A 57,061-nucleotide genomic window follows, 5' to 3' on the forward strand; every position below is an offset into this window, starting at 1 on the left:
GGGTGCACGCCCTCGCCCAGCATGGCCATGCCTTCCATGATGTAGGTCGTGAACACGCGCGAGGTGTAGAAGCCGCGCTTGTCGTTGACCACGATGGGCGTCTTGCCGATCTGCAGCACGTAGTCGAAGCCACGGGCCAGCGTCTCGTCGCTGGTGTCCTTGCCGACGATGATCTCGACCAGCGGCATCTTGTCCACCGGCGAGAAGAAGTGCAGGCCGATGAAGTTCTGCGGGCGGCTGCTGGCCTGGGCCAGGCCGGTGATGGGCAAGGTGGACGTGTTCGAGGCGTACACCGCGCTGGCCGGGATCACGGCCTCGGTCTGCTTGGTGCACTCGGCCTTGATGGCGCGGTCTTCGAACACGGCCTCGATCACCAGGTCGCAGCCTTCGAGGTCAGCGTACGAGGTGGTCGTCTTGATGCGGGCCAGCAGCGCGTCACGCTTGTCCGGCGTGCTGCGGCCACGGGCCACGGCCTTGTCCAGCAGGCCTTGCGAGTAGGCCTTGCCCTTGTCGGCGTTCTCGATCGTGGTGTCCAGCAGCACGACGTCGATGCCCACCTTGGCGGACACGTAGGCGATGCCCGCGCCCATCATGCCGGCGCCCAGGATGCCCAGCTTCCTGACCTTGCTCTCGGCCGGGCCCTTGGGGCGCGACTGGCCCTTCTTGATCGCGTTGAGCTGGTGCCACAGCGTGCCGATCATGTTCTTGCTGGTCTGCGAGACCACACAGGCCGCGAAGTAGCGCGACTCCACCTGCGAGGCGGCGTCGAAATCCAGCAGGCAGCCTTCGAACAGGCAGCTCATGATGTGGGTGATGGCCGGGTAGTTGCCGTGCGCCTTGGCGTTCGCCATCGACGGGGCAATGGCCAGCACCTGCACCACGGCCGGGCTCTTGCTGTCGCCACCGGGGATGCGGAAGCCCTTGGTATCCCACGGCGCGGCGGCCTTGGGGTTGGCCTTGCACCAGGCACGGGCCTTGGCCAGCAGCTCGTCGCGGTTCGCGGCCAGCTCGGTCACCAGGCCCATCTCCTTGGCCTTGGCGGCGGTGAGTTCCTTGCCCTGGGTGATCAGGTCCATGGCCTTCTGGATGCCGATCAGGCGCGGCACGCGCTGGGTGCCGCCGCCGCCGGGTAGCAGGCCCAGCTTCACTTCAGGCAGGCCCAACTTGAGCTTCGGATCGTCGATGGCGATGCGGGCGTGGCAGGCCAGCGCCAGCTCCAGGCCACCGCCCAGGGCCGTGCCGTTGAGCGCGGCCACCACGGGCTTGCCGCTCTTTTCCATGCGGCGCAGCATGCCCTTGAGGTCTTCGCAGAGCTTGTAGGCCTCTTCGGCCGAGGTGATCTGCGTGAGCTGGTCGATGTCGGCGCCGACGATGAAGGTCGGCTTGCCCGAGGTGATCACCAGGCCCTTGAGGTTGGCGTCCGTTTCCAGCTGCTGCACCAGCGCGGCGAAGGGCTCGACCAGCGTCGGGTTGAGCACGTTCATCGCCCGGCCGGGCATGTCGATGGTGACGAGGCCGATGCCGTCGGCATCGATGTCGAATGTGAAGGCTTGTGCTTGTGTCATGTCGTGGCCCTCGGGATCAGACGCGTTCGATGATGGTGGCGATGCCCATGCCGGCACCGATGCACAGGCTGGCCAGCGCGGTGGCCTTGCCGGAGCGCTCCAGCTCGTCCAGGGCCGTGCCCAGGATGATGGCGCCCGTGGCACCCAGGGGGTGGCCCAGCGCGATGGCGCCACCGTTCACGTTGACGCGGTCCAGCGGCACGTTCAGGTCGCGCGCCGTTTTCATCGGCACGGTGGCGAAGGCCTCGTTGATTTCCCACAGGTCGATGTCGCCCGGGGTCATGCCCAGCTTGTTGAGCGCCTTCTGGCAGGCCGGCGTGGGGCCGGTCAGCATGATGGTGGGCTCGGAGCCGATCACCGAGCACATGCGCACGCGGGCACGGGGCTTGAGGCCCGCCTTGATGCCGGCCTCCTTGCTGCCCAGCAGGATCAGCGCGGCGCCGTCCACGATGCCCGACGAGTTGCCGGCGTGGTGGCTGTGGGTCACCTTCTCGATGGTGGTGTACTTGTCGAGCGCGGTGGCGTCGAAGCCCATGGTGCCCATCATCTCGAACGAGGGCATCAGCTTGGCCAGCGTCTCCGGCGTGGTGCCGGCGCGCACGGTCTCGTCGCGGCCCAGCATCAGCAGGCCGTTGAGGTCCTTCACGGGCACGATGGACTTGTCGAAGCGGCCTTCAGCCTGGGCCTGGGCGGCGCGGCGGTGCGACTCGCTGGCGTAGCTGTCCAGGTCATGGCGCGAGAAGCCTTCGAGCGAGGCGATCAGGTCGGCGCTGATGCCTTGCGGCACGAAGGCCGTGCCGCTGTTGATGCGCGGGTCCATCACCCAAGCGCCGCCGTCGCTGCCCATGGGCCAGCGGCTCATGGATTCGACACCACCGGCCACGATCATGTCTTCCATGCCCGAGGCCACGCGCTGCGCGGCCTGGTTCACGGCTTCCAGGCCCGAGGCGCAGAAGCGCGACAGCGTCACGCCGGCCACGCGCTGGTCCCAGCCGGAATCGAGGATGGCGGTGCGGGCGATGTCGGCGCCCTGCTCGCCCACGGGCGTCACGCAGCCCAGCACCAGGTCGTCGACCAGCGAGGTGTCCAGTTGGTTGCGTTGTTGCAGTGCGCGCAGCAGCGTGCTCAGCAGCCACACGGGCGTGGCCTGGTGCAGGCTGCCGTCTTTCTTGCCCTTGCCGCGCGGGGTGCGCACGGCGTCGAAAATGTAGGCTTCGGTCATGGAAGCTCCTTTGTTCGTCAGTGGTGTGTGTTCAATCGAAGCAGGCAGGCATCACAGGAAGCGCGAGGCCAGCTCCTTCATGATCTCGTTGGTGCCGCCATAGATGCGCTGCACACGTGAATCGGCCCACAGGCGGGCGATCGGGTATTCCTTCATGTAGCCGTAGCCTCCGAAGAGCTGCAGGCATTCGTCGATCAGCTTGCACTGGTTGTCGGTGACCCAGTACTTGATCAGCGCGGCGCGGTCCACGCCCAGCTTGCCTTGCAGGTGCGACACCATGGCCGCATCGACCAGCGCCCGCGAAGCCAGCAGCAGGGCCTGGCATTCGGCCAGCTTGAAGCGCGTGTTCTGGAACTGGAAGATGGGCTTACCGAAGGCCTTGCGCTCCTTCGTGTATTCCAGCGTGACCTTCATGGCCAGCTCCATCGCGGCGATGCCGGCCAGGGCGACCAGCATGCGCTCCTGCGGCAGCTGTTCCATCAACTGGAAGAAGCCCATGCCTTCGTTGCCACCGATCAGGTTCGAGGCGGGCACGACCACGTCGTCGAAGAACAGCTCGGAGGTGTCCTGCGCGTCCATGCCGATCTTGTCGAGGTTGCGGCCACGGCGGAAGCCCGGCGCCTCGTCGGTTTCGACCACGAACAGCGAGATGCCCTGCGCGCCCTTGTCCTTGTCGGTCTTGGCCACCACGATCACCAGGTTGGCCAACTGGCCGTTGGTGATGAAGGTCTTGCTGCCGTTGATCTTGTAGGTGTCGCCTTCCTTCGCGGCCAGGGTGCGCACGCCCTGTAGGTCGGAGCCGGTGCCGGGTTCGGTCATGGCGATGGCGCCGACCAGCTCACCCGTGGCCAGGCGGGGCAGCCAGCGCTTCTTCTGCTCTTCGGTGCCGTAATGGAAGATGTAGGGGGCGACGATGCCCGAGTGCAGCGAGCCGCCAAAGCCGCCGATGCCGGCTTCGCCCTGGGCCAGCACCAACGCGGCTTCGTGGCCGAAGTCGCCACCGCCGCCACCGTATTGCTCAGGCGTCGAGGCGCACAGGAAGCCGTTGTCGCCGGCATCGCGCCAGGCCTGGTGGTCCATCACGCCGGCGTGGCGCCAGGCTTCGTCCTTGGGGCCCCACTGTTCGGTCATGAAACGCTTGGCCGAGTCGAACACCATCTTGTGTTCGTCGGTCATCCAGGTGGCTTCGAAATTCTGAATCGGCATGGAATGTCTCTCTCGGTGATCCGTCACAAAAAACCTTGGCGAACACCCGCCGACCTAGGGAAACCACCAAACGGTAATTCCAATTACCCATCCAGAGGCGCCTGGGGTGGGAATCTTGGGCGACACCGGCAGCCGGGTTGTCGCCACTGATTCCTCTGTTGAACGCGTGTTGCGCAGCTTTGCCATGTTGGCAAGAGGCGGCTGACTAAGCAAGCCAAAACGACGTAATCGGTTGACGTATACGTCATTTGGTAAGATCGATTTCCGTTCCGGAAAGACGCCTTGCCTTCTGCCCCGCCCATGACCGAGCCCCACGCGCCCGGCGCTGACGCCGGCCACGAGCCCACCGATCCCAGCGCGAATGACGACCGCCGCGTCATCCTGGCCACCATGCGGCCGGACACGCTCAAACGCATCGAGAAGGCCGTGCTGGAGCTGTTCTCCAGCCAGGATTTCCACGATGTGAGCCTGCTGGACGTGGCCAAGGCGGCCAACGTGTCGCTGCAGACCATCTACAAGTACTTCGGCAGCAAGGAAGTGCTGGTCTACGCCATGCTCGACGTGATGCTGGGTCGCCTGGCCGAGCGCATGATCGACCACCTGCAGGGCATCGACGACGCGCGCGAGCGTCTGCGCAAGACCTGCTGGGTCACGCTGGACTACATGGACAAGCACCCGGCCGTGATGATGCTGCTGTTCACCGCCGTGCCCATCACGCGGCACCGCAACATCCGCATCTACGAGAGCCCCGACCTGATGGGTGCTTTTTTGGGCGTGTTCAAGGACGGGCAGCAGCGCGGCGTGCTCAACGACAAGGTCTCCAGCAAGGTGCTGCTGGACGTGTTCATGGGCATCGTCGGGCGCGTGGTGCTGATGCACATCGTGCGCGGCGAGCAGCGTTCGCTGATCGACCAGTTCGACGAGCTGTTCGGCATCCTGTGGCGGGCAATGTCGATGCCAGGCGAGGCCTGAACAGCTCGCCCTAAAAAACGCAACGCCCTGACGGCACCGCTTCTGCGGCACACGTCAGGGCTGGATCAGCCTGATCGCAATGAACTCAGGCGGCCAACGCCAGTTGGCGCGACGCCACATGCACCGTGCCTTCATGGTGGGCGTGGTCATCCACCTTGAACACGCTCACCACACGCGACAGGTTGGCGGCCTGCTGCTTCATGCTGTCGGCAGCCGCCGCGGCTTCTTCCACCAGCGCCGCGTTCTGCTGCGTGACCTGGTCGAGCTGCTGCACCGCATCGCCCACCTGCGACACGCCCTGCGACTGTTCGCGGCTGGCCGCGCTGATCTCGCCGATCAGGTCGGACACGCGCTTGACCTCGCCGACGATCTCGCCCATGGTCTTGCCCGCGCTGGACACCAACTCCACGCCCGTCTCCACCTTCTGCACGCTCTCGCCAATCAGCTGCTTGATCTCCTTCGCGGCCTGGGCACTGCGTTGGGCCAAGGTGCGCACCTCACCGGCGACCACGGCAAAGCCACGGCCTTGCTCACCGGCACGGGCGGCCTCCACGGCCGCATTCAGCGCCAGGATGTTGGTCTGGAAGGCGATGCCGTCGATCACGCCGATGATGTCGCTGATCTGGCGCGAACTGCCGGAGATGTCGTTCATCGTGGTGACCACGTTGCTGACGATGTCCCCGCCCTTGCGCGCGGCCTCGGAGGCGCGCGATGCCAGGCGGCTGGCCTGGGCAGCCGCCTCGGCGTTCTGCGTGATGGTCGAGGTGAGTTGCTCCATGGACGCAGCCGTCTGCTGCAGGTTGGAGGCCTGCTCTTCGGTGCGCTGGCTCAGGTCGGCATTGCCCATCGCGATCTGCGAGGATGCCGTGCTCACGGACTCCACACCATTGCGCACCTCGGACACCACGGTGCGCAGGCGCGCCACCATCTGCCCCAGAGCGTCCATGAGCTGGGCCACTTCGTCCTTGCCACGGGCCTTGGTCTCGCGGGTCAGGTCACCGTCGGCCACGGCCTTGGCCACCTGCACAGCCAGTTCCAGGGGGTTGGCGATGGCGCGCGAAATCAGATAGCACATCAGTGAGGCCAGGGCAAAGGCCACCACGAACAGGCCCACCGTGCCTTGCAGGCTGGCGCGCTGCATCGCGGCCACAGCCTGGCCATCGGTGTTGGCCATCTTGTCGTTGTACTCGGCCAGGGCCTTGAGCGACAGGCTGCCCTTCTCGAAGGCTTTCAGGCCATCCCTCTGCACCGCAGACAGCGAGCCCGCTGCGTCACCGGCCTGGGCCAGTTGAACCGCCACGTCGGACACCTTCACATAGCCCTGCCAATCGGACATGGCCTGGTTGTAGAGCGCGCGTTCCTGCTCATCGGCGATCGCAGATTCGTAGCTCTTGCTGAACTTGTCGAACTCTTCCTTGTTGAGGCGCAGGTTCTCGACCAGGCGCGGCAGTTCGGACTGCTCGCTGGTGCCGATCCGGTAGTCGCGCGTGCGCAGTCGGGTCGCGGACTCCGCCATCAGCAGGCTGTCGCGCACGCCGGACAGGCGCACATCGATCAAGGCCTGGGTACGCTCACCCACGCGCGCGCCCTGCACACCCGACAACAGGGTGATCAGGCTCATCAACACCAGCACGGTGGCGAACGCGAAGATGAGCTTGCCGCGAACGGACAAGTTTTGAAGCAATGACATGGGCGGGTCTTTCCTTGGCTGAGAGGCAGTGCCGATGTGGACTGCGCTAGGCTGGGGCGACCAGCAATGGAGAGCGGCCGCATGGGTGCCGTGACTATCGGACAGACCTGAACGAGTCTGAACACGGAATACGCGCACTTTTCCGCACTTGTTTTACTTGTACGTTTACGCGTACGATAAAGACCGGATGAACAAGCCGCTTCTTTCCACCAAGCGCAGCCGAGCCTCTGCCAAGAGGCCGGCGCCCCCCTCTCGCGTGCGACGCGGCAACGAGGCCGACCAGCAGGCCCTGCGCCAAGCCGCCCTGGACGCAGCGAAAGCCTTGTTCCGCGAAGGCGGACTGGCCGGCGTGACGATGCGCGCCGTGGCCGCGCGGGTGGGGGTGTCGGCCATGGCGCTGTACCGCTACTTCCCCAGCAAGGCCGACCTGTTGCACGGCCTGTGGGAGAGCACCATCACGGAACTACAGGCCGAATTGACAACTGCCGTGGACGCCGCAGGAGCCCATCCGCAGGCACGGCTTCGCGCCTGGGTGGATGCCTTCCTCTCTTACTACGAGGGGCACCCTGACAGCTACCGCCTGGTGTTCATGCTGGACAGACACGAGACGGAAGCGCCGGAAACGCCATCCTGGGAAGAGCACCCCATCTTCCGCGAAGTGCTGCAGGCCTCCACCGCACTGTCACGCGATGTAGCCGACGCCCTGGGTGGCGACTGCGACGAGGCCCGCCTGCGCCATGCCAGTGAGTTGCGCCTGCTGATGTCGGTGGGTTACCTGCACTCGCGCCTGATCAATACACGGCATCCATGGAGCGACATGCAAGCGCTGCGCGCCACCACGATCAATCTGATCGTGCAGGCCGTGGAAAGCTGTCTGCGCCCTGAGCCCATCAACTGATCAGACCTTGACCTTGGCGCATTCCTGGAAGTCTTTGGCAATGTCCTCCAGCTTTCGCTGCAAGACGCTCAGTTCGCCCCGCCACCTCATCACGGCATCCGACATGGCATTGAACGTGGCCACGACCTTCACTTTCCGCGCCTGTTCGGCCTTCTTGACGCCCTCACGGAGCAACTCGATCTCACCCAGCAGGGTATCCACCGGCCCGCTCATGTTCTTAATGCGGTCCCGCCGGAATCTCATGTCCTTGAGCGTCTTGGCAAGAAGGTCCTTGTTCTCAGCCTGCCAGGCCTTGTCGGACTTGTGTTTCTTGAGCAAGGCTACGGTCTGCTGCAAGTCGTCATGCTCCTCGCGCAACTCCGTCATCAACTTCTTGAGTATGCTAAAACCCTTGTGAGCACTGCTTAACTGGGGAAGAAGCACCAGAGCCGGATCCTGCACACGCATTGCCCTGACCACCTTGTGGACATGCTTGCAGGTCTGATCGAATCTGCTCAGTGATTTGCTGTCCAGCTTCTTGCAGATGAGCTTGAGAACATCTTCCGGCAGGACAGCGGGCATGGTGGCGCCTCCAACCCCGGCCTTGTCGGGGATCGCCTTACCACTCTAGGCCAGCAGCCACCTGCCGACCATCCTGCGTACTAGGGGCTCATACAGGCCCCAGCCGGCCCTCAGACCTTGTCGCGCGTCTTGCTGCGCTTGGCGTCCAGCGCCTGCCGGCTCTGCTGGTTGATCAGGCGCAACTCGTGCAGCGAGGTGTCGATCTCGGCACGCTTGGCCTCCAGGTCGCGGATGGCCGCGTCCGTGGTCTCGATCACGTAGGTGAGCTGCTGCACACGGCCTTCGCCGTGGTCACCGTACATGTCGAGGTAGGCCTTGATCTCGGACAGCGGCATGCCCAGGTTCTTGGCACGCAGGATGCGCGCGAGCCGGGCACGGTCGATCTTGGAGTACACGCGCGTGCCGTTGAGCCGCCGAGGCATCAGCAGCCCCTTGGTTTCATAGAAACGCAAGGTGCGGGCAGACACATCGAAGGTCTCGCACATCTCGGCGATGCCCATCAGGGCGTCATCGCCCACGGTGTCGGTCAGGTCGGAACGCGTGCTCTTGTCCATGCACGGCATTATCCATCCGCAGACTGTCTGTCATGATCGGGATTTTACTTATGCGTGACATCATTGACGTTAACGTCAACAGTAGCTAGATTCGCGGGCATCGATCACACCCAGTGGAACTGCCCCGGATGACCTACTTCAATGAGACCCACGCCATGGTGCGCGAGACTGCGCGGCGCTTCGTCGAGCAGGAGGTCAGGCCGCACATCGACGAATGGGAAGAGGCGGGCGGCTTCCCGCGTGAGGTCTACAACAAGGCAGGCGCCCTGGGCCTGCTGGGCATCGGCCACCCCGAGGCGCTGGGCGGCACCGGCGAGCACGACATCTTCATGAAGATCGCCGTGACGGAAGAGCTGGTGCGCAGCACCTCCGGCGGTTTCGCGGCCAGCATCGGCTCGCTCGACATCGGCCTGCCGCCCGTGTGGCGCATGGGCTCACCCGAGCTGCAAAAGCGCATCGTGCCCGCCGTGCTGGCGGGCGAAAAGATCGCCGCGCTGGCCATCACCGAGCCCGGTGGCGGCTCCGACGTAGCCAACCTGCGCACCCGCGCCGTGCGTGATGGCGACCACTATGTCGTCAACGGATCGAAGACCTTCATCACCTCGGGCACGCGGGCTGATTACGTGACAGTGGCCGTGCGCACCGGCGAGGCCGGCTACGCAGGCGTGTCGCTGCTGCTGATCGAGAAGGGCACGCCGGGCTTCTCGGTGGGACGCGATCTGAAGAAGATGGGCTGGTGGGCCTCGGACACGGCCGAGCTGTTCTTCAGCGACTGCCGCGTGCCGGCAGGCAACCTGATCGGGCCGGAGAACTCGGGCTTTTTGACCATCATGCTGAACTTCCAGACCGAGCGCCTGGCCCTGGCGGTGATGGCCTACATGACGGCCCAGATCGCGCTGGAGGCCTGCCTGGACTACGTCAAGACCCGCGTCACCTTCGGGAAACCCTTGTCCAAACACCAGGTGATCAGGCACAAACTGGCCGAGATGGCCACCAAGGTCGAGATCGCCCGTGAATACACCCTGCACTGCGCGACCCGCATGGCGCGCGGCGAGCAGATCCTCAAGGAGGTGTCCATGGCCAAGAACTTCGCCACCGAGACGTCCGACGTCGTGACCTACGAGGCGGTGCAGATCTTCGGCGGCATGGGCTTCATGCGCGAATCGGTGGTCGAGCGCCTGTACCGCGACAACCGCATCCTCTCGATCGGCGGCGGCACGCACGAGATCATGAACGAGATCATCGCCAAGCAGCTGGCCCTGTGAGGCCCGCGCATCCCGTCCACGGTTCGCAGGATTACCTTTTCAAATAACCAAAACGATATTCAATTGACGTTAACGTCAACTTGACCTAGATTCACGCTCACCATGTCCCAACCCACATCCACCCCATCCCCAGGTGCACGTTACGCCAGCGTGCTGCGCCCTGACGTGTTCAAGGGCCAGGTGCACGTCGTCACCGGCGGCGGCAGCGGCATCGGCCGTTGCGTGGCGCATGAGCTGGCCTCGCTGGGCGCTACCGTCGTGATCACCGGCCGCACGCAGTCCAAGCTGGACGCCACCGCTGCCGAGATCCGCGAAGACGGCGGCCTGGTCGACACCGCCGCCTTCGATATCCGCGACGACGACCAGGTCAAAACGGCCATCGCCGGCATCATCGCCAAGCACGGCCGCATCGACGGCCTGGTGAACAACGCGGGCGGCCAGTTCCCGGCGCCGCTACAGATGATCTCCAAGCGTGGCTTCGAGGCCGTGGTGGCCAACAACCTCACGGGCGGCTTCCTGATGGCACGCGAGGTGTTCAACCAGACCATGCAGAAGAACGGCGGCGCCATCGTCAACATGGTGGCCGACATGTGGAACGGCATGGCCGGCATGGGCCACTCGGGCGCGGCACGCGCGGGCATGGTCAACCTGACCAAGACGGCCGCCTACGAATGGGCCTTCGCCAACGTGCGCGTGAACGCCGTGGCACCAGGCTGGATCGCCTCCAGCGGCATGGACGCCTACAGCCCCGAGATGGCCCCGCTGCTGCACAGCCTGAAAGACAACGTGCCCATGAAACGCATGGGCCTGGAGGCCGAAGTGAGCGCCGTGATCTGCTTCCTGTTGAGCCCAGGCGCGGCCTTCGTCACCGGCATCACCGTGCCCATCGACGGTGGCGCGCCGCTGAACAACGCGCTCTACCCCGTGGCCCCCCACAAGCCTCCAGCCACCTTCGACGGCTTCCACCGCGCGGTGGTGCCGAAGGTGCTCAAGGACATCTGAACCCACACGCCATGCCTGTCCTGCGTTCACAACTCAACCCCAAGTCCGACGCTTTCCGCGCCAATGCCGACCGCATGCGCGAGCGCCTGGACCAGGTGCGCTCGCTCGAGGCCCTGGCCCGCGAAGGCTCGGCCTCCAAACGCGACAAGTTCGACAAGCGCGGCCAATTGCTGCCGCGCGAACGTGTCGCCCGCCTGCTCGACCGCGATTCCATCTTCCTCGAGATCAGCACCCTGGCCGGCTTAGGGATGCACGATGACGACGGCAAGAAGAGCGTGCTGGGCGGCGGCACCATCATCGGCATCGGCACCGTGGCGGGCAAGCGCTGCCTGGTCACTGCCAGCGACAGCGCGCTCAAGGGCGGCACGATCTCGCCCATGGGCCTGCGCAAGGGCCTGCGCGCGCAAGAGATCGCCCGCGAGAACAAGCTGCCCCTGCTCTGCCTGGTCGAAAGCGGCGGCGCCAACCTGATGTACCAGGCCGAGATCTTCGTGGATGGCGGCAAGAGCTTCGCCAACCAGGCACGCCTGTCGGCCATGGGCATCCCGCAGATCGCGGTGGTGCATGGCTCGTCCACGGCCGGTGGCGCCTACCTGCCCGGCCTGTCGGATTACGTGGTGCTGGTGCGTGAACGCTCCAGCATCTACCTGGCCGGCCCACCTTTGGTGAAGGCCGCCATCGGTGAAGACGCGACCGACGAAGACCTGGGCGGCGCCGAGATGCACGCCAGCGTGACCGGCCTGGGCGAGTACCTGTGCGACAACGATGCGCACGCGATTGCGATGGCGCGTGAGCTGATGGACAAGCTGCAGTGGGATGAGGTCTCCGCTGCATCGGGTTCGGCCAAGCCCGTTGCCGCGCCGTTGTTCGACGAAGAAGAGCTGCTCGGCTGCATCCCCGCCGACGACCGCGAGCCCTTCGACACCCGCGAAGTGATCGCCCGCATCGTCGACGGCTCCGACTTCCTGGAGTTCAAGGCCAACTACGCGCCCGAGACGCTGTGCGGCCATGCTCGCATCAACGGCCACCTGATCGGCATCCTGGGCAACAACGGCCCGATCCAGCCACAGGGCTCGACCAAGGCCGCACAGTTCATCCAGCTGTGTGATCAAAGCGGCACACCGTTGCTGTTCCTTCAAAACACCACGGGCTACATGGTGGGCTCGGCCGCTGAACACGGCGGCGCCATCAAGCATGGCTCCAAGATGATCCAGGCCGTGGCCAACGCACGCGTGCCCAAGTTCACCATCGTGCTGGGCGGCTCCTTCGGCGCGGGCAACTACGGCATGTGCGGCCGAGGCTTCGATCCGCGCTTCATCTTCTCGTGGCCTTCGGCCCGCACCGCCGTGATGGGCGGCGCGCAGGCGGCCAAGGTGATGGAGATCGTCACGCGCGGAAAGATGGAACGCGCCGGCATGCCCGTGAACGACGCGATGCTCGAAGGCATGTCCGCCGAGATCAAGAAGCGCCTGGACGCGGAGTCGAACGTGCTGTTCGGCACCGCGCGCCTTTGGGACGACGGGATCATCGACCCGCGCGACACCCGCCGCGTGCTCTCGCTCTGCCTGGACCTGGCCCGCGAGGCCGACCAGCGCGAACTGCGCGGCAACACCTTCGGCGTCGCCCGCCTCTGAGCGATTGCCCCACGCTAAAGCCACCACCCCACCACACAACACAGCGCCCGCCACCACGGCAGGCAACGAGACCGAGGAGACACACCATGCAATTCACCGCCGAACACCGCGCCCTGGCCGAAACCGTCAAGCGCTTCTGCGAACAAGAGATCAACCCGCACATCAAAGAGTGGGAAGAGGCCGAGATCTTCCCCGCGCACGAGCTGTTCAAGAAGATGGGCAACCTGGGCCTGCTGGGCGTGAAGTACGATACGGCCTATGGCGGCATGGGCCTGGATTTTTCGTACTCGATGGTGGTGGCCGAAGAGCTGGGCGCCATCCCCTGCGGCGGCGTGCCCATGGCCATCGGCGTGCAGACCGACATGTGCACCCCGGCCCTGCACCGCTTCGGCTCGGATGAACTCAAGCGCGAGTATCTGGCACCCTCCATCGCCGGCGACATGGTCGGCTGCATCGGTGTTTCGGAAGCCGGTGGCGGCTCCGACGTGGCCGCGCTCAAGACCACGGCCCGCACCGAAGGCGGCGACTACGTCATCAACGGCAGCAAGATGTGGATCACCAACGCCATGCAGGCCGACTGGTGCTGCCTGCTGGCCAACACCTCCGAAGGCAAGGTGCACGAGAACAAGTCGCTGATCATGGTGCCGATGGATGCCAAGGGCATCACCAAGCAGAAGATCAAGAAGATCGGCATGAACTCGTCGGACACGGCGCAGATCTTCTTCGACAACGTGCGCGTGCCCAAGCGCAACCTGATCGGCATCGAAGGCACCGGCTTCATGATGCAGATGCTGCAGTTCCAGGAAGAGCGCCTGTACGGTGCCTCCAACTCGCTGAAGATGCTCGACAAGCTGATCGACCTGACCATCGACTACTGCCGCGAGCGCCACACCTTCGGCAAGCCCCTGCTGGACAACCAAGTCATCCACTTCCGACTGGCCGAGTTGCGCACCGAGGTCGAGGCCCTGCGCTCGCTGACCTACCGCGCGGTTGAGGAATACGTGGGCGGCAAGGACGTGACGCGCCTGGCCTCGATGGCCAAGCTCAAGTGCGGCCGCCTGATCCGCGAAGTGGCCGACAGCTGCCTGCAGTACTGGGGCGGCATGGGCTTTACCTACGACAACCCGATCTCGCAGGCCTATCGTGACGGCCGCCTCGTGTCCATCGGTGGTGGCGCCGACGAGATCATGCTGGGCATCATCGCCAAACTCGAAGGCACGCTGCCCAAGAAGGTGCGCTGAACCATGGATGCCTCGTCCTTCAAGACCATCCAGGCCACGGTGGATGCGGGCGTGTGCACGCTCACGCTCAACCGGCCCGAGGTGCGCAATGCCATGTCGCTGGCCATGGTCAACGAGCTGCTCGACGCGCTCAAGCAGGCCGAGGGCGACAGCGCCGTGCGCGTGGTCGTGCTGCGTGGCGCGGGTGGGCACTTCTGCGCCGGCGGCGACATCTCCGACATGGCGCAAGCCCGCATGAAGCTGGCGCAGGCCCAGGCTGAAGGCACGGTGGGTGATCAAGACCCGGTCGCCGCGTTCAACGCCCAGTTCGGGCGCCTGTGCCTGGCCTATGCCCGTTCCCCCCTGCCCATCGTCACGGTGCTCGAAGGCACGGTGATGGGCGGCGGCTTCGGTCTGGCCTGCGTGTCGGATGTGAGCCTGGCCGCCGAGAGCGTGGCCTTCCGCCTGCCCGAGACCGCCCTCGGCGTGATCCCCGCGCAGATCGCGCCCTTCCTGGTCGAGCGCATCGGCTACGCCGAGGCCAAGCGTCTGGCCGTGACCGGCGCCAAGGTCGATGCCTCGCAGGCGCTGACCATCCGCCTGGTGCACGAGGTGGCGCCCGATGCCGCCGCGCTGGAAGACGCGCTGCAACGCACCGTCGCCAGCATCCAGGCCTGTGCGCCCGGCGCCATCGCCGTGACCAAGGGCCTGTTGGCGCGCGCGCGCATCGAACCGGCCGACACGCTGATCGACGAAGCCGCCCTGCTCTTCTCGCGCGCCGTGCTCAGCGACGAAGGCCAGGAAGGCACCAGCGCCTTCATGCAGAAACGCAAACCCAAGTGGGTTCCCCAAGCCACTTGAACCACACACGACCATGCTGACCAAGATCCTGATCGCGAACCGCGGTGAGATCGCCTGCCGCGTGATCCGCACGGCCCGCAAACTGGGCTACCGCACTGTCGCTGTCTACAGCCAGGCCGATGCCAACGCACCGCACGTGTCGCTGGCCGACGAGGCCGTGTGCATCGGCCCGGCCGCCGCGTCCGAGTCCTACCTGAAGGTGGACGCGCTGCTCGACGCAGCCCGCCGCACCGGCGCCAACGCCATCCACCCCGGCTACGGCTTCCTGTCGGAAAACGCCGGCTTCGCCCAAGCATGCGCGGATGCTGGCGTCACCTTCATCGGCCCTTCGCCCGAAGCTATCCGCGTGATGGGTGACAAGGCCGGCGCCAAGAAGGAGATGATCAAGGCCGGCGTGCCCACGGCACCCGGCTACCTGGGCGCCGACCAGAACGACGACACGCTGATCGCCGAGGCCAAGCGCCTGGGCTACCCGCTGCTGGTCAAGGCCGTGAGCGGCGGTGGCGGGCGCGGCATGCGCCTGGTGCATCAAGACAGCGAACTCGCGCAGGCCATCACCAGCGCACGCCGCGAAGCCCAGAGCGCCTTCGGCGACGGCACGCTGATGCTGGAACGCCTGGTCGAGAACGGCCGCCACATCGAGATCCAGGTCTTCGCCGATGGCCACGGCAATGCCGTCTACATCGGCGAGCGTGACTGCACGGCACAGCGCCGCCGCCAGAAGGTGATCGAGGAATCGCCCTCGCCGGTGGTGAGCCCCGAGCTGCGCAAGGCCATGGGCGAGAGCGCCGTGCTGGCCGCCAAGGCGATCAAGTACCAGGGCGCCGGCACCATTGAGTACATCGTCGACCAGGAACTGAACTACTACTTCCTGGAGATGAACACCCGCCTGCAGGTGGAACACCCCGTCACCGAGATGATCTCGGGCTTCGACCTGGTGGAGTGGCAGCTGCGCGTGGCCGACGGCCAGCCCCTGCCCGTGACGCAGGACCAGATCACCTACACCGGCCACGCCATCGAGGCCCGCCTGTACGCCGAAGATCCGTACAGCGGCTTCGCACCGCAGACCGGCCCCATCGCCTGGTGGCGCCCGGCCGCGGCCCTGTACGACGGCGTGCGCATCGACGACGGCATCCGCGAGGGTGGCGAGGTGTCGCCCCACTACGACCCGATGGTGGCCAAGCTGATCGTGCATGGCCGCGACCGCGCCGACGCCATCCGCCGCCTGATCGCCACGCTGGACGACGCGCCGCTGCTGGGCCTGAAGAACAACGCCCGCTTCTTGCGTGATCTGGTGGACCACGGCCGATTCCGCGCCGGCACGATGACCACCACGCTGATCGACCAGTGGCAGACCGATGGCGAGGCCTTGCTCAACAAGCCGCAAGCGCCGGAAGACGCCTGGCTGCTGGCCGCCGCGCTGTTCGCTGCGCGCGCAGCCGGTGGTGCCGCCCCCTCCCGTACCCTGCGCGCCGACAGCGTCACCGCCTACGACCTGCCCCTGGTCCACGAAGGCACGCGCCGCACGCTGCGCACCCGCCCCGATGCGAATGGCGTGGTCCACGTGCAGCCCGCACCCACCGAGGCTGCACAAGCACTGCGCCTGATCGACCAGGGCACGGACGCCCGTGGCGGCCTGGTGCGCTTCGAACTCAACGACGTGCAACGCAAGGTGCTGGCGGTGCAGCTCGGCACCGAGCTGCACCTCGTCATCGACGCCGCCACCTTCGTGTTCACCGAGGCCTCACCCTGGCCCGACCAGAACGCCGCCCAGGACCCGAGCCGCGCGCTGGCCCCCGTGGCCGGCACCGTCGCCCAGGTGCTGGTGAAACCCGGCGACACCGTGGCCGAGGGCCAGCAACTGCTGAGCATCGAGGCCATGAAGATGGAAATGTGGCTCACCGCCCAGGCCGCCGGCACCATCAAGGCCGTGCACGCCAAGGTGGGCGACCAGGTGCAGGCCAAGGCCCTGCTGATCGACATCGAACTTGAGACGAACAAGGACTGACACCATGGACAAGGCCATCCTGACCTGCGCGCTGACCGGCGTGCTCACCGACCCCGCCCAGCACCCCGTGCCCGTCACGGCCGCCGAGATGGCCGCCGCCGCACGCGAGGCTTATGACGCCGGCGCCTCCATCATGCACGTGCACTTGCGCCAGCAGGCCCCAGGCATGGGCCGCCTGCCAAGCTGGGATCCGGAAGTCGCCGCCGAGATCGACACCGCCATCCGCGCCGCCTGCCCCGGCGTCATCATCAACCTGACGACCGGCGTGGTCGGCAAGGACATCTCCGGCCCCGTGGCCTGCATCCGCCGCGTGCGCCCCGAGATCGCCGCCTGCAACGCCGGCAGCCTGAACTACCTCAAGATCAAGGACAACGGCCAATGGGCCTGGCCGCCCATGCTGTTCGACAACACGGTCGACAAGGTCAAGTCCATGATCGACGTGATGCACGAAACCGGCACGCGCCCCGAGTTCGAATGCTTCGACGTGGGCATCGTGCGCTCGGTGGGCATGTACCGCAAGGCCGGCATGACCGACCACCTGGAGTACAACTTCGTGATGGGCGTGGCCTCGGGCATGCCGGTGGATGCCGACCTGCTGGCCCTGCTGGTCAAGTACCGCGAGCCCGGCACCGTGTGGCAGACCACGCTGATCGGCCGTGAAGAGATCTGGGCCGTGCACCAGGCCACGGCTGATCTGGGCGGCATGCTGCGCACCGGCGTGGAAGACACCTTCTACCTGCCCGGCGGCGCCCGCACCACCGGCAACGGCCAGCTGATCGAAGCATTGGCCCAATGCGCCCGCAACGCCGGCCGCGAGATCGCCAGCCCTTCCGAGGCCCGCCAGTTGCTGGGCCTGAAGGGCGGCAGCCAGCACGGCGCCGACGCGCCGCAAGCCGCCGCGGCCTGACCATGAGGCCCGACGCGATTTCGCGTCACGGCAAACAGCCCTGGGGAACACCCCTGCATGTCGCGGGGTGTTCCTTGCTGTCGCCTCGCATCATGGACGGCGGTTCAGGCAAGCTCCTACAGTCGCGGCTCCTGATCCAACACGACCCGACTGCCATGCCACCCGCCATGTCCGCCGCCCTGTCGCCCGACACCGCCCCTCACGCGCTCACACCCGGCCAGGCCCCTCGCCTGTCCACGGTGATGTCCGGCCCTGTGCGGCTAGCCGTCAAGCAGTGGGGGGATCCGCGCCGGCCCACCATCGTGCTGGTACACGGCTACCCGGACAACAGCGCCGTGTGGCACCCCGTGGCCGATCTGCTGGCACGCGACTTCCACGTGGTGGCCTACGACGTGCGCGGCGCCGGTCAATCCGACCGTCCCGCCCGCATCCGCGACTACAAGCTCGACAAGCTCAAGGACGATTTCGTGGCCGTGATCGACCAGGTCAGCCCGGACAAGCCCGTGCACCTGGTGGCGCACGACTGGGGCTCGATCCAGAGCTGGGAAGCCGTCACCGAGCCAGCCCTGCAGCACCGCATCCTGTCGTTCACCAGTTGCTCCGGCCCCTGCCTGGACCACATCGGCCACTGGTTCCGCCAGCGCCTGGCGCACCCCACCTGGCGCAACGTCAAGCAGTTGCTGATCCAGTCGGTCAAGTCCTGGTACATCTACTTCTTCCAGCTGCCGCTGCTGCCAGGCCTGCTGTGGCGTGCTGGCGTGGGCCGAGCCTGGCCCAAGCTCGTGCGCCTGCTGGAAGGCACCCAGGTGGAGACCAACCCCACCCAGGTGGCCGATGGCGTGCACGGCGTGCAGCTCTACCGTGCCAACATGCTCCCGCGCCTGCTGCGCCCCCGCAACCGGCCCACCACCGTGCCCGTGCAGGTGCTGGTGCCGCGCCGCGACCTGTACGTCAGCCCGTGGCTGACGGAAGACCTGCACCGCTGGACCGACAAGCTCTGGCGCCGCGAGTACACCGCAGGCCACTGGATGCCCGCTTCGCACCCGGGCGAGATGGCCGGCGCCATCCGCCGCTTCGTGCAGTTCACCAGCCGCCCGGCCGCCGCGGCCTGATCCGGCCAGGCCCTCGCCGGCCTGACTCCCTGGTGCCAGTGGGGCCTTGGCCTCAAGCCAGCTTGCACCCGCGTCGAAATCACGGCATATCCGAACCTGCGAACACCAAACATCTCAGGGGACATGCCGCCCAGCCACGATCCGCCCTCGACCATGGATGGCGCCGCCCCTCTGGGCACCTCCTGGCTGACGGGCTCCCACCCCGACACCCGGCATGCCATCGGCCGCCTGGCTTGGCTGCTGCCGCCCTACGGCGTGAGCTGCTCGGTGCTGGGCCTGGCCGTGTGGATGGGCCTGCTGCACGGCTGGAAGGTGGCCTTCATCACCGTGTTCAGCTTTGGCGGCCTGGCCGTGTTCTATGCCCTGATGCGCAGTGGCTGGCACCTGCGCCATCGGGAGCCCACGCTGGCCTATGCCCGCGTGCTGTTCAGCCTGGCCTGCGTGGCCCTGTCCTACGCCCTGCTGCCCCCGGTGCGCGGCCTGGCGCTGCAGTACCTGTGCATCATCCTGGTCTTCGACATGAACCGGCTCACGCCGCCCCAGGTGCGCGCGGCGGCCATCGCGGCGCCGGTGCTGATCGTGGGCATGCTGCTGGTGGCGGTGCACCTGGGTTTGAGCACCGCCGATGTCGACACCGAAGTGATCAACCTGGCCATGGCCGCCGCCATGGGGCCGGTGCTGCTGATCGTCTCCGGCACGGCACGGCGCATCCGGCGGCAGATGCTGGACACCCGCACGGAACTCACCCGCACGCTCGACCGCACCCAGGCCCTGGCCATTCGCGACGGGCTCACCGGCCTGTACAACCGCCGGCACCTGCAGCAACGCCTGGCCGAAGAGCTGCTGCGCCAGCGGCGCAACCACCGCCCTTTCTGCGTGGCGCTGCTGGACATCGACCACTTCAAGCAGATCAACGACCAGCACGGCCATGCCTCGGGCGATGCCGTGCTGCGCGCGGTGGCCCGCCTGCTGCCTGCCGCCATGCCCCCAACGGCACTGTTGGCCCGCTGGGGCGGCGAAGAGTTCCTGCTGCTGTTGCCCGACACTGCACTGGCCCCGGCCCGCGACGTGCTGCAGCGCCTGCACCAGGCCATGGCTCAGGAGGACTGGCCTGGCCTGGTGCCCGGCCTGAAACCGGTCACGTTCTCGGCCGGGCTGTGCCAGAGCGTGAGCACCGACGAGGTTCACCGCACCCTGGAGCGGGTCGACCAGGCCCTGTACGAGGCCAAGGCCCTGGGCCGTGACCGAACCATCGTGCAAGAGGCCCCATGAGCCCGCAGCACAGCCCACCACCCTGGTCCCGGCTGCGTCGCCAGGTGGGTGATCTGCTGCTGGGCACCGAACCACGCATGCGCAGCCGCCTGCTCATGTGCCTGCTGGCCAACTCGCTGTACCTGGGCTGGATCCTGTTCATCCCGCTGTACATCATGCCCCGGGGGCTGGTCTCGCAGGGCGCTGCGCACTTCTTCATCGCCCACCAGTTCATCGCCCTGGTCACCTTTTACCCGCTGGTGCGCAGCGGCCTCACGGCCCGCTGGGGCGACCCCGGCCTCGTGGTTCCCCAGATCGTGTGGGCCTGCGTGGTGCTGGTCGTGGGCTATGCGATTTCGCCGGTGGGCCGCGCCGTCAGCCTGCAGACGCTCTCGCTCATCCTGGTGTTCGGCTTTCTCAGCCTGCGGCCACGCGCCGCGCTGTGGACCGGCGTCGGCATGATCGCCATGCTGCTGGCGATGCTGCTGTGGTGCCTGCTCACGGCGCCCCCTGATTTCGAACCGCGCCTGCAGTCGCTGCTGATCCTGACCACCTGCGCGATCCTGGGGCTGCTCACCTGGCAATCACATGGCTTCGCGCTGCGACGCCAGCGCCTGTCGGCCGATCGCAACGCGCTGGCCACCGCGCTGCAGGAGGTCGAGGTGCTGATGCAGCACGACCCGCTGACAGGCCTGTACAACCGCCAGCATCTGCAGGGCCGGCTGGAGGCCGAGCGCGAGCGCGCACGGGCCGGCGGCCACCGCTTCTGCGTGGCCCTGATCGACCTTGATCACTTCAAGCACATCAACGACCGCCACGGCCACGCCATGGGCGACCACGTGCTGATCACCTTCGCACGACAGGCCCAGGCCGTGCTGCGCGAGACCGACACCATCGCCCGCTGGGGTGGCGAAGAGTTCCTGATCATGCTGCCCGACACCGAACCGGTGGACAAGGCCGGCATCGCCCTGCGCCGGTTGCGCGAAGGCCTGCGCCGCACACCGGTGAGCGACGAGGCACCGCAGATGCGCGTGACCTTCTCGGCCGGCGTGGCCGAATGGTCCCAGGGCGAAAGCATCGACCAATTGCTGGACCGGGCCGACAAAGCCCTTTACGAGGCCAAGCGGCAAGGCCGTGACCGCGCTGTGCAGGCCCCCAAGCCCATCCCGGAGCCCTTGCAGCCCCCCGCACCACCCAGCCCGCACTGATCCCCTGAACGCGGTGCGTACTTGTCCTGATTCACGAATCCTCGTGGCCGGCCAAAAATAGTTCACCAACTGAACATTTTTTTAAGTCATCGCTCCGAGGAGGACACCGACATGCGCATCCGCTCCCTGCTGCTGAGTTGCAGCCTCGCCCTGCCCAGCCTGTTTGGCGTCGGCCCGCTGGCCCACGCCGCGCCGGCAGCCAGCACCACCGCCCAGACCAAGTACCCCATCGTGCTGGTGCACGGCTTCATGGGCTTCAAGGAGATCCTGGGCGTCGACTACTTTTACCAAGTGCCCGACGACCTGCGTAAAAACGGCGCCAAGGTGTACGTGGCCGCCGTCTCGCAGGTCAACAGCGCCGAGGTGCGCGGCGAACAACTGCTCAAGCAGATGCAGCAGTGGGCCGCGACCGATGGGGTCACCAAATTCAACCTCATCGGCCACAGCCAGGGCGGCCCCACGGCCCGCTATGTGGCTGGCATGGCCCCCCAACTGGTGGCCAGCATCACCACCGTGGGCAGCCCCTCCCGCATGATCGCCTCGGATGCAGACAACAGCGTCAACGACCTGATCAACAATTACAGCCAGCTCACCAGCGGCTTCGGCTCGTTCGTGGCGTGGATCTCGGGGCAGTCGAAGCTGCCCCAGAACGTGGATGCCATCAAGAACTTCGCCGACGAGGTCAATGCCTTCGCCAAGCGCTTCCCATTGGGCGTGCCCCGCACCTACTGCGGGCTGGACGGCAAGGAGTTCGAAGGCGGCATCTACTTCTACTCCGTCACCGGCAACAAGGCCAAGACCAACGGCTGGGATATCTCCGATGCAGCCATGGTCGATGGCACCACGCCCAGCGACGGCGTGATCAGCGTGTGCTCGGCCCGTTTCGGCAAGGTGCTTCGGGATGACTACCCCTGGAATCACATCGACGAGATGAACCACGTGTTCGGCCTGCTGGGCAAAGGCGCACCGGATCCTGTGGCCTTCTACCGCACGCAGGCCAACCGGCTCAAGCTCAAGGGCCTGTGATCACGACCAAGCGGGAACACCGCTTGCCGCCAGGGCGTTCCACCTTCACCGCAAGGAGACACCCATGACACGCAAGCTCATTCCCGCCGCCGTGGTGGCCGCATTGACGGCCGCCAGCGGCTTGGCGCACGCCCAATCCACCCCACCGGGCGTGATCGTCGCGCCAGGCGTAGCCGTCACCCCGGGTGGCATGCCCACCGCGCCCACGCCCGTGGTGCCAGGGGCCATCCCGCGCGTGAACGTGGTACCAGGCACCAACGACCGCGCCGCCAGCCCACTGCCCAGTGCGAGCAACGCGGTGTCGCCCCAGGCCGGGTCTCTGTCGGGCTCGGTAGAAGACCGCAACCGTTCGCAAGGTGACCGGCTGGGCACCCCTTATGGCAACGGGAGCATTTCACCCAGCGGCACTGGTAGCTTGAACGGCACCAGCAGCTCTCCCGGTTCCTTGACCCGTTGACGACGGTGAGCCCTTCGTAGGCACGCACCGACATCAGCATCGGCCATCGCCGGCTGTATACAAGGCGTCATGGTGACACCATGGATTCCAAGCGGCGGACCCACCGTCGCACATGGAATGAAAGGGAATCACCATGACGACCAAGATCGTGAAGACCCTGGAGACCGACACCCCGCTGCCAGAGATCCAGGCCCGCTGGGCACACGTCGCCCTCTACGCGGACATCATGCCCAGCGTGATCAACGTGCGCTCACTGGGTGATCAACGCTGGCGTTGGCAGACTGCCGATGGTGAATGGCTCATCGACGAGGTGCAGCAACGTGGCGACCAACTCGTGAGCTGGCAGGCACGCCAGGGCGATACCGTCTACCGTGCCACCGTGCTGTTCACGCCCATCGACCACGGCCGACGCGCCCGCATCGTCTACACACGGCACTACGCGCACGGCCTGGCAGCGGATGCCCCACGGCAGGCCATCGAGGCCGACATGCTGACCACGTTGCGCCGCTCTGCCGGCCTGCTGGACCGAACCGGCGACGAGCCCATCACCGTGCCCGACATCGCTGCGGCGGCTTCTGCCGAAGCGCCCTTGTCGCACGTGCTCGAATCCGGTGAAACGCTGCAGGCCACGCTGGCCGAAGCCGCCGATGCCTGGGCCCGTTCCATGACGGCATCGATCACGCTGCTGAACTCGACCATGTGGCCGGCGATGCAGGCGCAGCAGCGCAAGCAGAAGCAGGCCGACAAGCAATCCGAACTGCAGGCCTGAGCACCCCGCGCGAGCTAGCGCATCGCCGCCTTGCGCGTGCCTTGCCATGTGGCCGGGGTGCTGCCCGTCCAGCGCCTGAAGGCGCGATGGAAAGTGCTGACCGACGCAAAGCCCAGCTCATCGGCCACCTGCTTGATCGACAGGGCTCCCTCCGCCAGCAGGCGCTCGGCCATCAGGCGCTGGCAATCCTGCGCCACCTCGATGTGCGAGGTGTTGAGCAGCGACAGATGGCGCCGCAGAGTGCGCTCCGTCATCCCCAGGTGCTGCGCTGTCTCGGCCATCGAGGGCTGGCGAGGGAAGGCACTGAGCAACCACGCCCGCACCCGCTCTGCCGTGTCTGATCTGCTCTGCAAGGCGGCCAGTGCCGATTCAGCCCGTGTGCGCGCGGCGGTGTAGGCCACCGCATCGTGCGACACCAGAGGCCGATCCAGCAACTGGGGGTTGAAGGTGACGGCGCATTCGTTCTGCGAGAAAACCGCGTTCTCACCGAAAGCCGCGCTGTAACGTGCTTCCAGCCCCGGCGGGCATAGGTAGGCAAAATCGATGCGGTGGATATCGCGGTTGTCCGCGCCGGTAAAGCGCAGCAACTGCATCGCCGTCACGGCCACGAACTCCGTGCGGAAAGGCCCGCTCAGGCTGTCCCGGCCCACCGCAGGGCGCATCACGATGCGCGTACCCTTCGCCGTCTCGGACAGCTCCAGCTCGCAGAACTCCAGCACCAACGGCGCGAAGCGCTCCAGATCCACCAGCACCTGGCGCAGGCTGGGCGCAGAGATCACCAGCGGCACCATGTGCCCGTAGCGCATCAGTGCCAGGCTCTTGCCCGCCACCAGCGAGAAGGCCGGATCGCCTGTTTCCTCCAGCGCCACGGCCATCATCTGGTCGAACAGCTCCACGGGCACCCACTCGCCTTCCTCATCGATCTGGTCGAGGGTACCCATCCCGCAGCGCCGCAGCACCGATTCCGAGCGGTGGCCTTCCACGTCCAGTGTGTAGGCCAGGATCTTGAGGTTCAGGGGAGAGACTCGCATACGCAGCAGCAGCCGGTCATCGCGCGGCCCGAGGCACCGTGTCGGTCGGCGAAAGCCGATAGTCTGCTGTCTTTACATACGGACAAGAAGCGATCCCGCACCGGAGTTACCCTAGGCTTCATGCGACTGACCACATGAAAAGAAAGTGAAGCGCCATGCCCGAAGACATGGCGCCAAACGGAGAAGAAGATGTCGGCGCACATGCTAGTCATGCAACACGATCCCGACGTTTGCATTACCGGCCAATGATTTGCCGTGACGTGACGAACACGGGTTTGTCCCTGAGGGTTCCTGACGTATAGGTCAGGGGATTGCCCGTCCCTGCCACGGCAGACCCTTCGGAACAGGTGCTTTTCCCCCTTGAACAGGTTGGAACAAGATGCGCGGGCGCTTCCATCGGCGGGGCGCCTGCCCACAATGGCAGCCGCTGCCATCGCTCAAGGACGTCCCATGACCACCTATTTCAAGCACATCGCCCAGATCACTGCCCGCGCCGACTACGACAAGATTCTGCGCAAGGCCCTGGCCACCCCTGGCCAGGAGCCTTTCCACTACTTCGACGCCTTCCCTTTCGACAAGAAGGAAGCGCCCCTGGTGCTGGTGGGCGATGTGGGCAAGCCCCTGATTGCCGACCTCAAGAAGCTGGTGCCCAAGGCCCAGTACGGCATGGGCGTGTGCACGGTGACCGCGAAGGACGAGATCATCTTCGAGCGTGAAACCGGCAAGCTGCAGCCCAAGCTGGTGAGCGCCACCGTGAAGCTGTCCGGCATCAAGAGCACCGTGAAGTTCAATGGTGAGGACGACGAGGAAGAAGGTGAACGGGCCGAAACAGAGAACGACGAGGGCCAGCCCGAAGAGCCGCAGGTAAAAGCCACCGGCAAGGTGCCTCCCGCGCCGCCCCTGCCACCGAGCAACAAACCGTCGGGTGACAAGCCCACCACCTTGTCTCCGCAGGCCAAGGAGTTCCAGGACAAACTCAAGGTGCTGCGCCCGGCCTTCGACAACGCGCTCAAGAAGGCCCGCGAGCTCAAGAAGACCGCCTGGGAGGAAGACCTCGATTCGAATTTCACGCAGATGGTGCAGGAGGCCAAGGCGGGCAAGTTCGACGTGGCCCTGCAGACGCTGGCACGGCTGGCGCGCATGACCAAGGGCGAAGAAGCCTCACGGGCCGAGGTCAAGCACCAGGCCAACAAGGAGGACACGGTCTACGCCGAGATGCACAAGACCACCGTCCGGGACAACGCCAGCCCTGAGGACATGAAGCAGGCCCGAAAGGCCAACAAGGCTGGCGGCTATGGCGTGACGGAAGACGGCAACGTGGCCTATGCCCTTCCCCTCAAGCCAGGCGAATGGAAATCAGGCGTCGTCGACAGGATCGATGGCATCTTCAAAATCCTGAGCGCAGACAAAGTGGACTTCAATGCCCTGCACCAGACTTACAACAACCTCCCCCCCCTGCTCCAGCGTGCCCGCCAACACGCAGAAGAAGGCAACGACAAGCAGCACCAAGACCGCGCGGACGCCATTGATCGGCTGAGTGACCATCTCACAGCACTGGACGATGAGGTTGGCAAGATCAACGCCTTGGATCCCGCTTTCCCAATCCCAAGAATCGAATCAGTCCTCAAGGACTGCGGGAAGCTGAAGGACCTGATCGAAACCCTGGAGCACCCCAACAAGCCCTCGCCCGACGTGAACGAGATCGAGGCCTTCAAGAAAAAATCCGGGGAGCGTTCGCGCCTTCACAAAGCGACGCTCGACAAGGAAGCAGAGGAATGCAACAAGCTTGAGCAGGAACTGCGCGAACAGGCCATCGCACTGAAGGAAGACGCGCCCAGACTCCCCCAGGATGAAATCAATACGCGCCGACAAGAGCTGGAGGAGATGAAGACCACCCTCGACCTGCGGCGCAAGGACCTCCTGCATGCAACGCGCTTTGGCCAAGAAATTGAAAAGAAGGCTGAGGCTCGATTCATCAATGGCGTCGCCAATCCTCAGCAGCTCGCCATGCTGCTCAAGCTGGCTGACGACATCAAGGGCATGATCGATCGCACCTTCTACCAGCAAGCGGTCGATGCCATCCAGAAGATGCTAGCCGAGCTGGTCTTTCAGGATTTCGCGCAGGACAATTCCGTGGAACAACAGATCACCATAGACCTGGAAAGCATCCAGAACGACCTGCTCAGGCACGCTCAACGCAAGGCAGCCTCTCCGATGAAGGCGGCCCGGATGGCCAAACGGCTCCACGGTGAAGCCATCAAGGTCGGCGCGCTGATGGATTGATACGCCAAGCGCGGGGCATGTCGCCCCGCTCCGCCGCACTCACGCTGCGGGTGCGCCTGCCTCCAGCAGGTCACCCAGCACCTGGCCCGAGATCGTCTCGTCACGCAGCAGGCTATCGGTCATCGCATGCAGCACATGGGCCTGTGCTTCCAGCGCCTGGCGGCAGGCGGCTTGAGCCCCTTCCAGCAAGGCCTTGGCCTCGGCCAGCACGCGATCCTGGATGTGCGGGCCGACCAGCTTGTCGGGCACACCCTTGATGCTCAGCAGGCCGAACTCCTTGCTCAGGCCCAGGCTGCTGACCATGTCGATGGCCAGCTCCGAGGCGCGCTTCAGGTCATCCGACGCGCCCGAGGTGGTGTTGCCGAACACGAACAGCTCCGCCTCGCGGCCCGCCAGCAGCATGCCCAGGCGGCCGTGCAGTTCCTGCTCGCCATACAGCGGCAGTTCGTTGGCGCGCGTCACGAAGGTCACGCCCAGGGCCTGGCCGCGCGGCTCGATGGTCACGCGCTCGACCACGCCGGCCTTGAGCGCATGGGCCACGATGGCATGACCACTCTCATGCACGGCGATGCGTCGGCGATCCTCCGGCGTCATCAGATCCTTCATGCCAGACACCTCACCGCCCAACTGGTGTGATTCCAGCGCGCGGCGCACATGTTCCTGCCCCACGGCCTCGGCGCCCTGCTCGGCCGCCAGCACGGTGGCGCGGTTGACGATGTTGGTGATGTCGGCATGCGAGAGCGTGCTGCTGGCGCGGGCCAGTGCCTCGGTGTCGATGGCGGCATCGGCCTTGACGCGGCCCAGGCACATATCGAACAGCGCACGGCGGTCACCCAGCGTGGGCAGGGTCATGCGGGCCACCAGGTCGAAGCGGCCCGGGCGGCGCAGCGCCTCGTCGATGTTGCCGACGTGGTTGGTGGCGCCGATCACGACCACGTTCTCCATCGCGGCAAAGCCGTCCATCTCCACCAGCAGCTTGTTGATGATGCGGTTCTCTTCGGAGACACCGCCGCCATTGGGCTTGCCCGAACCGTTGGAGCGCTGGCCAATGCCGTCGAACTCGTCGATGAACACGATGCAGGGCGCGTTCTTGCGCGCGGTGGCGAACAGCTCGCGCACCTTGGCGATGCCGGCGCCATAGAACATGCTGGAGAAGTGCGAGCCATCGACCGCGATGAAGTTGGCGCCACACTCACCGGCCAGCGACCGCGCCAGCAGGGTCTTGCCCGTGCCGGGCGGGCCTTCGAGCAGCACGCCGCGCGGCGGCTTGGCGCCCAGGGCCAGGTACTTGTCGGGCGATTTCATGAAGGCGGTGACCTGCTGAAGCGCGGCCTTGGCCTCCATCGCGCCGATCACGTCATCGAAGCCGGCTTCGGGCTTTTCCGCCAATTGCGTCTTGCTGCCGCCCAGGCCGCCGCCCTGGCGCACCAGGTAGAAGGCCAGGAAGGCCGTGATGGCCACCGAGGCCACGGCCAGCACGCGTTGCATCACCACACCCAGGCTGTCGGTGATGCGCATGCCCATGTCGCGTTCGTCGATGGCGATCAGGGTGAGTTCAAAGCCCTTGTCGCGGCTCAGGGATTCGAGCCGGCTGCCCAGGCCGTCCGAGCCGGGCATCAGGCGGGTGCTGAAGCGCTCGCCCGCCTTGGTGGTGACCAGGGCGCGGGTGCCATCCACCCCCACCTCGCGCACGCGCCCCTCCATCAGGGCGCGCTCGAAGGCAGACACATTCATGGGCTGGCGCAGCCAGGGCTGGGGATCCGCCTCGAGACGGGCGGCCAGTTCGGTGCGGCCGGCATGCCCCGGGCGGTTGGCCCACAGATCCGCCGCCACGAGCGCCGCGATGCTGGCCAGAGTGATCAGAACAATGCTGGCGATCTGCAGCCAGCGGGGCCAGGTCTTGAAGCGCTTCATGTCGGGGGGCAAAGGAAAGGCAGCGGCGAATGCTCGGTGCAGCCTGCATGAGACCGCAGATCGAGCCGGGGCAGCGCTCCGATGAATGCCCAACGGCCATGGCTATTCCCAAGCGCAGCCTGTTTATCGGCACGCCGCCTGCATTACGGCGCCCGTTCTGAAGGACATCTGCGCACAACGTCACGTTATCGGTCATCACGATGTGACTGCACACCAGAGCAGCATCCCCCGGGTTTCAGGGCAATGCCGTCGCCAGCAGCTTGGGTATAGTCCCACGCAGAAACATTAATTTACGTTTATCGCCGTGTACAAGAACATTGTGGGGGGGCTGGCTTTGGCCCTTGGCGCGGTCACGCTGTCGCACGCGGCCCTGCCCAACATCAGTCTGTCATTCGTGGAGCAGACGGGCGTGGTCTCGTCGACCGATGAAATCGAGGTGTGGGTGCGCGTCAGCTCAGACAGGGCGATCGGGACCGACATAGGCCCCACGTTCGGCTTCGATGCGGCCGACCTCCCGCAGACCGGAGTGGGCTATGACTGGGACGCCCAGACAATGCTCTACGACGAGCCGTTCGCCAGCCTCACTGGCGTGTCCATCTCGACCGGCTACTCCTGCAGCGGCTGCGACGAGTTCGGCTACGAGTTCGTGTCATCTGACTGGAGCGACCCTCAAGGCTTCACCAATCTCGTCGGATTCACGCTGCATACCGGTGATTTCCGGGTCGGACGCTTTGTACCCCAAAGCCCCGTGGCCCCAGGCACGTACGTGTTCTCGCTCATTCCCAGCTTTCAGCTCTATGTGACGGGGCTGTCGGCCAAAGGCCTGTATCTCAGCGCGAACATGGGAGGCCCGATCGGATCGTCTTACGCGGCTTGCACCTGGGATGCACTGAGCAGTTGTGGCTTTACCCGTACCGTCGTGGCCGGTGCCGTGCCCGAGGCCGGCACCATGGCGTACAGCCTGCTCGGACTGGCCATGCTCGCCGGCATGACCCGACGCCGCCTGCGCAAGGCCTGAGCAAGCGCCGGCCTCGCGCAGTCAGATACCGTCAAGGCGACTGCTGAGCCAGTTGCAACAGCGCTTCAGTCGGGAAACCATCAGGGGGGAGGCCCACACTGCGTTGGAAGGCACGCAGGGCACCCCGCGTGGCCGGCCCCATCTGCCCATCCGGCGAGCCGCTGTCGAAGCCCCGCTGGTTCAAGGCCGTCTGCAAGGCGATCATCTCCCCACGCGTGAGTGCCCGCAGATCGCGCGGCCAGGTTCCCAGCACGGCCGGCCCACCGGCAATCCGTTGCGACAACAAGCCCACGGTGAGCGCATAGCTCATCGAATTGTTGTAACGCAGCAGGGCGCGGTAGTTGCGTCCCACCAGAAACGCCGGCCCCCGAGCGCCCGCCGGCTGCAGCACCATCGCGTCGGCCATGGCCGGCAAGACAGAGCCATCCATGGTGCGCACGCCCTCGTCGGCCCACTGTGCCGAAGCCTGACGCACGGCCTGGTCAGCCCGCGCCGGATCAAAGCCCACCGGCAGTTGCACTTCCACGCCCCAGGGCTCTTCGGCACGCCAGCCCGAGCGGGCCAGGAAGTTGGCGGTAGAGGCCAGCACGTCGGGCATGCTGCCCCAGATGTCACGGCGCCCGTCGCCATCGGCATCGACCGCGTAGGCCAGATAGGAAGTGGGCATGAACTGGGTCTGCCCCATGGCCCCGGCCCAGGAGCCGACCATGCGGCCCGGATCGATGTCGCCACGCTGCACGATCTTGAGCGCCGCCATCAGCTCGGTCTTGGCCCAGGCCTCGCGCCGGCCTTCGAACCCCAGGGTGCTCAAGGCATCGAACACCGGCACATTGCCGTAGTTACCGCCAAAGTTGCTCTCGATGCCCCACACGGCCATCAGCACGGGGCCAGGCAGGCCATAGCGCGCATTCACGGCATCGGCCTGATCACGCAATTCCAGCAGCTTTTGCTGGCCGTTGCTCACACGGCGCTCGGTGATCACGCCGTCCAGGTATTCCCAGAACGTGCGGGTGAACTCGGGCTGCGCCCGGTCGGCCACCACGGCGCGGTGGTGCAGCTGGACGTTGTTCAGCGTCGCGTCCAGCGTGGCGTCGTCGATACCGGCGGCGCGCGCGGAGGCTCGGAATGCGGCCACCCATTGAGCAAAGCGCTGTTCGGTCAAGGCCTCGGCTGCCACCTCGGGCGAGGCGGACTGTGCCGCGGAAACGGGTGTGCTGACCGGCGTCGTGGAAGGGCCTGACGCGCAGCCCGCCAGCACAGCCACGGCCAGCAGCGCGGGCTTGAAGGGCGCGGCCCACGATGGCACCAAGGTGATAGGCATCGAATGTCTGGATCTCATGCTGGCAATGTACCTCTCGACTGCCTGCCCCGCCCTGGCGGGCCAGACGTCTCCCCACCATCTTTACGGCAAACCTTTCATGGGCCGCCCGCTTGGCCATGGGGTGCACGCAGGCACACCGCCTGCTCAGAAAGCGCATCGCCCCCCCCTGCAGAGGAGCCCACCATGCCCACCACCATCGACCGAACCCGCGGCACCGAATCCACCGAAGACAGGCAGCGCCGCATCCAGCAGGCGCAGGATCGAAAGGATGCCGCTCAGCCCAAGGCCAAGTCCGGCAAGCACGAGGAAGGCATTCAGGCCGGAGCACGCCCACAGCCGACGGACCTGCCCGCCCAGCACCAGCGCAAGCCCGGCAGCGAGGCCGACCTGTACCTGCAGCCTCGCTACCTCGCGCCGGACTACAAAGGCAGCGGCAAGCTGCAGGACATGGTGGCCCTGATCACCGGCGGCGATTCGGGCATCGGGCGCGCAGTGGCTGTGCTGTACGCCCGTGAAGGGGCCGATGTGGCCATCGTCTACCTCAGCGAGCACGACGACGCGCTGGACACTCAGAAGGCCGTGGAGGCCGAGGGGCGCCGTTGCGTTCTGATCCCGGGCGATGTGAAGAACTCTGCCTTCTGCAAACAGGCCGTCGAGCAGACCGCCAAGACCTTCGGCAAGCTTGACATCCTGGTCAACAACGCCGCCTTCCAGGAGCACGCCGCCTCGCTGGAAGACATCACCGATGAGCGCTTGGACGAGACCTTCCGCACCAACATCATCGGCTACATGGTCATGGCCCGCGCCGCCCTGCCCCACCTGCGCGAAGGCAGCAGCATCATCAACACCGGTTCGGTGGTGGGCCTGCGCGGCAATGCCCAACTGCTGGACTACGCCACCACCAAGGGTGCCATCCACGCCTTCACCAAGTCGCTGGCGCAAAGCGTGATCGACAAGGGCATCCGCGTGAATGCCGTGGCGCCCGGGCCGGTGTGGACGCCACTGAACCCCGCGGATTCGCCCGCCGACAAGGTCAAGGACTTCGGCAAGCAGACGGACATGAAGCGCGCGGCCCAGCCGGAAGAGCTGTCGCCAGCCTATGTGTTCCTGGCCGCGCCCGCATGCGCGGGCTACATCACCGGCATCGTGCTGCCAGTGACCGGCAGCGTCGGCGCGATCTGATGGCCTACCTGCGGCTCAAACGCCGTGCGGCAGGCCGGCGCGGCGCAGCAACTGGCGGCAGCGCTCCGACAGATGCACCACCCGCAGATGCTTGCCCGCCCGCTCGTAGCGCTCACGCAGTGTGCGAAGCGCCTCGATCGCCGAGTAATCCACAAAACTCAGGTGACGGCAATCCAGCGTCACCTGAGGCGGATCACCCGCCGCATCGAACAGGCCCAGGAAAGGCTTGACCGAGGCGAAGAACAACGTGCCGTGCACCAGGTAGAGCTTGCTGCCATCGGGCTCGGCATGCTGGTCGGCGTACAGCTCACGCGCGTGCTGCCACGCGAAGTTCAGCGCCGCAATCACCACACCCAGCAACACGGCGGTGGCCAGGTCGGTGAACACGGTGATGACCGTCACGGCCACGATCACCAGCACATCGCTGCGGGGCACCTTGTTGAACACGCGCAGTGAGCCCCAGGCAAAGGTCTGTTGCGCCACCACGAACATCACCCCCACGAGGGCCGCCAGCGGGATCTTCTCGATCAGCGGCGAGAGGAACAGCACGAACAGCAGGATCATCACGCCCGCCACCACACCGGACAGGCGCCCCCGCCCGCCAGAGTTGAGGTTGATCACGGTCTGGCCGATCATGGCGCAGCCCCCCATGCCGCCGGCCAGGCCCGACGCGATGTTGGCCGCCCCCAGCGCCACACACTCACGGTTGGTGCGCCCCCGGGTCTGGGTGATCTCGTCCGTGAGGTTCAGCGTGAGCAGTGTTTCCAGCAGGCCCACCATGGCCATCAGCACGGCATAAGGCGCGATGATGCGCAAGGTGTCCAGCGTCCAGGGCACCTCGGGCCAGGCCAGGGCGGGCAGGCCGCCCGCGATGTGGGCCATGTCCCCCAGCGTGCGGGTAGGCAGTTGCAGCACATAGGTCAGCAAGCCCACGCCCAGGATGGCCACCAGCGCGGGCGGCACGGCCCGCGTCCAGCGGGGCAGCACGTACACGATGCCCATGGTCAACGCCACCAGGCCCAGCATCAGCCACAGGGCCGGCCCCTGCAGCCAGTGCTCGCCGGCCTTGAAGTGCTCCAGCTGAGCCCCCGCGATGATGATGGCCAGGCCATTGACGAAACCCAGCATCACCGGGTGCGGCACCATGCGCACCAGCTTGCCCAGGCGCAAGGCCCCGAACAGGATCATCAGGAGCCCGCCCAGCAGCACCGTGGCCAGCAGGTACTGCGGCCCATGCTGCACCACCAGGGCCACGATCACCACGGCCATGGAGCCGGCTGCGCCGGAGATCATGCCCGGCCGGCCGCCCAGCAGCGCCGCGATCGTGCAGATGATGAAGGCCCCGTACAGGCCCATCAGCGGGTTGAGCTGGGCCACCAGCGCGAAGGCGATGCATTCGGGCACCAGGGCAAAGGAGGTCGTCAATCCGGCCAGGACTTCGGCACGGAGGCGGGCGGTGTTCATCGGGGGTGGGGCAGGCAGCTGGGAGAGGTGCTTATTTTCTTCTACGCGTGGGAAAATCCACGCACGACACTGCGTGCAGTGCACCACATCACACAGGGAACATCATGAAGAACCGTTGGCTGCGGCGGAGTGTGAACGCCGTGCTGTTCGTGGGGCTCATCGCCGTCAGCCTGGCGGCATGGGCCCTCTGGCTGGGCAACCGCGATGTGCCACCCACCACCGAGGCGCAACGTCAGCAAGCTTTCAGGCGGGCCGTTGCATGGATGCGTGCCCACGAGACAGCGCTTCTGCGAGACAGCAACATGGCCTTGTGGTGGTTCGTTCAAACAGCAGCGCAACGCACCAACGACGCTGACTTGAGGGCCCTGCTGCTTCGTCAACGCGCCGTGGCCACCCAGGATGGCATCAACCGTCTGCCATGGTGGCACATGATGGACCCCAAGGCCGACACGCTGCGCCACATCGTGCCGCTGGACGCACTGGAGCCCTATCAACGCTTTCTGTACCACGCCGTCACCTGCGAGCCCGTGGCACTGGCAGAGGGCGATACCCGCGCCTTCCTGGCACCAGCACTGTGCCAGCCCATGCTCACCCAGGTGATCCTGGACGACCCGGCCTGCACAACACACCAGCTCGCAGGCGTGATGTTGATGGCCCACATGGCCTGTGCACCACAGCACACGCTCCCACCACTGGCACATGCCCTGCTCCAGGACATCGAGCACCAGATGCAATGAGACGTGGTGGTCAAGGACGCCTACTTCCAGCGCGTGATGATGCTGATGTAGCAAGGCCGCCCCGAGCAGCTCAAAGCCGTGTGGCTGCACCGTGTCTACCAGGCTCAGCAGCCTGACGGGGGCTGGGCAGGCGGACGCCAGTTTCCGGAGCTGCCTCAGTGGGTGCAGCCTTGGGCGCTGCGCGCCCAACTGGCCAAGTGGCGGCCTTCACGCTTTCATGCCAGCGCAGGCTCCGACTTCCACGCATCGGCGCAGGGGCTGCTCATCACGGCCCTTGCGCTGCCTGAACGCAAACCATGAGGTACCTGGCCAAGCCGCTCGGGCGCATACTGCGCACGTCGCCACCTTGCTGCCCCCATGAAACCCCACACCTCCAAGCCCACACGGTTGTTCAAGCGCCTGGCCCGGGCAGGGGCCGCCCTGCTGCTGATCCTGGTGGTGGCGGTGGCCATCAACACCGCCCGTCAGGGCTCGCGCCAGCTCGACGTCGCGCCCGCGCCCGCCATCACGGTGAACGAGCCGGCCGTCATCGAGGCGCTGGCTGGTGCCGTGCGCCTGCGCACCATCGCCGACCGCAAGAACCCAGACGCGTCGGCCGACCAGTTCAGGCGGTTCCATGAGTTCCTGGCACAGCGTTTCCCACGCGTGCATGCCACGCTCAAGCGCGAGACTGTCTCCAACTACAGCCTGCTCTACACCTGGGAAGGCACAGACAAGAACGCCAAACCCATCGCGCTGATGGCACACCAGGATGTCGTGCCCATCGCCCCGGGCACCGAATCGAACTGGCAGGAAGCCCCATTCGACGGCATCGTGAAGGACGGCTTCGTGTGGGGCCGAGGCGCCTGGGATGACAAGTCGAACCTCGTGTCCCAGTTGAGCGCCATCGAACAGCTCATCACCGAGGGTTTCCAGCCCCGCCAGACCATCTACCTCGTGTTCGGGCACGACGAAGAAGTCGGCGGCACCCAGGGGGCGGCAAAGGTCGTCAAGGTGCTGCAGCAGCGAGGCGTCAAACTCGATTTCGTGATCGATGAAGGCCTGCTGATCACCGAGGGCGTGATGCCCGGCCTGGACAAGCCCGTGGCGCTGATCGGCATCGCCGAGAAGGGCTACCTCTCCGTGGAGATCAAGGCCACGGCCACACCAGGGCACTCGTCCATGCCCTCGCAGGGCGAAGGCGCCATCGCGATGATGAGCGCCGCCCTGCGCCGCCTGGACGGCGAACAACTCCCCGCCGGCCTGCGCGGCGTGGCCCGCGAGATGTTCGAGAACATCGCGCCCGAGATGAGCGGCTTCCAGCGCGTGGCCTTGTCCAACCTGTGGCTGCTGGGCCCCGTGGTGCAGCGCCAGTTGGAGAAGAAGGCCAGCACCAATGCCATGCTGCGCACCACCACAGCCCTGACGGTGGTGCACGCGGGCGAGAAGGACAACGTGCTGCCTGGCGAGGCCCATGCCACGGTGAACTTCCGTCTGCTGCCGGGCGACACGCGTGAGCACGTGATGGCGCACGTGAAGTCAAAGGCCGGTGATGGCTTCGAGCTGGTCGCGCTGCCCGGCAGCGCCGAGCCTTCGCCCATCTCACCGACGCAATCGCCCTCGTACCAGTTGCTCAACCAGACGGTGCGTTCACTGTTCCCTGGCACCATCGTGTCGCCTGGCCTGATGATCGGCGCCACCGATTCACGCCACTTCGCCCCTATCAGCGAGCATATCTACCGCTTCTCGCCCGTGCGTGCCAAGCCGGAGGATCTGTCGCGCTTTCACGGTACCAACGAGCGGATCTCGACAGCCAACCTCATGGAGTTGGTGCGCTTTTATCACCAGCTCATCCGCAACGCGTCGCAGTAAGGTCGACTGCGGCCAGGCGTTCAGCCCGGGATCTCGGGCTCGACCAGTTGCGTGAGCAACTGCAGTGATTCCTGCCAGCCCAGATAGCAGCCTTCAGCCGGGATGACGCTGGGGATGCCCTCCTGCACCACCTTCAGCTCGACACCGCAGGACACGACCTTGAGCGTCACGGTGGTCTGCATGGTGCCGGGCAGGTTCGGGTCGTCGAACACGGCGGTATAGCGCAGTTTCTCGTTGGGGATGAGTTCAAGGTACTCACCACCGAAGGTGTGGCTCTGCTGCGTGGTCAGGTTGGTGAACGACATGCGGTACTGGCCGCCCACCTGGGGATCCATCTGCTGGACCTTGCCGATGAAGCCGTGCGGCGGCAGCCATTTGACCCAGGCGTCGGGGTTCAGGAAGGCACGGTAGATGCGGTCCGGGGTGGCACGGATGACGCGGTGAAGGTGAACGGTGTTGGTCGCGGCGTTGCTGGACATGGTCGATCCTTGGGGTGCTGAGGACGGAGCCCTCACAGCCTACGACGAAGCAGCCCCCGGGATTTCGACATCCGCATCCGCCTGGCTTGCGCTCAATGCCGCACAAAGGCGTAGCGCTCCATGGAGCCAGGCTCAAACGGCAGGCAATGGACTGCCGCCCCTGAGCGGGCGCGGGCCCGCACGACGTCGAGCGCCTCGTTCATCGCGATCTGGCCGCTGGGGTGCGGTGCATCGCAACTCACGGGCTCTTCGCCATCCACGCGGATGACCCAGGTCCACCGGCCTGGCGCCATCTCAGTGGCCAAGACCTGTGCGTCCTTGTCGTCAACTTTCAAAATAACACTGCGGCGTCCGTTCACCTGATTGTTCTCCTGCGACCTCTTCATCAGGGTATCGACGCCGCAGCGCGGGTGTTGAGAACGCTTTGGTATCACTTTGTACCAAGATATCCCGCATAAGCAAATGCGAATCGCTGAGATGAAACAGACGGTGCTTGCTCCTATATGTCCGGCATAGCAGCAGCTCCCGTTGTGGCGAACCGCCCCTTTGCCTACGCCACCTTGCGCCATGCCGATCGATTTCCACTGGCACATCCCCAACGCCATCCGGCCAGGCCATCGGGGTGACACCAATGCCGAAGGCTGGGGCAGCCTGGATCACTCGACGGCCATCGCCCACCGTGTCGAGCAAGGGGCTGGACCCGCGCGCTGATCGGCGCTGGGTGGGGCCGGCCGGATGCCTTCGTGGTGGCCACGGCACTGTTGGCCCGCACCACGACGCTGCAACCCATCGTGGCGGTGCGCCCTGGGTATTGGTCGCCCGCGCAGTTCGCCACGGCAGCCGCCAGGACAACCCGCTCGCGTATGGCGACACCGAGGCGGATCAACCGGCCCGCTACGCCCGTACCGCCGAGTTCATGCGGCTGGTACGCAGGCTGTGGACGGAGGAGTGCGTCACCTTCAGGGGCGAGCATGACAGCGTCGAGAACGCCTCCATCACGCCACGCCCCTATGTGAACGGCCAGCGCATGCACCCGACCCTCTTCTTCGGTGGCGCATCAGAAGCGGCCGACCTCCCCGCCGGACAAGAGCTTGTCCAGTCGATGACCTGGAACTTGTCTGACCAGGCCTGGTGAGGCCGCTGCTTCTTGCTGCTCAAAGCGCAACCTCACCCCTCAGCGCTCATTGCCGGCCGGGCCTGCACTTTGCCCAGCCAGGCTTGCACGTGCGCATGCCGGGCCACCGGCGCGCCGATGAACACGCTGTACCCGATGACTGACGCCACGAGCAGATCGGCCATCGAGTAGCTGTCCCCCAGCATCCACGGCTGCACCGCGAGCCGCTCGTCCAGCAGGCGCAGCAGCCCGTCAAGCCCCTCACGCGCAGCGTCGGCGTGGGCCGCACTGCGCAACGCCTCGTCGCCCAGCGTGGCCACCTGCAGGCGTACCAGCACTGCGCCATAGGTCACGTAGGCCCAGGTACACCACGACATCGCCTGCAGCCGCTCGGGCGTGCCCGCGGCGGGCCACAGCCCCTTGGCCACGCCGTACGCCTCGGCCAGCCAGAGCTGGATCGCCAGCGCCTCGAACATGGGGGCGCCATCCACCGTCAGCGTGGGCACCTTGCCATTCGGGTTGAGGGCCAGGTACACCGGCTTGTGCTGCTCTCCGGCCTTGATGTCGACCTTCACGCGCTGGTGCGGCACACCGAGTTCGGCCAAGGCGCAGGCCACCGGCGTGGCGCTCGACATGGGGTGCCAGTACAGGATGATCGATTGAGGCTGGGACATATGCTTCTCCTAAGCTGAGTGACGGGTGTCATGGGTGGGTTGATGGGGCTGACTGTAGGCAGCATTGCGGACAGAATCCGCCCTCGATGTGAGCTAGAGTGCAGCGCATGCTCACCTCGTCATCCCGCCTGCTGCGCTTGCTTTCACTGCTGCAAGCCCGCCGCCACTGGGCTGGCGCGGAGCTGGCCGAGAGGCTTCAGATCCATCCCCGCACCCTGCGGCGCGACATCGACCGCCTGCGCGAGCTGGGCTACCCCATCGAGGCCAGCAGCGGCGTGGCCGGTGGCTATGCCTTCCGCCCCGGCCAGGTGTTGCCCCCATTGCTTCTGGACGACGACGAGGCCCTGGCCGTGACCATCGCACTGCGCACCGCCGCCTCGGGGTCGGTACGCGGCATCGAAGAGACCGCATTGCGCGCCGTCGTGAAGCTCGAGCAAGTGATGCCCGCTCGCCTGCGCAAACGCGCAGACGCCTTGCGCACTGCCATCACCCCGCTCGACAGCGTCGGGCCGGTCATCGACGCATCCCTGCTCGCGGCATTGGCTGGTGCCTGCCGCGACCAGCTCAGCGTGCGCTTCACCTATACCGATATCCGCGGGACCGCGAGTGAGCGCTGGGTGGACCCGCAAGGTGTGGTCCACACAGGCGACCGCTGGTACCTCGTGGCCTGGGACCGCGGGCGGGAAGACTGGCGCACCTTTCGCCTCGACCGCATCCAGACACCGGCCACCATCGGCGCCCATTTCGCCCCGCGCCCTGGCCCGCAAGGTGGCGACCTCAAGGCCTTTGTGTCGCACTCACTGGCCGTGTCGCCCTATCCCACGCAAGCGCGCATCGTGCTGCATGCGCCCCGTGAGGCGATGGCCCAGCGCATCCCGGCTGCCTACGGCCTGCTCGAAACGATCGATGACAAACGGTGCCTGCTGCAATGCGGCGCCCATGCGCTCGATCGCCTGGCCTACTGGCTGCTGGCCTTCGATGTGGATTTCGAGGTGCTAGAGCCGGTGGCGTTGAAGGAGTACTTGGCAAGAGCAGGAGAAAGGGCAGCGCGGAGCGTGAGCCCACGTTAGGGCCCTCCAATCGGCGTCGCACCCCGCCAAATGGTGTGGCGCGGCACAGCAACGCAGCCTGCATCCTCAACCGAAAAGCCGCACCCTGGCGACCCAGCACGCGCTGAACTACACGGCCTGTAGGACACCCCTTACAAGCCGTCGCTACGCCCCCTCACAAGCGCAAGTATTTGTGTTCGTCAACCGTCCAAAAGGCTTAAACCTGCCTTGACCGCCCCCTAGAATGGCCGCTCAACAAGAGCGGAGCATTTCCCATGGTCAAGGCAGGCAGCCAGGTCGTATCCAAGCTTCTCACCGCCCACGAGGCCGAGATCCTGTCCGAGTGGGGCCAGCGCCTGAAGGACGATGGCGCCCTGCACAGCGGCCGCATCCGCGAAGGCGAGTTGACCACCCAATGCAAGGGCTTTCTGGCCGCCCTGCGCCAGGCACTGGACGCCGGCGCCACCCATGTGGATGACGCCGCCTTCGGGCCCGTGCGCGACCTGCTGGCCGAGATTTCCGCCAGCCGGGCCGAACAGGGCTTCTCGCCGCGCGAGACCGCCGTCTTCATCTTCTCGCTCAAACAGCCGCTGTTCGACGTGTTCCAGCGCCACAGCAAGGACAACGCCGCCGCCGTGCTGGAAAGCAACTGGACCATCGGCCTGCTGCTCGACCGCCTGGGCCTCTTCACCGTCGAGGCCTACCAGCGCACCCGCGAGGCGCTGATCGTGCGCCAGCAGCAAGAGATTTCTGAACTCTCCACCCCCGTGATCAAGTTGTGGACAGGCATCCTGGCCCTGCCCTTGATCGGCACGCTCGACAGCGAGCGCACCCAGGTGGTGATGGAGAACCTGCTCGAATCCATCGTGCAGCAAAGCGCCGAGATCGCCATCATCGACATCACCGGCGTGCCCACCGTGGACACGCTGACCGCCCAGCACCTGCTCAAGACCATCGCCGCCGCCCGCCTGATGGGTGCGGACTGCATCATCAGCGGCATCCGCCCGCAGATCGCGCAGACCATGGTGCACCTGGGCGTGGAGTTGTCCGTTGTCTCCAAGGCCACGCTGGCCGATGCCTTCGCGCTGGCGCTGACCCGCCAGGGCCGGGCTGTCACCAAGGTGCGCGCCGCACCTTCGGCGCAGTAACCCATCCCGATCAAGAAGACACAGGAGCTTCACACCGTGGATCGCATCCCCATCCTCAAGCTGGGCAAGGCACTGCTGGTCACCATCCAGGTCGACATGCATGACCAGCTGGCCACCGCGCTCGAAGAAGATCTGACCAACATGATCGTGGCCACCGGGGCGCGCGGCGTGCTGATCGACATCTCGGCGCTGGACATCGTGGACAGCTTCATCGGCCGCATGCTGGACAACATCGCCGCCGTCTCGCGCATCCTGGATGCCGACACGGTGGTGGTCGGCATGCGCCCGGCGGTGGCCATCACGTTGGTGGAGCTGGGCTTGTCTCTGGGCGGTGTCAAGACCGCATTGGACGTCGACCGTGGCATGGCGCTGATCCGCCAGCGCGCCTCCTACGGTGCCGACGACGGCGACGACGAAGAAGACGACGGTGCGTGAGACCCAGGACATCCGCTGCTCTGAAGACGTGGTGAGGGTGCGCCAGAAGGTACGCGCCCTGGCTGCGCAGGCAGGCCTGGGCCTGGTCGACCAGACCAAGATCATCACCGCCGCCAGCGAACTGGCCCGCAACACGCTGGACTACGGCGGTGGCGGCCATGTGGAGCTGGAAACCATCACCCTGCCCCGGCGCGGCGTGCGCCTGGTCTTCATCGACCAGGGCCCTGGCATCAAGGACATCGACGCGGCCCTGCGCGACGGCTTCACCACCGGCAACGGCATGGGGCTGGGCCTGGGCGGGGCCAAGCGCCTGTCCAGCGAGTTCGCCATCGAATCCAGCCCGGGCCAGGGCACACGCATCACGCTGGCACGCTGGAAGTAAAAGTTCACCATGTTCGAAGTGCTCGTCTCCGATCCCAGCCAGGTGGCGGAAGCGCGTCGGCGCGCCTCTGCCGCCGCCGCAGAAGCGGGTTTTGGCGAGGTAACAGCCGGGCAGGCCGCCCTGGTGGCCACGGAGCTGTCGTCGAACCTGATCAAGCACGGTGGTGGCGGGCGCCTGGTGATCGGCCCCGGCAACCGCAGCCTGGACCTGCTGGCCATCGACAAGGGCCGCGGCATGGCCGACGTGCAGGCCTGCATGGCCGATGGCTATTCCACCGCCGGCACCCGTGGCCAGGGCCTGGGCGCCGTGCAGCGCCTGGCGCAATCCGTGGACGTGGCCTCGACCCCTGGGGCGGGCACCGTGGTGTGGGCCCGGCTGGTGGCCGCCGAAGGCAACGATGCCGAAGGCCTGGCAGAGCACATCCACCGTCCGCCCGTGCTGCGCAATGCCGGCGTGTGGGCGGTGCAGGTCGCCATGCCGGGCGAAGATGTCTGCGGTGACGGCTGGGATTGGCATGAGAACGACACGGGTCGCACGGTGTTCGTGGTCGATGGCCTGGGCCATGGCACCGAGGCCGCGCTGGCCGCCAATGCCGCGCTAGCCGAGTTCCGCCGCTGCGCCGACGCCTCCCCCGCCGAGATCGTGGACGCCGTGCACCAGGGTATCCGCCATACACGCGGAGGCGCCGTGGCCGCGGCCCGCATCGACTGGGACAGCGCCACCGTGTCCTTCGCTGGGCTGGGCAACATCGCCGGGGTGTTGCTCATGCCATCGGGGCAAACGCGCCGCATGGTCACGCTCAATGGCACGGCCGGGCACAACGCGCGCAAGGTGCAGTCCTTCGAGTACCCCTGCCCTGACAACGCCCTGATGGTGATGCATTCCGATGGCATCGGCACCGGCTGGTCGGGCGAGCGCTACACGCCGCTGCTGTGGCGCCACCCCATGTTGCTGGCCGGTGCGCTGTACCGGGACTTCAGCCGTGGGCGGGACGACGCCACCGTGGTGGTCTGTGGAACGGGCCGGCCATGAGCGACAAGCCCGCCACCTGGATCACGCTGGGCACCATGCACCTGGTGAATGCCGAGGACGTGGTCGCTGCGCGCCTGAACGCCCGCCAGGCCGCCGAGATGCTGGGAATGGACCGCCAGAGCCAGACCCGCATCGCCACGGCCGTCTCCGAGATCACGCGCAACGCCTTTTCCTACGCCAGCCAGGCCCGCGCCGAGTTCGTGATCGACGGACAGGCGCCGAGCCACAACTTCCTGGTGGTGGTGAGCGACGACGGCCCCGGCATCGATGACCTGGACAGCGTGCTGGGCGGCCGCAAGGCCTTCGCCCCCGGCCGGGGCAAGGGCCTGCTGAGCGCACGCCGCCTGGTGGACAGCTTCGACATCAGCAGCACACCCCAGGGCACCACCGTGCGCCTGTCGGTACGCCTGCCGCAGGGCGCGCTGCAGCGGCTCACACGGGATGAGCAGCAGGCCATCGCGCAACTGCTGTCGGGCCACCTGGGCGCCGACCCCATCGTCGCGCTGCAGGATCAGAACCGCGAGATCATCGAGAGCCTGAACGATCTGCAGGACCGCCAGGCCGAGGCCGCCCGACTGAACCAGGAACTGGAAGAGACCAACCGGGGCGTGGTGGCGCTGTACTCCGAGCTGGAGGAAAAGGCCGAGCAGTTGCGCGGCGTGAGCGACACCAAGTCGCGCTTCCTCTCGCACATGAGCCACGAGTTCCGCACGCCGCTGAACTCCATCCTGGCGCTCACGCGCCTGCTCGAAGACCGGGTCGATGGCGACCTGAACCCCGAGCAGGAGCGCCAGGTGCAGTACATCCGCAAATCGGCCCAGGGCCTGCTGGACATGGTCAACGACCTGCTGGACCTGGCCAAGGTGGAGGCCGGCAAAGTGGATGTGAAGGCCACCGAGTTCACCGTGGACAGTGTTTTCGTCTCGCTGCGCGGCACGCTGCGCCCGCTGCTGACCAACCCGGCGGTGGAACTGCTGTTCGGCCACACCGCGCAGTTGCCCCAGATGCTGGCCGACGAGCAGAAGGTGGTGCAGATCCTGCGCAACTTCATCGCCAATGCGCTGAAGTTCACCGAGACAGGGCATGTGCTGGTCGAAGCCCGGCATGACCCGGCCCGCCAGACCATCGTGTTCTCCGTGAGCGATTCGGGCATCGGCATCGACCCGCTGGACATCGCCCGCATCTTCGAGGAGTTCTCGCAAGTGGACGGCCGCCTGCAGAAGGGCGGCACCGGCCTGGGCCTGCCGCTCACGCGCCGCCTGGCGCTGCTGATGGGCGGCGAGGTGCGTGCCACCAGCCAGCCGGGCCAGGGCTCGACCTTCGAGCTGGCGCTGCCCGTGCGATTCGGGCAGGTGATCAGCACCACCCCGGACGATGACGAGGCCGCCCCCGAAACCGGCCACGTGCTGGTGGTGGACGACGAAGAAGCCTTCCGCTACGTGCTGCGCCACATCGCCCAGGACGCCGGCTACGAGGTGCGCGAGGCCACGGACGGGCTTTCAGCCCTGCAATCCGTCGGGTTGCAGCGCCCTGATATGATTTTTCTCGACTTGGCCATGCCGCAGCTGGACGGCTTCGGTGTGCTGGAGCGGCTGGCCGAATCGCCCGAGCTGGCGTCGATCCCGGTGGTGGTGTGCACTTCGCAGTTGCTGTCCATCGACCAGAAGCGCCAGTTGGCCCGGGCCTATGCCATCGTGCTCAAGCAGGATGTTTCACGCGATGGGCTGACCGCGCTGATGCAGGGCATCGCGCGTGACCACCACGCAAGGAGCGGATGATGACCACCACCAGCGCGCCTCCCACCATCCTCAACGTGGACGACACGGAAGTGGCGCGCTACACGAAGAACCGCACGCTCACGCACGCGGGCTTCAAGGTGGTCGATGCCGTCAGCGGCGGCCAGGGGCTGGAGATGGTCGAATCCCTGCGCCCTGACCTGGTTCTGCTCGACGTGCGCCTGCCCGACATCAACGGCATCGAGGTGTGCCGCATCATCAAGGCCCGCTGGCCCAGCACCGTGGTGCTGCAGACCTCGGCCACCTTCACCAGCGCCAGCGACCGGGCACGCGGCCTGGAGGGCGGCGCCGATGCCTACCTGATCCAGCCCATCGACCCGGAAGAGCTGGTGGCCTCCGTCAAGGCGCTGCTGCGCCTGCGCGCGGCCGAAGAATCCATGCGCCAGCTCAACGCCACGCTGGAACAGCGCATCGATGAACGCACCCGCGACCTGCACGAAGCCAACCAGCGCCTGCGTGAGCAGATCGAGCAGCGCGAGCGCGCCGAGGCAGCCCTGGTGCAGGCCCAGAAGATGGAAGCCGTGGGGCAACTGGCCAGCACCATGGCCCACGATTTCAACAACATCCTGGCCTCACTGGTGGGCTACCTGTACATCATCCGCCGCCAGTCGCCCGAACCGCGCCTGCACGATCTGGTGGACAAAGCCGTGCGCGCCGCCGACCGTGGCAAGCGCCTGACCGCACGTGTGCTGACCTTCTCGCGCCAGGGCCAGGGTGATGTCACCGCGCTGGACGTGGGCGCCACGCTGGCCGGCATGCAGGAGTGGCTGGCGCAGACCGTCGGGCCATCGACCCAGCTCGTCATCCTGCCAGAAGCAGCCGAGCAGCACGCGGCCATGGTCGACCTCAGCCAGTTCGAGCTGGCCCTGCTGAACCTGGTGATCAACGCCCGCGACGCCATGCCGCGCGGCGGGCGCATCGAGATCGGCATGCGGCACGCCTGCGTGGCGCAGGCCGACGACGAGCTGCCGCCCGGCGACTACGTGGTCGTGTCCGTGAAGGATTCGGGCACGGGCATGCCGCCCGAGGTGGTTGAGCGTGCCTTCGACCCCTTCTTCACCACCAAGCCGGCCGGGCGCGGCACCGGCCTGGGCCTGGCGCAGGTGATCAATTTCGCGCGGCAATCCCAAGGCGCGGCCCGCATCGACTCCACGCCCGGCCAGGGCACCTGCGTGTCGCTGTGGCTGACCGCCGCGCCCGAGGACGCCAGCCTCCACGGCCCAAACGCCCTGCATTCCCCCTTGATGCTGCCCGCCGCGCACGATTTGCCAGGCGCCGGCGAACGCATCCTGCTGGTGGACGACGACGAGGACGTGCGCAGCACCGTCTGCCAGATGCTGAGCGATGCAGCCTACCAAGTCACCTCGGCGGCCTCGGGCATGGAAGCGCTGGACCTGATCCGCCAGGATGTGCCCGATGTGCTGGTGCTGGACATCGCCATGCCCGGCATCAGCGGCCTGACCGTGGCCCAGGATGCCCGCCAGGCCACGCCGGGGCTGCCCATCGTCTTCATCAGCGGCCACGCCCACCGCGAGGCCATCGACGCCGCCCATTTGAGCGACGCCCAACTGCTGCGCAAGCCCTTCCTGAGCCACGAACTGAACGCGGCGATCCGCCGTTGCCTGGACGGCCGGTCAGCAGCGCACTGAGCACCACTGGCGCCTGATCGGGACGCAGGGCAAGCGCCGCGCATGACAGCAAGGAAGCGGCGGCGACACGCCCCCTGAGCAAGGGCGTCAGAAAAGGGGCGCTGCCGTCATGGATCCCAGGGATGGGCAAGGCCGAGGCCCTTGCCCACAATGCAAGCTGTCGTCCTCTGCCCGCCACGGCCTCACCATGCACCCCTCACCGCATCGGCTACTCCAGGCACTGCACTTTCCCATCCAGTACATCGAGATCACCGAGTCGCTGCTGCGTGCCCGGGGCGGTGATGTCGCCAGTGTGCGCCAGCAGTGCGGCCTGCCCGCCCTCCACGATGCCTCCGCCCCCCAGCCCGACCGCATCGATGGCCGGCAGCTGCAAAAGGCGATGGAGATCACGCGTGACCACTGCCTGCCGGGGCAACCCATCTCGCTGCAGGTGCTGGAGCACTTCCCGCTGACGGCGCACGGCATGCTGGGCATGTTGACCATCGCCTGCGGCACGCTGGGTGAGGCGCTGGATGCCGCGCTGCAGTACCACGCCCTGGTGATGCCCGTGTTCGACATGCGCCGCGAGCGCCTGCCCGATGGCGGCGCCACCGTGGTGATCGAGCAGTTGGCCGATTTCTCCCCCTTCAACGAAGGGCTGGCCGAACTGGTGGTAGGCACCTTCCGCAACATCGCGCCCTACACCACCACCAGCAAGCTGCTGACCGAGGTGAGCTTTCCACACGCGCCGCCACCGGCCGCGCAACTGGCCGACTACGAGCGCTTCTTCCAGGCGCCGGTGCGCTTCAATGCGCCCTACCTGGGCTTCAGCGTGTCGGCCGAGGCGTTGCGCAGCCCCTTGAGCACCGGCAACCGCGCCACGCGCGACAGCCTGGAAGCGTTGCTGCGCCGGCAGGCGCCTGAGGGCGCACCGCGCGCCACGCCTGTGACGCAGCGCGTCAAGCAGGTGGTGGCCGACGGCATGCGCAAGGGCGCACTGCCCCAGGCCATGCGCGTGGCCGACCTGCTGGCCATGTCGCAGCGCACCCTGAGCCGGCATCTGCAGGACGAAGGCACCACGCTCTCGCGCATCGTCGAGCAGGTGCGCATCGAGCACGCCGAGCGCCTGCTGCTGGGCAGCCGCAAGCCGGTGCAGGAGGTGGCACGGCAAGTGGGCTTCACGGACGCATCAAGCTTTTCGCGGGCCTTCCGCCGGGCCACGGGGCTCACGCCCATGGCCCTGCGCGAGCAGCGCACCACCACCGAAACCACCGAAAGCGGCGTGGCCTGACAAGGGCCAGGCCACAGCACGTCAACGCGCCAGCAGATTTAGCGCATCCGACGCCACCACCGGATCGCCCGTGCGGTTGAAGGCTTCCGTCCACGCCTCGTACGACGTCATCTCCTTGTGCTGCCACGGGTGGAAGCCTGGCTTGTAGTAGGTCAGGTAGTAGCCCAGCGCCGGCAGGAAGACGCCGCCCGGCTTGTACATCCACCACAGGCCCTTGGCCCACAGACCCAGGCGCTTGAAGAAGCCGAAGCCATCGGCCTTGAACATCTGGTTCATGGTCCACATCACGCCGATGGGGTACTCGATGCTGAAGTACACCAGCCCCGCCACACGCTGCAGGTAGCCCACCTTGGCCACCTTCTGCATCACGTCGTAGGCCACGGCCTTGTGCTCCACCTCTTCGATGGAGTGCCACGCGTACATGGCGCGCACGCGGTGGTCGAAGGGCTCTACGATCTCTCGGCGCTCCATGAAGGTGGTGCACATCATGGCCGTCAAGTGCTCTGCCGCCGCCGTGTAGGCCAGGTTGAAGGACTTGGGCCACCACTTGAGCTGCCAGCGGAACTTGGCGTCCAGCATGCGTTCCATCCACGGCACATTGATACCCTGCTTCTCCAGCAGCTTGTTGAACTGGATGTGCACCATGCCGTGCTGCGCCTCCTGACGGATGAAGTCGCGCGCCTCCTCCTGCAAGTGCGGGGCGGTGATCTGGTCACGGTAGTTGCGCACGGTGCTGATGAAGTAGCGCTCGCCCACCGGGAAGGTGATGGACATGGCGTCGAACAAGCGTGTCTTGAACGGATCGCCACCGTTCCAGAAGCGCGGGATGCCGCTGTTCAGCTTGAAATCCAGCTTCTCGCGTGGCTGGATGGGGCGGCGGTCATGGGTGCCGTCGTCGAGGATGGTGTCCTGGCTCATGGTCTTCTCCGGTTGCATGGGCGAGCGACACCACCGGCCGGGCCCGAAGGCACCGGCGCGTCAGTACAAGCAGCTCGCGTAGGTTGAAGAAAAAGGGCTTACAAGCCCGGCAGCACGCCGAAGGACAGCGCCGTGTAGCCCAGGGCCACCACCAGCACCAGGGCCATGCCGGCCCAGTCGCCCGTGGTCAGGCCTGCGCCCTCGCGCCCTTCATCCCAGCGGGCCCGCGCCACCTCACGGTGGATCAGGAACAGCGGCACGAAGGTGCTCACGCCAATCAGCACGGATCCCGCCACATACCACCACACGCCGCGCACGCCCAGGCGGCGTGCCTCGGTCAGCATCCACAGCCAGACGGCCATGCACAGCATGATGATGTCGACGCCGATGAAGCGGCTGGCCGGGTTGACCAGGGTGTCCTGCCAGAACTGCACATTGGCCTGCACCACGCCCAGCGGCAGGTAGCTGAAGGCATGCCCCCAGGTGCCGGCCAGCGCCAGCAGCGCGATCAGGGCGTAGACCAGGCACAGCAGTTTCTGTTTGGCGCTCACGGGTTGCACTCCTCGGTGAAACACACCGGTGTTGTCATGCTGGCGATTGCATCAAAAGCCGCTGGGCATGGGTGGCCAGCACTGTGCCGATTCAGCCAATGTGGGCCGGGCCCGGTGCCTCGCCCGATGCCTCAGCCTCCCAGGCGAAGCGCTGGTACACGCGGCCATCCACCTCGATCGTGCCGGTGAACATCTCGTAAGGCCGCACCCACAGCGCGCCTTCGCCGTACAGCGGGCGGTAGACCACCACGGGCTCGAAGGTCTCGCTGTGGCGGGCCACGCCGTAGGCCTGGTACAGCTGGCCCTTGTAGTGGCGGTACAGGCCGGCGCGCAGGGCAGGCAGCGGGGGAACGGGGCGGGCGTCGTCACTCATGTCCTGAATCATAGGCGGGTGCACACGGATCGTGCATGCCGGCGCCTGATTTGTTCCGCGCAGCAGAACGTGTCGTTTTGACTCAGGGGCGATCCGGATGCGCAAGGACCGGCACGTGGACTACACCGGAAATGCAACGATCAAAACACACCGCCATACCGCATCGACGTCACCCTGGAAGAGCTTCATCCCATGTCCGACGCATCGCCACGACGCCCCTCGCATCCCAACCCCAAGGCCCCGCACCTGGCGCACTGGCCTGCCCGCCTGCCGCAATCCATCACCGTGCCCGAGACCACGCTGTGGCACAACGTGTCGGTGTCCGCTGCGCGTTACCCGGACAAGCCGGCCTACCTCTTCATGGGCCAGGCCCTGACCTACACAGATCTCAAGCGCCGCGCGCAGGCGCTGGCCGGCTGGCTGCAGCACGATGCCGGCGTGCGCCCGGGCGACCGCGTGCTGCTGTACACGCAGAACTGTCCGCAGTACGTGATCGCCTACAACGCCATCCTGCGCGCGCAGGGCGTGGTGGTACCCGTCAACCCCATGAACAAGGCCGAGGAGTTCAAGCACTACATCACCGATGCGCAGGCCCGCGTGGCGATCTGCACGGCCGACCTGGCCGGCATCGTGGCGGAGGCCAACCAGGCGGTGCCGCCGGCCGAGCGCCTGCAGCAGGTGCTGGTGTCGCGCTATGCCGACCAGATGCCGGCCGAGGACGACGCCAGCCTCAACGCCCCCGCAGCCCTGCTGCAATGGCTGCGCACCGAGCACCCGCTGCCCGAAGGCTTCACCCGCTGGACGGATGCCCTGGCGCTCAAGCGCGTTCCCGCGCCCTACTTTGGCCACCCGGACGATCTGGCCCTGCTGCCCTACACCTCCGGCACCACGGGCCGACCCAAGGGCTGCATGCACACGCACCGTTCGCTGATGCACAACGCCATCGCGGGCGGGCTGTGGGGCCAGTCCACCGCCGACAGCGTGGTGCTGGGCGTGGTGCCGCTGTTCCACATCACCGGCATGCTCTACGGTGTGCTTGGGCCCATCTACAACGGCGCCACCGTGGCCCTGATGCCGCGCTGGGACCGTGAGCTGGCTGGCACCTTGATCTCGCGCCTGAAGGTCACGCACTGGACCTGCATCCCCACGATGATCATGGACCTGTTCAACAGCCCGAACTACAAGCGCTTCGACCTGTCCAGCCTGTACTACCTGAGCGGTGGCGGCGCGGCCATGCCCGAGGCCGTGGCCCAACGCCTGCAGGCCGAGTTCGGCCTGACCTTCTGCGAAGGCTATGGCCTGACGGAGACCGCCGCGCCCACGCACGCCAACCCGCCCGAGCGCGCCAAGCTGCAGTGCCTGGGCATGCCCATGTTCGGCACCGATGCGCGCGTGATCGACCCGACCACGTTGCAAGAGTTGCCGCAAGGCGAAGTGGGCGAGATCGTGAGCCACGGCCCCATGGTGTTCCAGGGCTACTGGCGCCACCCCGAGGCCACGGCGGCCGCCTTCATCGAGATCGACGGCAAGCGCTTCTTCCGCACCGGTGATCTGGGCCGCATGGACGACGAGGGCTACTTCTTCATCACCGACCGCCTCAAGCGCATGATCAACGCGAGCGGCTTCAAGGTGTGGCCCTCGGAAGTGGAGATGCTGCTGTACAAGCACCCCGCCGTGCAGGAGGCCTGCGTGATCTCCGCGCACGACGACTACCGCGGCGAGACAGTGAAGGCCGTGGTCGTGCTGCGGCCCGAGGCGCGTGGCAGCGTCACCGAGCAGCAGATCATCGACTGGGCGCGAGAGCAGATGGCCGTCTACAAGTACCCGCGCATCGTGCAGTTCAGCGAGGCACTGCCCAAGTCGGGCGCGGGCAAGGTGCTGTGGCGCGTGCTGCAGGAGCAGGAGCGCGTGCAGGGCAAGGAGACGGCCAAGGCCTGATCCCTTATCCGCTGTGGCCGGCGCTGTTTGCGGCAGCGCAGCATTCCGTTCAGTTGGCGTCGTTCACGTTGCCAGCTGAGACAAATCTGAATGCTCTGGCGGTTGACAGCCTTCAAGCCCCGCCCCCATACTGCACCCCATGTTGTCGCAAGCTCTGTTCACCGCCACGAACCTACTAGGCACCCCGCCCTCGGCTGGGAGCGCCTGCTGCTTGCGCGCATAGCCTGACACCCACCCTGTCAGGCCAACAACCCCGGCTCGAGGTCGCCTCCGCCGGGGTTTTCATTTGTGCGCCGCACAAATCGAGTCGAACAGATCGAACCTCTCGGACGGCACTTCGGGCCTCTCGTCAAAACCCGAAAAACCAAGCCTTCCAACTTTTCCAAGAGGTGTCCCGATGCTCAAGAACCCTTCGACCAAGTATCAAGCCTTCCCGCCTGTGCAGTTGCCAGACCGCACCTGGCCGAACCGCACCATCACCGCGCCGCCGGTGTGGATGAGCACCGACCTGCGCGACGGCAACCAGGCCCTGTTCGAGCCCATGGACGCCGAGCGCAAGCTGCGCATGTTCCAGACGCTGGTGGGCATCGGCCTCAAGCAGATCGAGGTGGCGTTTCCCTCGGCCTCGCAGACGGATTTCGACTTCGTGCGCCGCCTGATCGAGGACAAGCTCATCCCTGACGACGTGACCATCGAGGTGCTGACCCAGGCCCGCGAAGACCTGATCCGTCGCACCTTCGAATCGCTGCGTGGTGCCCCGCGCGCCATCGTGCACCTGTACAGCGCCACGGCCCCCGCCTGGCGGCGCATCGTCTTCAACCTGGAACAGCCCGAGGTGAAGGCCATGGCCGTGCGCGCCACGACATTGATGCGCCAGTTGGCCGACGAGCGGCCCGCAACCGACTGGACCTTCGAGTACAGCCCCGAGACCTTCATGGCCACCGAACTGCCCTTCGCCCGCGAGGTGTGCGACGCGGTGGTGGACGCCTGGGGCGGCACCGCTGAGAAGCCCGTGATCATCAACCTGCCGACCACGGTGGAGGTGTCCACGCCCAATGTGTTCGCCGACCAGATCGAGTGGATGCACCGCAACCTCACGCGCCGCGACGCCATCATCCTGAGCGTGCACCCGCACAACGACCGGGGCACAGCCGTGGCCGCCGCCGAGTTGGCCGTGATGGCCGGCGCCCAGCGCGTGGAAGGCTGCCTGTTCGGCAATGGCGAGCGCACCGGCAATGTGGACCTGGTGACCTTGGCGCTGAACCTCTACACCCAGGGCGTGCACCCGGGCCTGGATTTCTCCAGCATCAACGAGATCGCGCGCGTGGCCGAAGACTGCACGCAACTGCCCGTGCACCCGCGCCACCCCTACGCGGGTGATCTGGTGTTCACCGCCTTCTCGGGCTCGCACCAGGATGCGATCAAGAAGGGCTTCGCGGCGCAGGATCCCAATGGCGTCTGGGAAGTGCCCTACCTGCCCATCGACCCGGCCGACCTGGGCCGCAGCTACGACTCGGTGGTGCGCGTGAACAGCCAGTCGGGCAAGGGTGGCATCGCCTTCCTGCTGGAGAACCACCACGGCATCAGCATGCCGCGCCGCATGCAGGTGGAGTTCAGCGGCGTGGTGCAGCGCGAGACGGACGCCGAGGGCGGCGAGTTCACGGCCGACCGGCTGTGGTCGCTGTTCGAGCGCGAGTACATCGCATCGCCCGATGGCGGCGCGCAGGACTGGGTGCTGCGCGGCCACCGCAGTGACGATGGCGCCGACGGTACGCACGTGGTGCTGGAGGTGACCCACCAGGGCCATGCGATGACGCTGCGCGGCCAGGGCAACGGGCCGGTATCGGCGGCAGTGGACGCGTTCAACAAGTCAGGCCTGCTGCATGGCGAGTTGCGTGTGGACGACTTCCACGAACACGCGCAGACGGCCGGCGCACAGGCCACAGCGCTGACCTTGATCGAGGTGGCCATCGGCAAGGCGCCGCCCACGTTCGGCGCGGGCCGTGACGTGCACATCGTGGCGGCCGCGATGCAGGCCATCATGCAGGGCGTGAACCGCCTGGTGCGGCGGGATGCGGTGAAGGCAGCGGCCTGAGCCAGGCCACGGATGCCGAGGTGCGGATGCAGGCAGCATCCGTGGCCTTTGGCAACCGTGCGCTGCGATCCGGGCTCAGCGCTGGGCCTGATCCCACCCCGCAGGCCGGCCCAGCGTGAAGTTGGCCTCGGCCTTGGTGCGCCCATACCAGTCACCGCCCATGCGCGAGACCAGGTCCAGCCGGGCCGGGTCCACGCGGCCGTCCTCACCCAGCACGGCCTCGTCGATGTGCATGGTCAGCACGCGGCCCAGGATCAGGTGGCAGCTCGGCTTGTCGGCCGGATAGGGCTGGCACTGCACGGCCACGCACTCCAGGCTGACGGGCGAGGCGGCCACACGCGGGGGCTTCACCTTCGTGCTGGCGGCAGGCTGCACGCCGGCCTGGGTGAACTCGCTCACGCCATGCGGGTAGCTCACCGAGCACTCGTTCATCGCATCGACCAAGGCGAAGGGCACCAAGCTGATCGTGAACTCGCCCGTGGCCTGGATGTTGAGCACCGTGTCCTTCAGGCCGCCATCACCCCGGTGCAGCGGGCTGAGCATCACCGTGGGCGGATCACCCGTGATCACCTGGAAGAAGCTGAAAGGCGCCAGATTACCCTGACCCTGGGCCGACAGCGTGGACACCCAGGCCACCGGCCGGGGCGTGACAGTGGAGGCCAGCCACTGGTAGGCGCGGCCCGTGCTGGTCTGGTCCATGTCGATGATCATGCGGCGGCTTCTTTCAAGGGGATGCGTGGATCAGGCCACAGGGTCGATCAGCGTGGCGTTGGGTGCGTCGAGCACCACGTCGGTCAACGGCTGCGCCACGCAGGGCAAAATGCAGCCTTCTTCCTTTTCGTCGATGCTGAGGCCGGGCCACTCGATGCTGTAGCGCACCTGGCCGCTGCGCAGGTGGCACAGGCAGGCGCGGCAGGTGCCATTGCGGCACGAGCGGGCCAGGCGGATGCCGGCCTGCTGCGCGGCGGTGACCAGCGAGACACCGGCTTGTGCGGTGAAGCACCAGCCGGCCGGCAGCACGGTGGCCTCGAACTCGGTGGGCGCGGTGTCGTCGGCCATGCTTGGGCGATTGGCTTGAGGCGTGAAGCGGACGGCGTGGAACAGCAACAGCCGCTCAGAGGAAGCGGTCGAGCAGCTTGCGCGAATGCGCGTCCAGCGCGAAGCGATCTCGCACCACGAAGGCCACGCCGTGGCCGCTGGTGATCATCAGCGCACCACGCTCCAGGCGGCGGATGTCGTCCTCGCTCTTGAGCACGAACGCCGTGCGGCCCCGGTCGGTGCCCACCGTCCAGACGCTGGGCGTGGCGAAGGTGGACACGGCCTCGATGCGCTGGACCACCGGGGTGAACTCACGCACGGCCAACTCTTCCTCGATCAGTTGGCGCGCGGGCGTGGCCAGGGCGCTCAGGCGCGGCACCCAGGCCAGTTCGTGCCCGTCGGGCGCGACCAGGGACACGCCCTCGTCCGGCGCGGCGATCGGGAAAGCGCGCACGGGCACCACGCCGGCATGGGCGATGCCCTCGGCATCGGTCAGCACCAGGCGGCCCAAGGGATTGCGGGCCAGTTGCCAGGCCGGCTGGCCAGGTGCGGCGCCACCGGCCACACCGCCGGATGTCTTGTCGAACGCGCTCATACGCCGTCTCCCTCGTCGCCATCGCTGTCGTCACCCAGCACGGCAGCAGCTTCCTGCTCCTTGCGGGCCTGGGCCTCGTACAGGCGCCAGTACGCGCCCTGCTTGGCCATCAGCTCGTCGTGCGGGCCCACCTCGACCACCTGGCCGCGGTCCATCACCACCAGCCGGTCGGCCTTGCGCAGCGTGGACAGGCGGTGGGCGATGGCGATGGTGGTGCGGCCCTTGACCAGGTTGTCCAGCGCCTTCTGGATCTCTTTTTCCGTCTCGGTGTCCACGGACGAGGTGGCCTCGTCCAGGATCAGCAGGCGCGGGTCGATCAGCAGCGCGCGCGCGATGGAGATGCGCTGGCGCTCACCACCCGACAGGCCCTGGCCGCGCTCACCGACCAGCGAGTCATAGCCGTTGGCCAGGCGCAGGATGAACTCGTGCGCGTGCGCGGCGCGGGCGGCAGCCACGATCTCCTCGCGGGTGGCGTCGGGCTTGCCGTAGGCGATGTTCTCGGCGATGGTGCCGAAGAACAGGAAGGGCTCCTGCAACACCAGGCCGATGTGGCGGCGGAAATCAGCCACGGCCACGCGGCGAATATCAACGCCATCGACCTTGATGGCGCCCTCGCTCACGTCGTAGAAGCGGCAGATCAGGTTGACCAGCGTGCTCTTGCCCGAGCCGCTGTGGCCCACCAGGCCGATCATCTCGCCAGGGCGGATGTCCAGGCTCAGGTCGCGGATCACGGTGCGGCTGCCATAGCGGAAGCCGATGCCTTCCATTTGGATGCCACCCTGCACCGTGGGCAGCGCCACCGGGTTGACCGGATCGGGCACGTTGGAGACGTGGTCCAGGATGTCGAAGATGCGCTTGGCGCCCGCCGCCGCCTTCTGCGTGACGGACACGATGCGGCTCATGGAATCGAGCCGGCCGTAGAAGCGCCCGATGTACGCGATGAAGGCCGTGAGCACACCCACGGTGATCTGCTGGTGCGACACCAGCCAGATGCCGAAGGCCCAGACCACCAGCAGCCCCATCTCGGTCAGCAGCGCCACCGTGGGCGAGAACAGCGACCAGGTCTTGTTGAGCTTGTCGTTGAGCTCCAGGTTGTGGACGTTGGCCTCGCGGAAGCGCTTGGACTCACGGCTTTCCTGGGCAAAGGCTTTGACCACGCGGATGCCCGGGATGGTGTCGGCCAGCACGTTGGTGACCTGGCCCCAGACCCGGTCGATCTTCTCGAAGCCGGTGCGCAGGCGGTCGCGCACCAGGTGGATCATCCAGCCGATGAAGGGCAGCGGCAGCAGGGTGACCAGCGCCAGCCACGGGTTGATGGAGAACAGGATCAGTGCCGTCATGCCGATCATCAGCACGTCGGTGGCGAAATCCAGGGCGTGCAGCGACAGGAAGACGCTGATGCGGTCGGTTTCGGACCCGATGCGGGACATCAGGTCGCCCGTGCGCTTGCTGCCGAAGTAGTCCAGCGACAGCTTGAGCAGGTGGTCGAAGGTGGCAGTGCGCAGGTCAGCGCTGATGCGCTCGGACACCAGGGCCAGCAGGTAGGTGCGCGCCCAGTTCAGGCCCCAGGCCAGCACGGCGGAGCCGAACAGGCCGCTCAGCAGCCAGGTGACCAGCCAGGGGTCGATGGCCTGCCCGTTCTGGAAGGGAATCAGCACCTTGTCCATCAGCGGGATGGTCAGGTAGGGGGCGACCAGGGTGGCGCCGGTGGAGGCCAGGGTCAGCAGAAAGCCGGTGATCAGCTGGGCTTGGTAGGGCTTGGCGAAGCGCCACAGGCGCAGCAGCACCCAGGTGGAGGGGGGCGTCGTCAGTTCGCGGGCGCAGGTGGGGCACTCTTCGCTGTCGGGTGGCAGCGGGGCATGGCAGGTCGGGCACTGGGCGGTGTCGTCGTCCTCAGGCTGGGCCTGGCCGGCGGTGGCCGCCTGGGCGCGCTCGAACTGTTCCACCAGCCGGTTGGCCTGCACCTGGGCGCCCAGGGTGAAATGCCACACCGCCAGGCGGATTTCGCCGTCATGGAGCTCCAGACTCCCCACCCCGGCGTGGTCTGATAGGCGCAAGGCCAGGGATTTGTTCAGCAACCATTCACGATCCAGGAAGGCCAGACGGCGGCTGCTGAGCGTCAAAACGCGTTTTGTGAAGCGAAGTTGCTCGTCGAGGTCAACCTCCAGCGTGGCCAGAACGTTCTCTTCGGGAGCAAGACCGGCGTTCGGAGCTTGCGCGGCCACCCCGAAGGGGTCGACCGGCTTGCCGCGGGCATCGGCGCTAGGGTGTTGGTGCATGGTGGTGTGGGTCGGACACGGCTGTGCAGGACAGCACGTTCCCTCATCGGGGACTGG

53 protein-coding genes are annotated in these 57,061 nt (G+C 66.5%); 33 read left to right on the plus strand and 20 right to left on the minus strand.

What is annotated here, in order from left to right:
* The 3 genes from WAQ08_RS14170 to WAQ08_RS14180 form a co-directional block, all read right to left on the minus strand.
* Positions 1-1,565, minus strand: a 1,565-nt coding sequence (locus WAQ08_RS14170; protein ID WP_422192272.1) for a 3-hydroxyacyl-CoA dehydrogenase NAD-binding domain-containing protein, incomplete at its 3' end; no start/stop codon positions are given.
* Between the two features lie 16 nt (positions 1,566-1,581).
* Positions 1,582-2,787 carry an acetyl-CoA C-acetyltransferase gene (locus WAQ08_RS14175; RefSeq protein WP_422192274.1) on the minus strand — a complete coding sequence of 402 codons (1,206 nt, stop codon included), beginning with the start codon at positions 2,785-2,787 and terminating at the stop codon, positions 1,582-1,584.
* A gap of 51 nt (positions 2,788-2,838) precedes the next feature.
* Complete coding sequence (locus WAQ08_RS14180) at positions 2,839-3,993, minus strand: acyl-CoA dehydrogenase family protein (RefSeq protein ID WP_422192275.1); 1,155 nt, start codon at positions 3,991-3,993, stop codon at positions 2,839-2,841.
* Positions 3,994-4,293: 300 nt separating this feature from the next.
* Between WAQ08_RS14180 and WAQ08_RS14185 the strand changes: the two genes are divergently transcribed.
* The gene (locus WAQ08_RS14185; RefSeq protein WP_422192276.1) at positions 4,294-4,965 is read left to right on the plus strand and encodes a TetR/AcrR family transcriptional regulator; all 672 of its coding nucleotides are present in this window, start codon (positions 4,294-4,296) and stop codon (positions 4,963-4,965) included.
* Between the two features lie 85 nt (positions 4,966-5,050).
* On the opposite strand, the gene WAQ08_RS14190 is transcribed toward WAQ08_RS14185, so the two are convergent.
* Positions 5,051-6,655: a methyl-accepting chemotaxis protein gene (locus WAQ08_RS14190; RefSeq protein WP_422192277.1), complete on the minus strand. Its 1,605-nt coding sequence runs from the start codon at positions 6,653-6,655 to the stop codon at positions 5,051-5,053.
* Between the two features lie 187 nt (positions 6,656-6,842).
* Here WAQ08_RS14190 and WAQ08_RS14195 point away from each other — a divergent pair, with 187 nt between their 5' ends.
* Positions 6,843-7,553, plus strand: a complete 711-nt coding sequence (locus WAQ08_RS14195) for a TetR/AcrR family transcriptional regulator (RefSeq protein ID WP_422192279.1) — start codon at positions 6,843-6,845, stop codon at positions 7,551-7,553.
* On the opposite strand, the gene WAQ08_RS14200 is transcribed toward WAQ08_RS14195, so the two are convergent.
* Positions 7,554-8,114, minus strand: coding sequence for an F-box protein (locus WAQ08_RS14200; RefSeq protein WP_422192281.1), 561 nt, complete (start codon positions 8,112-8,114; stop codon positions 7,554-7,556).
* A gap of 110 nt (positions 8,115-8,224) precedes the next feature.
* Positions 8,225-8,668 (minus strand): MerR family transcriptional regulator, encoded by a 444-nt coding sequence (locus tag WAQ08_RS14205; RefSeq protein ID WP_422192283.1) that lies wholly within the window; start codon positions 8,666-8,668, stop codon positions 8,225-8,227.
* Positions 8,669-8,796: 128 nt separating this feature from the next.
* Between WAQ08_RS14205 and WAQ08_RS14210 the strand changes: the two genes are divergently transcribed.
* From WAQ08_RS14210 to WAQ08_RS14270, 13 genes are all read left to right on the plus strand, one after another.
* Positions 8,797-9,933, plus strand: a complete 1,137-nt coding sequence (locus WAQ08_RS14210; RefSeq protein WP_422192285.1) for an acyl-CoA dehydrogenase family protein — start codon at positions 8,797-8,799, stop codon at positions 9,931-9,933.
* A gap of 102 nt (positions 9,934-10,035) precedes the next feature.
* Positions 10,036-10,935 carry an SDR family oxidoreductase gene (locus WAQ08_RS14215; protein ID WP_422192287.1) on the plus strand — a complete coding sequence of 300 codons (900 nt, stop codon included), beginning with the start codon at positions 10,036-10,038 and terminating at the stop codon, positions 10,933-10,935.
* Positions 10,936-10,946: 11 nt separating this feature from the next.
* On the plus strand, positions 10,947-12,569 hold the full coding sequence (locus WAQ08_RS14220; RefSeq protein ID WP_422192288.1) for an acyl-CoA carboxylase subunit beta: 1,623 nt from the start codon (positions 10,947-10,949) through the stop codon (positions 12,567-12,569).
* 86 nt (positions 12,570-12,655) lie between these two features.
* Entirely contained in the window at positions 12,656-13,810 is a 1,155-nt protein-coding gene (locus tag WAQ08_RS14225) for an acyl-CoA dehydrogenase family protein (RefSeq protein ID WP_422192290.1), read from the plus strand.
* Between the two features lie 3 nt (positions 13,811-13,813).
* Positions 13,814-14,650, plus strand: a complete 837-nt coding sequence (locus tag WAQ08_RS14230; RefSeq protein WP_422192292.1) for an enoyl-CoA hydratase/isomerase family protein — start codon at positions 13,814-13,816, stop codon at positions 14,648-14,650.
* A 13-nt stretch (positions 14,651-14,663) separates the two neighbouring features.
* Entirely contained in the window at positions 14,664-16,658 is a 1,995-nt protein-coding gene (locus WAQ08_RS14235; protein WP_422192294.1) for an acetyl-CoA carboxylase biotin carboxylase subunit, read from the plus strand.
* 4 nt (positions 16,659-16,662) lie between these two features.
* Positions 16,663-17,565, plus strand: coding sequence for a 3-keto-5-aminohexanoate cleavage protein (locus WAQ08_RS14240; RefSeq protein WP_422192295.1), 903 nt, complete (start codon positions 16,663-16,665; stop codon positions 17,563-17,565).
* Between the two features lie 167 nt (positions 17,566-17,732).
* On the plus strand, positions 17,733-18,677 hold the full coding sequence (locus WAQ08_RS14245) for an alpha/beta fold hydrolase (RefSeq protein ID WP_422192296.1): 945 nt from the start codon (positions 17,733-17,735) through the stop codon (positions 18,675-18,677).
* A 123-nt stretch (positions 18,678-18,800) separates the two neighbouring features.
* Entirely contained in the window at positions 18,801-19,949 is a 1,149-nt protein-coding gene (locus WAQ08_RS14250; RefSeq protein ID WP_422192298.1) for a diguanylate cyclase domain-containing protein, read from the plus strand.
* Complete coding sequence (locus tag WAQ08_RS14255) at positions 19,946-21,136, plus strand: diguanylate cyclase (RefSeq protein WP_422192300.1); 1,191 nt, start codon at positions 19,946-19,948, stop codon at positions 21,134-21,136. The genes WAQ08_RS14250 and WAQ08_RS14255 overlap by 4 nt, the downstream gene beginning before the upstream one ends.
* Positions 21,137-21,247: 111 nt before the next feature.
* Positions 21,248-22,162: an esterase/lipase family protein gene (locus WAQ08_RS14260; RefSeq protein ID WP_422192301.1), complete on the plus strand. Its 915-nt coding sequence runs from the start codon at positions 21,248-21,250 to the stop codon at positions 22,160-22,162.
* Positions 22,163-22,226: 64 nt separating this feature from the next.
* A complete protein-coding gene (locus WAQ08_RS14265; protein WP_422192303.1) occupies positions 22,227-22,619 on the plus strand; it encodes a hypothetical protein in 393 nt (130 codons plus the stop codon).
* A 133-nt stretch (positions 22,620-22,752) separates the two neighbouring features.
* Positions 22,753-23,388: a hypothetical protein gene (locus WAQ08_RS14270; protein WP_422192304.1), complete on the plus strand. Its 636-nt coding sequence runs from the start codon at positions 22,753-22,755 to the stop codon at positions 23,386-23,388.
* A gap of 14 nt (positions 23,389-23,402) precedes the next feature.
* On the opposite strand, the gene WAQ08_RS14275 is transcribed toward WAQ08_RS14270, so the two are convergent.
* On the minus strand, positions 23,403-24,419 hold the full coding sequence (locus tag WAQ08_RS14275) for an AraC family transcriptional regulator ligand-binding domain-containing protein (protein ID WP_422192305.1): 1,017 nt from the start codon (positions 24,417-24,419) through the stop codon (positions 23,403-23,405).
* Between the two features lie 450 nt (positions 24,420-24,869).
* On the opposite strand from WAQ08_RS14275, the gene WAQ08_RS14280 reads away from it, so the two are divergent.
* Entirely contained in the window at positions 24,870-26,702 is a 1,833-nt protein-coding gene (locus WAQ08_RS14280) for a hypothetical protein (protein WP_422192307.1), read from the plus strand.
* 39 nt (positions 26,703-26,741) lie between these two features.
* On the opposite strand, the gene WAQ08_RS14285 is transcribed toward WAQ08_RS14280, so the two are convergent.
* Positions 26,742-28,616, minus strand: a complete 1,875-nt coding sequence (locus WAQ08_RS14285; RefSeq protein ID WP_422192309.1) for an ATP-dependent metallopeptidase FtsH/Yme1/Tma family protein — start codon at positions 28,614-28,616, stop codon at positions 26,742-26,744.
* 304 nt (positions 28,617-28,920) lie between these two features.
* Between WAQ08_RS14285 and WAQ08_RS14290 the strand changes: the two genes are divergently transcribed.
* The gene (locus tag WAQ08_RS14290) at positions 28,921-29,634 is read left to right on the plus strand and encodes a hypothetical protein (protein ID WP_422192310.1); all 714 of its coding nucleotides are present in this window, start codon (positions 28,921-28,923) and stop codon (positions 29,632-29,634) included.
* Positions 29,635-29,665: 31 nt separating this feature from the next.
* Here WAQ08_RS14290 and WAQ08_RS14295 read toward each other — a convergent pair whose 3' ends face one another.
* Complete coding sequence (locus WAQ08_RS14295; RefSeq protein ID WP_422192311.1) at positions 29,666-30,955, minus strand: lytic murein transglycosylase; 1,290 nt, start codon at positions 30,953-30,955, stop codon at positions 29,666-29,668.
* 183 nt (positions 30,956-31,138) lie between these two features.
* Between WAQ08_RS14295 and WAQ08_RS14300 the strand changes: the two genes are divergently transcribed.
* On the plus strand, positions 31,139-32,137 hold the full coding sequence (locus tag WAQ08_RS14300) for an SDR family oxidoreductase (protein ID WP_422192313.1): 999 nt from the start codon (positions 31,139-31,141) through the stop codon (positions 32,135-32,137).
* 15 nt (positions 32,138-32,152) lie between these two features.
* Here WAQ08_RS14300 and WAQ08_RS14305 read toward each other — a convergent pair whose 3' ends face one another.
* Positions 32,153-33,601, minus strand: coding sequence for a SulP family inorganic anion transporter (locus WAQ08_RS14305; protein ID WP_422192314.1), 1,449 nt, complete (start codon positions 33,599-33,601; stop codon positions 32,153-32,155).
* A gap of 104 nt (positions 33,602-33,705) precedes the next feature.
* Here WAQ08_RS14305 and WAQ08_RS14310 point away from each other — a divergent pair, with 104 nt between their 5' ends.
* From WAQ08_RS14310 to WAQ08_RS14320, 3 genes are all read left to right on the plus strand, one after another.
* Positions 33,706-34,338: a hypothetical protein gene (locus tag WAQ08_RS14310; protein ID WP_422192316.1), complete on the plus strand. Its 633-nt coding sequence runs from the start codon at positions 33,706-33,708 to the stop codon at positions 34,336-34,338.
* 78 nt (positions 34,339-34,416) lie between these two features.
* The gene (locus tag WAQ08_RS14315) at positions 34,417-34,638 is read left to right on the plus strand and encodes a hypothetical protein (protein WP_422192318.1); all 222 of its coding nucleotides are present in this window, start codon (positions 34,417-34,419) and stop codon (positions 34,636-34,638) included.
* A 57-nt stretch (positions 34,639-34,695) separates the two neighbouring features.
* A complete protein-coding gene (locus tag WAQ08_RS14320) occupies positions 34,696-36,189 on the plus strand; it encodes a M20 family peptidase (RefSeq protein ID WP_422192320.1) in 1,494 nt (497 codons plus the stop codon).
* A 20-nt stretch (positions 36,190-36,209) separates the two neighbouring features.
* Here WAQ08_RS14320 and WAQ08_RS14325 read toward each other — a convergent pair whose 3' ends face one another.
* A complete protein-coding gene (locus tag WAQ08_RS14325) occupies positions 36,210-36,668 on the minus strand; it encodes an SRPBCC family protein (protein WP_422192322.1) in 459 nt (152 codons plus the stop codon).
* Between the two features lie 92 nt (positions 36,669-36,760).
* Positions 36,761-36,973 carry a hypothetical protein gene (locus WAQ08_RS14330; RefSeq protein WP_422192323.1) on the minus strand — a complete coding sequence of 71 codons (213 nt, stop codon included), beginning with the start codon at positions 36,971-36,973 and terminating at the stop codon, positions 36,761-36,763.
* A 262-nt stretch (positions 36,974-37,235) separates the two neighbouring features.
* Here WAQ08_RS14330 and WAQ08_RS14335 point away from each other — a divergent pair, with 262 nt between their 5' ends.
* Positions 37,236-37,379: a hypothetical protein gene (locus WAQ08_RS14335; RefSeq protein WP_422192324.1), complete on the plus strand. Its 144-nt coding sequence runs from the start codon at positions 37,236-37,238 to the stop codon at positions 37,377-37,379.
* On the plus strand, positions 37,348-37,803 hold the full coding sequence (locus WAQ08_RS14340) for an LLM class flavin-dependent oxidoreductase (RefSeq protein WP_422192326.1): 456 nt from the start codon (positions 37,348-37,350) through the stop codon (positions 37,801-37,803). Before WAQ08_RS14335 ends, WAQ08_RS14340 begins: the two co-directional genes overlap by 32 nt.
* Before the next feature lie 32 nt (positions 37,804-37,835).
* Here WAQ08_RS14340 and WAQ08_RS14345 read toward each other — a convergent pair whose 3' ends face one another.
* Positions 37,836-38,456, minus strand: a complete 621-nt coding sequence (locus tag WAQ08_RS14345; protein WP_422192327.1) for a glutathione S-transferase family protein — start codon at positions 38,454-38,456, stop codon at positions 37,836-37,838.
* 107 nt (positions 38,457-38,563) lie between these two features.
* Between WAQ08_RS14345 and WAQ08_RS14350 the strand changes: the two genes are divergently transcribed.
* From WAQ08_RS14350 to WAQ08_RS14385, 8 genes are all read left to right on the plus strand, one after another.
* Positions 38,564-39,526 (plus strand): helix-turn-helix transcriptional regulator, encoded by a 963-nt coding sequence (locus WAQ08_RS14350; protein WP_422192329.1) that lies wholly within the window; start codon positions 38,564-38,566, stop codon positions 39,524-39,526.
* A 254-nt stretch (positions 39,527-39,780) separates the two neighbouring features.
* A complete protein-coding gene (locus WAQ08_RS14355; RefSeq protein ID WP_422192331.1) occupies positions 39,781-40,653 on the plus strand; it encodes an STAS domain-containing protein in 873 nt (290 codons plus the stop codon).
* 36 nt (positions 40,654-40,689) lie between these two features.
* A complete protein-coding gene (locus WAQ08_RS14360; RefSeq protein ID WP_422192333.1) occupies positions 40,690-41,088 on the plus strand; it encodes an STAS domain-containing protein in 399 nt (132 codons plus the stop codon).
* Entirely contained in the window at positions 41,081-41,470 is a 390-nt protein-coding gene (locus WAQ08_RS14365) for an anti-sigma regulatory factor (RefSeq protein WP_422192335.1), read from the plus strand. Before WAQ08_RS14360 ends, WAQ08_RS14365 begins: the two co-directional genes overlap by 8 nt.
* Before the next feature lie 9 nt (positions 41,471-41,479).
* A complete protein-coding gene (locus tag WAQ08_RS14370; RefSeq protein WP_422192337.1) occupies positions 41,480-42,502 on the plus strand; it encodes a SpoIIE family protein phosphatase in 1,023 nt (340 codons plus the stop codon).
* Complete coding sequence (locus tag WAQ08_RS14375; protein WP_422192338.1) at positions 42,499-44,280, plus strand: ATP-binding protein; 1,782 nt, start codon at positions 42,499-42,501, stop codon at positions 44,278-44,280. The genes WAQ08_RS14370 and WAQ08_RS14375 overlap by 4 nt, the downstream gene beginning before the upstream one ends.
* On the plus strand, positions 44,280-45,947 hold the full coding sequence (locus WAQ08_RS14380) for a response regulator (RefSeq protein ID WP_422192340.1): 1,668 nt from the start codon (positions 44,280-44,282) through the stop codon (positions 45,945-45,947). Before WAQ08_RS14375 ends, WAQ08_RS14380 begins: the two co-directional genes overlap by 1 nt.
* Positions 45,948-46,134: 187 nt before the next feature.
* Positions 46,135-47,217 carry an AraC family transcriptional regulator ligand-binding domain-containing protein gene (locus WAQ08_RS14385; RefSeq protein WP_422192342.1) on the plus strand — a complete coding sequence of 361 codons (1,083 nt, stop codon included), beginning with the start codon at positions 46,135-46,137 and terminating at the stop codon, positions 47,215-47,217.
* A 21-nt stretch (positions 47,218-47,238) separates the two neighbouring features.
* Here the strand turns inward: WAQ08_RS14385 and WAQ08_RS14390 are convergent, their stop codons facing one another.
* The 3 genes from WAQ08_RS14390 to WAQ08_RS14400 form a co-directional block, all read right to left on the minus strand.
* Positions 47,239-48,135: a metal-dependent hydrolase gene (locus WAQ08_RS14390; protein WP_422192344.1), complete on the minus strand. Its 897-nt coding sequence runs from the start codon at positions 48,133-48,135 to the stop codon at positions 47,239-47,241.
* A 98-nt stretch (positions 48,136-48,233) separates the two neighbouring features.
* A complete protein-coding gene (locus WAQ08_RS14395) occupies positions 48,234-48,686 on the minus strand; it encodes a DUF2834 domain-containing protein (RefSeq protein ID WP_422192346.1) in 453 nt (150 codons plus the stop codon).
* Positions 48,687-48,777: 91 nt separating this feature from the next.
* Positions 48,778-49,059 carry a DUF1653 domain-containing protein gene (locus WAQ08_RS14400; protein ID WP_422192348.1) on the minus strand — a complete coding sequence of 94 codons (282 nt, stop codon included), beginning with the start codon at positions 49,057-49,059 and terminating at the stop codon, positions 48,778-48,780.
* 192 nt (positions 49,060-49,251) lie between these two features.
* On the opposite strand from WAQ08_RS14400, the gene WAQ08_RS14405 reads away from it, so the two are divergent.
* Positions 49,252-50,997, plus strand: a complete 1,746-nt coding sequence (locus WAQ08_RS14405; RefSeq protein ID WP_422192350.1) for a long-chain fatty acid--CoA ligase — start codon at positions 49,252-49,254, stop codon at positions 50,995-50,997.
* Positions 50,998-51,394: 397 nt separating this feature from the next.
* Positions 51,395-53,092 (plus strand): 2-isopropylmalate synthase, encoded by a 1,698-nt coding sequence (leuA, locus tag WAQ08_RS14410; protein ID WP_422192351.1) that lies wholly within the window; start codon positions 51,395-51,397, stop codon positions 53,090-53,092.
* A 75-nt stretch (positions 53,093-53,167) separates the two neighbouring features.
* Here leuA and WAQ08_RS14415 read toward each other — a convergent pair whose 3' ends face one another.
* Genes WAQ08_RS14415 through WAQ08_RS14430 form a run of 4 tightly spaced genes read right to left on the minus strand, consistent with a single transcriptional unit; the run spans position 53,168 to position 57,004 of the window.
* Positions 53,168-53,803 (minus strand): flavin reductase family protein, encoded by a 636-nt coding sequence (locus WAQ08_RS14415; RefSeq protein WP_422192352.1) that lies wholly within the window; start codon positions 53,801-53,803, stop codon positions 53,168-53,170.
* A gap of 30 nt (positions 53,804-53,833) precedes the next feature.
* Positions 53,834-54,151, minus strand: coding sequence for a 2Fe-2S iron-sulfur cluster-binding protein (locus tag WAQ08_RS14420; RefSeq protein WP_422192354.1), 318 nt, complete (start codon positions 54,149-54,151; stop codon positions 53,834-53,836).
* A gap of 55 nt (positions 54,152-54,206) precedes the next feature.
* A complete protein-coding gene (locus tag WAQ08_RS14425) occupies positions 54,207-54,725 on the minus strand; it encodes a DUF1854 domain-containing protein (RefSeq protein ID WP_422192356.1) in 519 nt (172 codons plus the stop codon).
* Positions 54,722-57,004, minus strand: coding sequence for an ABC transporter ATP-binding protein (locus tag WAQ08_RS14430; RefSeq protein WP_422192357.1), 2,283 nt, complete (start codon positions 57,002-57,004; stop codon positions 54,722-54,724). Before WAQ08_RS14430 ends, WAQ08_RS14425 begins: the two co-directional genes overlap by 4 nt.
* Positions 57,005-57,061: the final 57 nt, after the last annotated feature.

Origin of the sequence: Aquabacterium sp. (genome assembly GCF_049274795.1) — a bacterium.
Lineage (GTDB): Bacteria > Pseudomonadota > Gammaproteobacteria > Burkholderiales > Burkholderiaceae_C > Aquabacterium.

Coding starts and splice junctions, on each gene's coding strand:
- WAQ08_RS14175 (WP_422192274.1), bottom strand. CDS start 2,787: ATGACCGAAGCCTACATTTTCGACGCCGTGCGCACCCCGCGCGGCAAG.
- WAQ08_RS14180 (WP_422192275.1), bottom strand. CDS start 3,993: ATGCCGATTCAGAATTTCGAAGCCACCTGGATGACCGACGAACACAAG.
- WAQ08_RS14185 (WP_422192276.1), top strand. CDS start 4,294: ATGACCGAGCCCCACGCGCCCGGCGCTGACGCCGGCCACGAGCCCACC.
- WAQ08_RS14190 (WP_422192277.1), bottom strand. CDS start 6,655: ATGTCATTGCTTCAAAACTTGTCCGTTCGCGGCAAGCTCATCTTCGCG.
- WAQ08_RS14195 (WP_422192279.1), top strand. CDS start 6,843: ATGAACAAGCCGCTTCTTTCCACCAAGCGCAGCCGAGCCTCTGCCAAG.
- WAQ08_RS14200 (WP_422192281.1), bottom strand. CDS start 8,114: ATGCCCGCTGTCCTGCCGGAAGATGTTCTCAAGCTCATCTGCAAGAAG.
- WAQ08_RS14205 (WP_422192283.1), bottom strand. CDS start 8,668: ATGGACAAGAGCACGCGTTCCGACCTGACCGACACCGTGGGCGATGAC.
- WAQ08_RS14210 (WP_422192285.1), top strand. CDS start 8,797: ATGACCTACTTCAATGAGACCCACGCCATGGTGCGCGAGACTGCGCGG.
- WAQ08_RS14215 (WP_422192287.1), top strand. CDS start 10,036: ATGTCCCAACCCACATCCACCCCATCCCCAGGTGCACGTTACGCCAGC.
- WAQ08_RS14220 (WP_422192288.1), top strand. CDS start 10,947: ATGCCTGTCCTGCGTTCACAACTCAACCCCAAGTCCGACGCTTTCCGC.
- WAQ08_RS14225 (WP_422192290.1), top strand. CDS start 12,656: ATGCAATTCACCGCCGAACACCGCGCCCTGGCCGAAACCGTCAAGCGC.
- WAQ08_RS14230 (WP_422192292.1), top strand. CDS start 13,814: ATGGATGCCTCGTCCTTCAAGACCATCCAGGCCACGGTGGATGCGGGC.
- WAQ08_RS14235 (WP_422192294.1), top strand. CDS start 14,664: ATGCTGACCAAGATCCTGATCGCGAACCGCGGTGAGATCGCCTGCCGC.
- WAQ08_RS14240 (WP_422192295.1), top strand. CDS start 16,663: ATGGACAAGGCCATCCTGACCTGCGCGCTGACCGGCGTGCTCACCGAC.
- WAQ08_RS14245 (WP_422192296.1), top strand. CDS start 17,733: ATGTCCGCCGCCCTGTCGCCCGACACCGCCCCTCACGCGCTCACACCC.
- WAQ08_RS14250 (WP_422192298.1), top strand. CDS start 18,801: ATGCCGCCCAGCCACGATCCGCCCTCGACCATGGATGGCGCCGCCCCT.
- WAQ08_RS14255 (WP_422192300.1), top strand. CDS start 19,946: ATGAGCCCGCAGCACAGCCCACCACCCTGGTCCCGGCTGCGTCGCCAG.
- WAQ08_RS14260 (WP_422192301.1), top strand. CDS start 21,248: ATGCGCATCCGCTCCCTGCTGCTGAGTTGCAGCCTCGCCCTGCCCAGC.
- WAQ08_RS14265 (WP_422192303.1), top strand. CDS start 22,227: ATGACACGCAAGCTCATTCCCGCCGCCGTGGTGGCCGCATTGACGGCC.
- WAQ08_RS14270 (WP_422192304.1), top strand. CDS start 22,753: ATGACGACCAAGATCGTGAAGACCCTGGAGACCGACACCCCGCTGCCA.
- WAQ08_RS14275 (WP_422192305.1), bottom strand. CDS start 24,419: ATGCGAGTCTCTCCCCTGAACCTCAAGATCCTGGCCTACACACTGGAC.
- WAQ08_RS14280 (WP_422192307.1), top strand. CDS start 24,870: ATGACCACCTATTTCAAGCACATCGCCCAGATCACTGCCCGCGCCGAC.
- WAQ08_RS14285 (WP_422192309.1), bottom strand. CDS start 28,616: ATGAAGCGCTTCAAGACCTGGCCCCGCTGGCTGCAGATCGCCAGCATT.
- WAQ08_RS14295 (WP_422192311.1), bottom strand. CDS start 30,955: ATGCCTATCACCTTGGTGCCATCGTGGGCCGCGCCCTTCAAGCCCGCG.
- WAQ08_RS14300 (WP_422192313.1), top strand. CDS start 31,139: ATGCCCACCACCATCGACCGAACCCGCGGCACCGAATCCACCGAAGAC.
- WAQ08_RS14305 (WP_422192314.1), bottom strand. CDS start 33,601: ATGAACACCGCCCGCCTCCGTGCCGAAGTCCTGGCCGGATTGACGACC.
- WAQ08_RS14310 (WP_422192316.1), top strand. CDS start 33,706: ATGAAGAACCGTTGGCTGCGGCGGAGTGTGAACGCCGTGCTGTTCGTG.
- WAQ08_RS14320 (WP_422192320.1), top strand. CDS start 34,696: ATGAAACCCCACACCTCCAAGCCCACACGGTTGTTCAAGCGCCTGGCC.
- WAQ08_RS14325 (WP_422192322.1), bottom strand. CDS start 36,668: ATGTCCAGCAACGCCGCGACCAACACCGTTCACCTTCACCGCGTCATC.
- WAQ08_RS14335 (WP_422192324.1), top strand. CDS start 37,236: ATGCCGATCGATTTCCACTGGCACATCCCCAACGCCATCCGGCCAGGC.
- WAQ08_RS14345 (WP_422192327.1), bottom strand. CDS start 38,456: ATGTCCCAGCCTCAATCGATCATCCTGTACTGGCACCCCATGTCGAGC.
- WAQ08_RS14350 (WP_422192329.1), top strand. CDS start 38,564: ATGCTCACCTCGTCATCCCGCCTGCTGCGCTTGCTTTCACTGCTGCAA.
- WAQ08_RS14355 (WP_422192331.1), top strand. CDS start 39,781: ATGGTCAAGGCAGGCAGCCAGGTCGTATCCAAGCTTCTCACCGCCCAC.
- WAQ08_RS14370 (WP_422192337.1), top strand. CDS start 41,480: ATGTTCGAAGTGCTCGTCTCCGATCCCAGCCAGGTGGCGGAAGCGCGT.
- WAQ08_RS14375 (WP_422192338.1), top strand. CDS start 42,499: ATGAGCGACAAGCCCGCCACCTGGATCACGCTGGGCACCATGCACCTG.
- WAQ08_RS14380 (WP_422192340.1), top strand. CDS start 44,280: ATGACCACCACCAGCGCGCCTCCCACCATCCTCAACGTGGACGACACG.
- WAQ08_RS14385 (WP_422192342.1), top strand. CDS start 46,135: ATGCACCCCTCACCGCATCGGCTACTCCAGGCACTGCACTTTCCCATC.
- WAQ08_RS14390 (WP_422192344.1), bottom strand. CDS start 48,135: ATGAGCCAGGACACCATCCTCGACGACGGCACCCATGACCGCCGCCCC.
- WAQ08_RS14400 (WP_422192348.1), bottom strand. CDS start 49,059: ATGAGTGACGACGCCCGCCCCGTTCCCCCGCTGCCTGCCCTGCGCGCC.
- WAQ08_RS14405 (WP_422192350.1), top strand. CDS start 49,252: ATGTCCGACGCATCGCCACGACGCCCCTCGCATCCCAACCCCAAGGCC.
- leuA (WP_422192351.1), top strand. CDS start 51,395: ATGCTCAAGAACCCTTCGACCAAGTATCAAGCCTTCCCGCCTGTGCAG.
- WAQ08_RS14415 (WP_422192352.1), bottom strand. CDS start 53,803: ATGATCATCGACATGGACCAGACCAGCACGGGCCGCGCCTACCAGTGG.
- WAQ08_RS14420 (WP_422192354.1), bottom strand. CDS start 54,151: ATGGCCGACGACACCGCGCCCACCGAGTTCGAGGCCACCGTGCTGCCG.
- WAQ08_RS14425 (WP_422192356.1), bottom strand. CDS start 54,725: ATGAGCGCGTTCGACAAGACATCCGGCGGTGTGGCCGGTGGCGCCGCA.
- WAQ08_RS14430 (WP_422192357.1), bottom strand. CDS start 57,004: ATGCACCAACACCCTAGCGCCGATGCCCGCGGCAAGCCGGTCGACCCC.